This window comes from Natronoarchaeum philippinense, assembly GCF_900215575.1.
Lineage (GTDB): Archaea > Halobacteriota > Halobacteria > Halobacteriales > Natronoarchaeaceae > Natronoarchaeum > Natronoarchaeum philippinense.
Genome location: NZ_OBEJ01000006.1, coordinates 1 through 54,827 on the forward strand (window position 1 = coordinate 1; position 54,827 = coordinate 54,827).

Annotated in this window: 56 protein-coding genes (1 of these 56 running past the window's edge); 25 read left to right on the forward strand and 31 right to left on the reverse strand. The window is 67.2% G+C overall.

Features of this window, described 5'->3' with window-relative positions:
• Positions 1 to 650: 650 nt before the first annotated feature.
• Positions 651 to 959 (reverse strand): non-histone chromosomal MC1 family protein, encoded by a 309-nt coding sequence (locus CRO01_RS14740; RefSeq protein WP_097009934.1) that lies wholly within the window; start codon positions 957 to 959, stop codon positions 651 to 653.
• Between the two features lie 258 nt (positions 960 to 1,217).
• Here CRO01_RS14740 and CRO01_RS14745 point away from each other — a divergent pair, with 258 nt between their 5' ends.
• Positions 1,218 to 1,415 (forward strand): hypothetical protein, encoded by a 198-nt coding sequence (locus tag CRO01_RS14745; protein ID WP_097009935.1) that lies wholly within the window; start codon positions 1,218 to 1,220, stop codon positions 1,413 to 1,415.
• Positions 1,416 to 1,478: 63 nt separating this feature from the next.
• On the forward strand, positions 1,479 to 2,534 hold the full coding sequence (locus CRO01_RS14750; RefSeq protein ID WP_097009936.1) for a quinone-dependent dihydroorotate dehydrogenase: 1,056 nt from the start codon (positions 1,479 to 1,481) through the stop codon (positions 2,532 to 2,534).
• 154 nt (positions 2,535 to 2,688) lie between these two features.
• Here the strand turns inward: CRO01_RS14750 and pheT are convergent, their stop codons facing one another.
• The 7 genes from pheT to CRO01_RS14785 form a co-directional block, all read right to left on the reverse strand.
• A complete protein-coding gene (pheT, locus tag CRO01_RS14755; protein WP_097009937.1) occupies positions 2,689 to 4,449 on the reverse strand; it encodes a phenylalanine--tRNA ligase subunit beta in 1,761 nt (586 codons plus the stop codon).
• On the reverse strand, positions 4,449 to 5,963 hold the full coding sequence (gene pheS, locus CRO01_RS14760) for a phenylalanine--tRNA ligase subunit alpha (protein WP_097009938.1): 1,515 nt from the start codon (positions 5,961 to 5,963) through the stop codon (positions 4,449 to 4,451). The genes pheT and pheS overlap by 1 nt, the downstream gene beginning before the upstream one ends.
• 377 nt (positions 5,964 to 6,340) lie before the next feature.
• Complete coding sequence (locus CRO01_RS14765; RefSeq protein ID WP_097009939.1) at positions 6,341 to 8,008, reverse strand: tryptophan--tRNA ligase; 1,668 nt, start codon at positions 8,006 to 8,008, stop codon at positions 6,341 to 6,343.
• A 108-nt stretch (positions 8,009 to 8,116) separates the two neighbouring features.
• Complete coding sequence (gene endA, locus CRO01_RS14770) at positions 8,117 to 9,154, reverse strand: tRNA-intron lyase (protein WP_097009940.1); 1,038 nt, start codon at positions 9,152 to 9,154, stop codon at positions 8,117 to 8,119.
• Positions 9,155 to 9,233: 79 nt separating this feature from the next.
• Positions 9,234 to 9,995 carry an endonuclease NucS domain-containing protein gene (locus CRO01_RS14775; RefSeq protein ID WP_097009941.1) on the reverse strand — a complete coding sequence of 254 codons (762 nt, stop codon included), beginning with the start codon at positions 9,993 to 9,995 and terminating at the stop codon, positions 9,234 to 9,236.
• A 57-nt stretch (positions 9,996 to 10,052) separates the two neighbouring features.
• The gene (locus CRO01_RS14780; protein WP_097009942.1) at positions 10,053 to 10,298 is read right to left on the reverse strand and encodes a glutathione S-transferase N-terminal domain-containing protein; all 246 of its coding nucleotides are present in this window, start codon (positions 10,296 to 10,298) and stop codon (positions 10,053 to 10,055) included.
• Between the two features lie 76 nt (positions 10,299 to 10,374).
• On the reverse strand, positions 10,375 to 11,772 hold the full coding sequence (locus CRO01_RS14785; RefSeq protein ID WP_097009943.1) for an NCS2 family permease: 1,398 nt from the start codon (positions 11,770 to 11,772) through the stop codon (positions 10,375 to 10,377).
• A gap of 194 nt (positions 11,773 to 11,966) precedes the next feature.
• Here CRO01_RS14785 and CRO01_RS14790 point away from each other — a divergent pair, with 194 nt between their 5' ends.
• Entirely contained in the window at positions 11,967 to 13,949 is a 1,983-nt protein-coding gene (locus CRO01_RS14790) for a DEAD/DEAH box helicase (RefSeq protein ID WP_097009944.1), read from the forward strand.
• A 103-nt stretch (positions 13,950 to 14,052) separates the two neighbouring features.
• Here the strand turns inward: CRO01_RS14790 and CRO01_RS14795 are convergent, their stop codons facing one another.
• From CRO01_RS14795 to CRO01_RS14805, 3 genes are all read right to left on the reverse strand, one after another.
• Positions 14,053 to 14,247 (reverse strand): cold-shock protein, encoded by a 195-nt coding sequence (locus CRO01_RS14795; RefSeq protein WP_097009945.1) that lies wholly within the window; start codon positions 14,245 to 14,247, stop codon positions 14,053 to 14,055.
• A gap of 102 nt (positions 14,248 to 14,349) precedes the next feature.
• On the reverse strand, positions 14,350 to 14,847 hold the full coding sequence (locus tag CRO01_RS14800; RefSeq protein ID WP_097009946.1) for a DUF367 family protein: 498 nt from the start codon (positions 14,845 to 14,847) through the stop codon (positions 14,350 to 14,352).
• Between the two features lie 48 nt (positions 14,848 to 14,895).
• Complete coding sequence (locus CRO01_RS14805; protein ID WP_097009947.1) at positions 14,896 to 15,591, reverse strand: DsbA family protein; 696 nt, start codon at positions 15,589 to 15,591, stop codon at positions 14,896 to 14,898.
• A gap of 112 nt (positions 15,592 to 15,703) precedes the next feature.
• On the opposite strand from CRO01_RS14805, the gene glmM reads away from it, so the two are divergent.
• Positions 15,704 to 17,059, forward strand: a complete 1,356-nt coding sequence (glmM, locus tag CRO01_RS14810) for a phosphoglucosamine mutase (RefSeq protein WP_097009948.1) — start codon at positions 15,704 to 15,706, stop codon at positions 17,057 to 17,059.
• A gap of 59 nt (positions 17,060 to 17,118) precedes the next feature.
• On the opposite strand, the gene CRO01_RS14815 is transcribed toward glmM, so the two are convergent.
• The 5 genes from CRO01_RS14815 to fer2 form a co-directional block, all read right to left on the reverse strand.
• Positions 17,119 to 18,252 (reverse strand): DUF7118 family protein, encoded by a 1,134-nt coding sequence (locus CRO01_RS14815; protein ID WP_097009949.1) that lies wholly within the window; start codon positions 18,250 to 18,252, stop codon positions 17,119 to 17,121.
• A gap of 4 nt (positions 18,253 to 18,256) precedes the next feature.
• Complete coding sequence (gene hisI / locus CRO01_RS14820; protein WP_097009950.1) at positions 18,257 to 18,634, reverse strand: phosphoribosyl-AMP cyclohydrolase; 378 nt, start codon at positions 18,632 to 18,634, stop codon at positions 18,257 to 18,259.
• 95 nt (positions 18,635 to 18,729) lie between these two features.
• Positions 18,730 to 19,785 (reverse strand): A24 family peptidase, encoded by a 1,056-nt coding sequence (locus tag CRO01_RS14825; RefSeq protein ID WP_245838560.1) that lies wholly within the window; start codon positions 19,783 to 19,785, stop codon positions 18,730 to 18,732.
• Between the two features lie 50 nt (positions 19,786 to 19,835).
• Positions 19,836 to 20,096 carry a hypothetical protein gene (locus tag CRO01_RS14830; RefSeq protein WP_097009951.1) on the reverse strand — a complete coding sequence of 87 codons (261 nt, stop codon included), beginning with the start codon at positions 20,094 to 20,096 and terminating at the stop codon, positions 19,836 to 19,838.
• A 159-nt stretch (positions 20,097 to 20,255) separates the two neighbouring features.
• Positions 20,256 to 20,645, reverse strand: coding sequence for a ferredoxin Fer2 (gene fer2 / locus CRO01_RS14835; protein WP_097009952.1), 390 nt, complete (start codon positions 20,643 to 20,645; stop codon positions 20,256 to 20,258).
• Positions 20,646 to 20,815: 170 nt separating this feature from the next.
• Here fer2 and hisA point away from each other — a divergent pair, with 170 nt between their 5' ends.
• The 5 genes from hisA (at position 20,816) to CRO01_RS14860 (ending at position 24,104) form a co-directional block, all read left to right on the forward strand.
• The gene (gene hisA, locus CRO01_RS14840; RefSeq protein ID WP_097009953.1) at positions 20,816 to 21,541 is read left to right on the forward strand and encodes a 1-(5-phosphoribosyl)-5-[(5-phosphoribosylamino)methylideneamino]imidazole-4-carboxamide isomerase; all 726 of its coding nucleotides are present in this window, start codon (positions 20,816 to 20,818) and stop codon (positions 21,539 to 21,541) included.
• Positions 21,542 to 21,631: 90 nt separating this feature from the next.
• A complete protein-coding gene (gene hisB, locus CRO01_RS14845; RefSeq protein ID WP_097010006.1) occupies positions 21,632 to 22,222 on the forward strand; it encodes an imidazoleglycerol-phosphate dehydratase HisB in 591 nt (196 codons plus the stop codon).
• Between the two features lie 62 nt (positions 22,223 to 22,284).
• Complete coding sequence (locus CRO01_RS14850) at positions 22,285 to 22,788, forward strand: amino acid-binding protein (protein WP_097009954.1); 504 nt, start codon at positions 22,285 to 22,287, stop codon at positions 22,786 to 22,788.
• 180 nt (positions 22,789 to 22,968) lie between these two features.
• A complete protein-coding gene (locus CRO01_RS14855; RefSeq protein WP_097009955.1) occupies positions 22,969 to 23,478 on the forward strand; it encodes a hypothetical protein in 510 nt (169 codons plus the stop codon).
• Positions 23,479 to 23,483: 5 nt separating this feature from the next.
• A complete protein-coding gene (locus tag CRO01_RS14860) occupies positions 23,484 to 24,104 on the forward strand; it encodes an IMPACT family protein (RefSeq protein ID WP_097009956.1) in 621 nt (206 codons plus the stop codon).
• A gap of 45 nt (positions 24,105 to 24,149) precedes the next feature.
• On the opposite strand, the gene CRO01_RS14865 is transcribed toward CRO01_RS14860, so the two are convergent.
• Both CRO01_RS14865 and upp read right to left on the reverse strand, forming a co-directional pair.
• A complete protein-coding gene (locus tag CRO01_RS14865) occupies positions 24,150 to 24,347 on the reverse strand; it encodes a DUF7569 family protein (protein WP_097009957.1) in 198 nt (65 codons plus the stop codon).
• Positions 24,348 to 24,399: 52 nt separating this feature from the next.
• Complete coding sequence (gene upp, locus CRO01_RS14870) at positions 24,400 to 25,074, reverse strand: uracil phosphoribosyltransferase (RefSeq protein WP_097009958.1); 675 nt, start codon at positions 25,072 to 25,074, stop codon at positions 24,400 to 24,402.
• A gap of 87 nt (positions 25,075 to 25,161) precedes the next feature.
• Between upp and CRO01_RS14875 the strand changes: the two genes are divergently transcribed.
• Together CRO01_RS14875 and CRO01_RS14880 are read left to right on the forward strand one after the other, a co-directional pair.
• A complete protein-coding gene (locus tag CRO01_RS14875; protein WP_097009959.1) occupies positions 25,162 to 25,572 on the forward strand; it encodes an SRPBCC family protein in 411 nt (136 codons plus the stop codon).
• Positions 25,573 to 25,644: 72 nt separating this feature from the next.
• On the forward strand, positions 25,645 to 26,739 hold the full coding sequence (locus CRO01_RS14880) for an NADH:flavin oxidoreductase/NADH oxidase (protein ID WP_097009960.1): 1,095 nt from the start codon (positions 25,645 to 25,647) through the stop codon (positions 26,737 to 26,739).
• Positions 26,740 to 26,762: 23 nt separating this feature from the next.
• Here the strand turns inward: CRO01_RS14880 and CRO01_RS14885 are convergent, their stop codons facing one another.
• Positions 26,763 to 27,119 carry a hypothetical protein gene (locus tag CRO01_RS14885; protein ID WP_097009961.1) on the reverse strand — a complete coding sequence of 119 codons (357 nt, stop codon included), beginning with the start codon at positions 27,117 to 27,119 and terminating at the stop codon, positions 26,763 to 26,765.
• Positions 27,120 to 27,260: 141 nt separating this feature from the next.
• On the opposite strand from CRO01_RS14885, the gene CRO01_RS14890 reads away from it, so the two are divergent.
• The 6 genes from CRO01_RS14890 to CRO01_RS14915 all read left to right on the forward strand — a co-directional run bounded on the left by CRO01_RS14890 (position 27,261) and on the right by CRO01_RS14915 (position 32,173).
• A complete protein-coding gene (locus tag CRO01_RS14890) occupies positions 27,261 to 27,443 on the forward strand; it encodes a DUF5786 family protein (protein ID WP_097009962.1) in 183 nt (60 codons plus the stop codon).
• Between the two features lie 187 nt (positions 27,444 to 27,630).
• On the forward strand, positions 27,631 to 27,948 hold the full coding sequence (locus CRO01_RS14895) for a hypothetical protein (RefSeq protein WP_097009963.1): 318 nt from the start codon (positions 27,631 to 27,633) through the stop codon (positions 27,946 to 27,948).
• Positions 27,949 to 28,068: 120 nt separating this feature from the next.
• Positions 28,069 to 28,365, forward strand: coding sequence for a hypothetical protein (locus tag CRO01_RS14900; protein WP_097010008.1), 297 nt, complete (start codon positions 28,069 to 28,071; stop codon positions 28,363 to 28,365).
• On the forward strand, positions 28,365 to 29,375 hold the full coding sequence (locus CRO01_RS14905; protein WP_245838561.1) for an ArsA family ATPase: 1,011 nt from the start codon (positions 28,365 to 28,367) through the stop codon (positions 29,373 to 29,375). Before CRO01_RS14900 ends, CRO01_RS14905 begins: the two co-directional genes overlap by 1 nt.
• 125 nt (positions 29,376 to 29,500) lie before the next feature.
• Positions 29,501 to 31,360, forward strand: a complete 1,860-nt coding sequence (locus CRO01_RS14910; protein ID WP_097009964.1) for a carbon starvation CstA family protein — start codon at positions 29,501 to 29,503, stop codon at positions 31,358 to 31,360.
• 156 nt (positions 31,361 to 31,516) lie between these two features.
• Complete coding sequence (locus CRO01_RS14915) at positions 31,517 to 32,173, forward strand: trimeric intracellular cation channel family protein (protein ID WP_097009965.1); 657 nt, start codon at positions 31,517 to 31,519, stop codon at positions 32,171 to 32,173.
• Positions 32,174 to 32,192: 19 nt separating this feature from the next.
• Here the strand turns inward: CRO01_RS14915 and CRO01_RS14920 are convergent, their stop codons facing one another.
• Positions 32,193 to 32,795, reverse strand: coding sequence for a hypothetical protein (locus CRO01_RS14920; RefSeq protein WP_097009966.1), 603 nt, complete (start codon positions 32,793 to 32,795; stop codon positions 32,193 to 32,195).
• 110 nt (positions 32,796 to 32,905) lie between these two features.
• On the opposite strand from CRO01_RS14920, the gene CRO01_RS14925 reads away from it, so the two are divergent.
• The 4 genes from CRO01_RS14925 to CRO01_RS14940 all read left to right on the forward strand — a co-directional run bounded on the left by CRO01_RS14925 (position 32,906) and on the right by CRO01_RS14940 (position 36,627).
• Positions 32,906 to 33,124, forward strand: a complete 219-nt coding sequence (locus CRO01_RS14925; protein WP_097009967.1) for a hypothetical protein — start codon at positions 32,906 to 32,908, stop codon at positions 33,122 to 33,124.
• A 135-nt stretch (positions 33,125 to 33,259) separates the two neighbouring features.
• Entirely contained in the window at positions 33,260 to 33,973 is a 714-nt protein-coding gene (locus tag CRO01_RS14930; RefSeq protein ID WP_097009968.1) for a DUF5828 family protein, read from the forward strand.
• A gap of 80 nt (positions 33,974 to 34,053) precedes the next feature.
• Positions 34,054 to 35,379, forward strand: a complete 1,326-nt coding sequence (locus CRO01_RS14935) for an extracellular solute-binding protein (protein WP_097009969.1) — start codon at positions 34,054 to 34,056, stop codon at positions 35,377 to 35,379.
• A gap of 63 nt (positions 35,380 to 35,442) precedes the next feature.
• Positions 35,443 to 36,627: an inorganic phosphate transporter gene (locus CRO01_RS14940; protein ID WP_097009970.1), complete on the forward strand. Its 1,185-nt coding sequence runs from the start codon at positions 35,443 to 35,445 to the stop codon at positions 36,625 to 36,627.
• A gap of 319 nt (positions 36,628 to 36,946) precedes the next feature.
• Here the strand turns inward: CRO01_RS14940 and CRO01_RS14950 are convergent, their stop codons facing one another.
• The gene (locus CRO01_RS14950; RefSeq protein WP_097009972.1) at positions 36,947 to 38,359 is read right to left on the reverse strand and encodes a hemolysin family protein; all 1,413 of its coding nucleotides are present in this window, start codon (positions 38,357 to 38,359) and stop codon (positions 36,947 to 36,949) included.
• A gap of 201 nt (positions 38,360 to 38,560) precedes the next feature.
• Here CRO01_RS14950 and CRO01_RS14955 point away from each other — a divergent pair, with 201 nt between their 5' ends.
• The 3 genes from CRO01_RS14955 (at position 38,561) to CRO01_RS14965 (ending at position 40,777) form a co-directional block, all read left to right on the forward strand.
• The gene (locus CRO01_RS14955) at positions 38,561 to 39,814 is read left to right on the forward strand and encodes a hypothetical protein (RefSeq protein ID WP_097009973.1); all 1,254 of its coding nucleotides are present in this window, start codon (positions 38,561 to 38,563) and stop codon (positions 39,812 to 39,814) included.
• 123 nt (positions 39,815 to 39,937) lie between these two features.
• The gene (locus tag CRO01_RS14960; protein WP_097009974.1) at positions 39,938 to 40,267 is read left to right on the forward strand and encodes a glutathione S-transferase N-terminal domain-containing protein; all 330 of its coding nucleotides are present in this window, start codon (positions 39,938 to 39,940) and stop codon (positions 40,265 to 40,267) included.
• Positions 40,268 to 40,777 carry a peroxiredoxin family protein gene (locus CRO01_RS14965; protein ID WP_097009975.1) on the forward strand — a complete coding sequence of 170 codons (510 nt, stop codon included), beginning with the start codon at positions 40,268 to 40,270 and terminating at the stop codon, positions 40,775 to 40,777.
• A 51-nt stretch (positions 40,778 to 40,828) separates the two neighbouring features.
• Here CRO01_RS14965 and CRO01_RS14970 read toward each other — a convergent pair whose 3' ends face one another.
• Both CRO01_RS14970 and CRO01_RS14975 read right to left on the reverse strand, forming a co-directional pair.
• On the reverse strand, positions 40,829 to 42,082 hold the full coding sequence (locus CRO01_RS14970; protein ID WP_097009976.1) for an SPFH domain-containing protein: 1,254 nt from the start codon (positions 42,080 to 42,082) through the stop codon (positions 40,829 to 40,831).
• A 102-nt stretch (positions 42,083 to 42,184) separates the two neighbouring features.
• The gene (locus CRO01_RS14975) at positions 42,185 to 43,927 is read right to left on the reverse strand and encodes an excinuclease ABC subunit C (protein WP_097009977.1); all 1,743 of its coding nucleotides are present in this window, start codon (positions 43,925 to 43,927) and stop codon (positions 42,185 to 42,187) included.
• 267 nt (positions 43,928 to 44,194) lie between these two features.
• On the opposite strand from CRO01_RS14975, the gene CRO01_RS14980 reads away from it, so the two are divergent.
• On the forward strand, positions 44,195 to 44,974 hold the full coding sequence (locus CRO01_RS14980) for a PHP domain-containing protein (protein ID WP_097009978.1): 780 nt from the start codon (positions 44,195 to 44,197) through the stop codon (positions 44,972 to 44,974).
• A gap of 33 nt (positions 44,975 to 45,007) precedes the next feature.
• Here the strand turns inward: CRO01_RS14980 and CRO01_RS14985 are convergent, their stop codons facing one another.
• The 8 genes from CRO01_RS14985 to CRO01_RS15020 all read right to left on the reverse strand — a co-directional run.
• Positions 45,008 to 46,747, reverse strand: a complete 1,740-nt coding sequence (locus tag CRO01_RS14985) for a histidine kinase N-terminal 7TM domain-containing protein (RefSeq protein WP_097009979.1) — start codon at positions 46,745 to 46,747, stop codon at positions 45,008 to 45,010.
• Positions 46,748 to 46,823: 76 nt separating this feature from the next.
• Positions 46,824 to 48,260: a single-stranded-DNA-specific exonuclease RecJ gene (locus CRO01_RS14990; protein WP_097009980.1), complete on the reverse strand. Its 1,437-nt coding sequence runs from the start codon at positions 48,258 to 48,260 to the stop codon at positions 46,824 to 46,826.
• A gap of 84 nt (positions 48,261 to 48,344) precedes the next feature.
• Positions 48,345 to 49,109, reverse strand: a complete 765-nt coding sequence (locus CRO01_RS14995; protein WP_097009981.1) for a uroporphyrinogen-III synthase — start codon at positions 49,107 to 49,109, stop codon at positions 48,345 to 48,347.
• Between the two features lie 15 nt (positions 49,110 to 49,124).
• Positions 49,125 to 50,000, reverse strand: a complete 876-nt coding sequence (gene cobA / locus CRO01_RS15000) for a uroporphyrinogen-III C-methyltransferase (protein ID WP_097009982.1) — start codon at positions 49,998 to 50,000, stop codon at positions 49,125 to 49,127.
• The gene (gene hemC, locus CRO01_RS15005) at positions 49,997 to 51,118 is read right to left on the reverse strand and encodes a hydroxymethylbilane synthase (protein ID WP_097009983.1); all 1,122 of its coding nucleotides are present in this window, start codon (positions 51,116 to 51,118) and stop codon (positions 49,997 to 49,999) included. The genes cobA and hemC overlap by 4 nt, the downstream gene beginning before the upstream one ends.
• A gap of 79 nt (positions 51,119 to 51,197) precedes the next feature.
• A complete protein-coding gene (locus CRO01_RS15010) occupies positions 51,198 to 51,614 on the reverse strand; it encodes a hypothetical protein (RefSeq protein ID WP_097009984.1) in 417 nt (138 codons plus the stop codon).
• Positions 51,615 to 51,724: 110 nt separating this feature from the next.
• The gene (hemL, locus tag CRO01_RS15015; RefSeq protein WP_097010009.1) at positions 51,725 to 53,062 is read right to left on the reverse strand and encodes a glutamate-1-semialdehyde 2,1-aminomutase; all 1,338 of its coding nucleotides are present in this window, start codon (positions 53,060 to 53,062) and stop codon (positions 51,725 to 51,727) included.
• 289 nt (positions 53,063 to 53,351) lie between these two features.
• A protein-coding gene (locus CRO01_RS15020; RefSeq protein ID WP_097009985.1) for an ammonium transporter crosses the window boundary here: on the reverse strand, positions 53,352 to 54,827 show its 3' portion. It continues 186 nt past the right edge of the window; the window shows 1,476 of its 1,662 coding nt (coding positions 187-1,662); its start codon lies beyond the right edge, outside the window — the gene reads right to left on this strand; the stop codon is at positions 53,352 to 53,354.

Consider the following 54,827-nt stretch of genomic DNA (forward strand, 5'->3'; position numbering starts at 1 on the left):
CATCGCTCGATCGTCCGGATGTCGCCGAACTACCAAGGCTAACATCAGATCCCATCTGTACGGCGGACCGCAGGGGTGGAATCCTCATTTCCTTCCGGACTTTTTGATACGCCCCGAGAGGGTGTTAAACCCTTCGGACCGCGTCCGGCACGACAACGGATCGAGTTGAACGATCCGTCGGTCGCATCGTGTCGTTCGCATTCAACCCGAGTGCCCTATTACACTTAAGGGCTTCGGATCGTCCCCGGCGCCGTCAGGCGACGAGGGAACGTTCACATTTGAACACCACGAGACATTCCCACTTAAGGGCATCGGATCGATGCCATCCGTGAGATCGTCCCAGTTCGACGCCGAGGATCACTGCCCGGCACCGGGGTGCGTTGCGACGTTCGCATTCAACCGAATGCCGGTGGAACACTTAAGGCCGTCGAACCAAACACGCATAGGAAACGGCTACCGTGGCGTACAGTGACGTAGGTATGCGGAGACAAAGTAAACACCGAGGCTAAGAACTGGAGACGAAAGCGGTCTCGTGGCACCGAGTAGTTAGAAAAGCGCAGAGAGGAGACTATCCGGGCAACGGAGTCATAACGCGATCGAGCTGCTGGCGCGAAAATCTCGGGGTGTAGCAGTCGTCACCTGCCACTGCGTCACTCTTCGAGGTGCTCGATGCCCTGCTTCGAGACGTTTGCCTCCGTGATTTCGTCGGGCATCCAGTCGGGCTTGTCATCTGGAGCCGTCTCGTGCCAAGCCCAGCCGTCGTAGATGTGTACCTTGTCGGTGCCTTTCTCACGGAGTCGGAGCTCGGTCTGGTCAGCATCGTCCTCCGATGGGGCGGGCTCCAGCCGACGCGCTGCTTTCAGCGCGGCCTGTCGAGGAGTGTTCCCCGAAAAGACACTGGGTTCTTCACCGTCGTTACTACGCAACGCGAAGTTTCGCTTACCGTCCTCACGTACCATGATTTTCGACCTCCATGCCAACCGAGCACATGACCCATTATAAAGATATCCCCGACGGGACGCCGATGCGAAAATTGCTACATAAATTTTTCCCATAGAATCGGGGAGAAGAGCGTGAAAGCCACCAACGGGAAGGGGCTAGTACCGAACTATCAGGCCGTTTGGAACTCACGCGCGCCGCAAGAAGCGGCCGCGGGCGCGCTACCGTAGAAAACACTTAAGTAGGTCGTACGGCGAACTTCGGACTAGAATACCCCGATGGTACGGAAAAAGAAGCTCAGTCCCAGTGGTGCGAAAGACGAAGACGGCGAGTACCACAACGTACACATCAACATCCACGAGGACGAGCTAGCGGTCGCCGGAATGGAGATCGGCGACGAAGTGTTCGTTCGCGTGCGCGAGGACAAGATTATCATTCAGAAGGCGGATCAAGACGAAGTGGAACACGAATTCTAAACGGCCCGTATCGTCGGGAGTGCTCCGGGGAGTTTATGCACCAGCGCGAGCGGTTCTCGTACGATGAACGCCTACGACGTCGCCAAGCCGTTTCTCTTTCGGCTCCCACCGGAGACGGCGCACAACCTGATCCACACAGCGATGCGCGTAGCACAGTCGACCCCGATTGAGTCGTCAGTCGCCCGACGCTACGCCGTCGAGGATGATCGACTGACGGTCGACGCGCTCGGGCTTGAGTTCCCGACACCGGTCGGCGTCGCTGCCGGGTTCGACAAGAACGCCGAAGTCCCCTCGATGCTTGCGGCACTCGGCTTCGGGCACGTCGAAGTCGGCGGCGTCACCGCCGAGAAACAGCCGGGCAACCCGCGTCCGCGAATGTTCCGTCTGCCGGAGGACCGAGCGCTCGTCAACCGTATGGGGTTTAACAACCACGGCGCCGACGAGATCGGGGCACGCTTAGGCCAAACTGATCTACCAGAGGTACCCATCGGAATCAACATCGGGAAGTCCAAATCGACGCCGCTGGCCGAAGCCGCAGACGACTACGCCTACACGTACGAACGTGTCGCCGACTACGGGGACTATTTCGTCGTCAACGTTTCCAGCCCTAACACGCCGGGACTGCGCGAGCTGCAGAACCGCGAGCATCTGGAGACGATTCTCGGCCGCCTCGCGGGTCTGGGCGCCAGCCCGCTGCTGGTCAAGCTCTCTCCCGATCTCCCCGAAGCGGCCATCGAAGACGCGCTGGCAGTCGTCGACGACCTCGGTCTCGACGGCGTCATCGCCGTCAACACGACGACAGAGCGAAGCGACGACTTACAAAATCCGAACCGGGCGGAGCAAGGAGGTCTCTCTGGCGCCCCTATCGAGGATCGAGCAACCGATGCAGTGCGGTTCGTCGCCGAACGAACCGACGTACCCGTTATCGGCGTGGGCGGCGTCTCCAGCGCCGAGGGTGCCTACGAGAAGATTCGCGCTGGCGCGAGCGTCGTCCAGCTCTACACCGGGCTGATCTACGAGGGGCCACAGCTCGCCCGCGAAATCAACGAAGGGCTGCTCGACTTACTGGACCGGGACGGCTTCGACTCGGTCGAAGACGCCATCGGGGCCGACCTCTAACACTCGGCGTCCACACTCTTTTGTCGGAAGCCGCGGCGAGACTCGGCGTGACCTGAGTGGCAGTCCGGGGCGAAACACGGTTGTGCACCACGACGTTCCGGGGCGGACAGTGGTGCCTGCTCGCTACTAAGTTCGAAGACGAAAACAGAAGCCGCTACTGCAGGGCGTCCAGCCGAAGCTCGAACGCCGTCACGGGAAGCTCCAGATCGTGCTCGACGAGCACCTCGGGATGAATCTCCCCGATCACGCCGACTGACTCGCCGTCGATTACGACTTCGGCGGTGCGACCATCGATGAACGAGGGATGACTCGTCGGCGGCGTCTCCAGATCGGCGTCGAAGTTCCGCGCCAGCGCCTGTAGGCGTGCTTTGGCGTCCTCGTAGGAGGCGTCGTGGCGCGCGAGCACGGCAGCCACCGTCCGGTGCTCGGCCACGCTGGTGCTTTCGGACTCGTCGACGTGGGCCGACAGTCCGATCTCGGCGAGGTCCTGCGGGTAGCTCCGATGAGTATTGCGCTCTAACACCATCAGCAAGGATGGAAGCGCCCACGTGCGCAACATCGTGTAGTCCTCGCTGTAGGGGTTCTTGATCGTCGTGGGCTGCCCGGCACCGAAGACGCCGTCGTCCGGATCGAGCCCCATTCGATCGAAGTTCTCGGCCTCGTTGATCATGTGGAAGTTCAGCATGTCCTCGAAGCCGAGACCCACGAGCTGGGTACGCACAGCGTCTTCCAGCCGGGAGCGCTCGTGGCGTCCGCCGACCGTGCTGACATCGGGATACTTGGGTTCTAGCTCGTTGAAGCCGAAGGCACGCCCGGCGTCGTCGACCAGATCGAGCGGGTGGAGCACGTCGACGCGGTAGGGCGGGATCGCTACCTCGTAGACGAGGTCGCCATCCTCGTTTTCGTCGGTGCCAGCATCCAGTCCCGAGCGCTCGAACAGGTCGACGACCTCCTCGGGATCGAGATCGACGCCGAGCAGCGTCTCGATGCGGTCATGGGCGACGTGTTTGTGCGTGACCTCGAAGTCGGGGCGATGAAGCTCCCGATCGGGATACTCGACGACGACGTCCTCGATGGTCGCGCCGCGGGCGTCGAGCGCGTAGCAGACGATCGCGCACATCCGGTCGATCGTCCACTGGTCGGTGCCGGTCAGCTCGACGAACAGGTCCCGCGAGTCGGTCGAGACCTCGGTCCGTCGGCCGTTGATTACCGGCGGGAACGAGAACAGGCCGATGTCGTCGTAGATCGCCGGGTAGCGCTCGTATCCCGAGACCAGATCGGCGTACGTCTCGCCGGTGGGGTGTTCTTCGAGGACCTCACCGGGCGTCAGCTCGGCGTCCGAGTCGAGCGGGACGAACCGATCGCCGTCGGGTTCGACGCCGGTGTAGCGGATGCTCTTGTTGGGCGCCGTTGCGCCCGCGTCGGGGTCGACGAGGTCGTCGTCGGCATCGTCGACCTCGACGGCGCCGCCTTTCAGCATCGTCAGGTCGTGGATGCCGATGGCGCCCTTGGCGCGCTTGCGCCCCATCGTCGCGTGGAGCTTCTCCTGGAGCTGGATCAGCGAGTCGAGCGCGTCCTCGTCCAGATCGACGCCGCGGATCACCGCGCCGGTGACGTACGGTCGTTCCTCGGGGACCGACTCGTCGACCTCGATCGTCCAGTCGGCGTCGTTGGTGGTCGGGACGTACACGCCCCGGTCGTCGCCGTAGTGATACCGCAGCGATCGGGCGATCCCCTCGACGGAGAGCCGGTCGAGGCGGTCAGGCGCGAACTCCAACTCGAAGTCGCCGTCGTCGGTCTCGCCCTCGAACTCCAGTCCGAGGCCGAACAGGTCTTCTTTGAGCTGTTCGTCGTCTTTGTCGTCGTGACCGGTCAGATCGCGCAGTTCCTCGGGATCGACGTCTACGGTAGGCATCAGTACATCACCTCAGTCTCTCGCAGTAGTTCGAGATCGCACAGCGTTCCGTGAACGTCACGGATGTCCTCGAAGCCGTAGATCAACATCAGCAAGCGCTCTAAGGACAATCCCCACGCCATCACGTCGGCGTCCTCGACGCCAAGCGGCGCGAGCATCTCCTCGCGGAAGATTCCCGAATTTCCGACCTCGATCAGTTCGCCCGTCTCGGGATGGGTGCCAAAGAGCTCGAAGCTCGGCTCCGTGTAGGGGTTGTAGTGGGGCTTGTACTCCAGATCGGTGATGCCGAACTGGGCGTAGAACTCCTCGAAAGTCCCCATCAGATCGCGCACCGAGAGGTCCTCGGCCATCACCCACCCCTCGATCTGGAAGAACTCCAGCAAGTGCGTCGGGTCAAGCGTGTCGTTGCGGTACACCTTCTCGACGCTGAAGTACCGCTGGGGCGGTTCCAGTTCGCCGATCTGCTCGCCCGAGAGGTACCGCGTCGACAGCGATGTCGTGTGCCCGCGCAGCGCGAGCGCCCGCGCGAAGTCCTCGTCCCACGGCGAGTGGTAGCCGTCGCCGTCCGGACCGACGCCGTTGCGGTGGGCGCCCTCGACGCGCTCGACGAGGTCGGCGGGAAGCTCGTCGATCTCGCGGGGCTGGTCCATGGCGAACCGGTCCCAGTGAGTCCGTGCAGGGTGGTCCTGTGGCATGAACAGGCAGTCGTTGATCCAGAAGTCGGCGTCGACGTGGGGGCCCTGCATCTCCTCGAAGCCCATCCCGACCAGCACGTCCTTCACGCGATTGGCGGTCTGGCGGAGGATGTGCTCTTTCCCGCCGGTGAACTCGGCGGCGTCGGCTTCGACGTTGTACTCGCTGAACTCCACGTCGCGCCACTCGCCGCTGGTGAGCATCTCGGGCGTGAGCTGGCCGACCGACTCGGCGGCCTCGACGCCCTCCATCAGCGCCGTGACGCCGTCGTCGGTCAGGCGCACCGACCGAACTGTGCGCTCGGTGAGTTCGACCAGCCCGCGACTGTCGAGTCGGTCGAGCGTGTCGTCGTCGTCGACATCGGCATCGCCGGCCGCGAGCGCGTCGAGCGCCGACGCCTCGGAGTCGCTGTCGGGATCGGCGTCCGCGTCGGCGGTGATCTCGCCGCTGTCGATCGAGCCATAGCCCTTCCGAGCGTAGTTCGACAGCGCGATGTCGACTTCCTGTCCTTCGAGGCCGGATTGGCCGATCGCTTGGCCCATCTGAACGGGCGACTCGTCGGCTCCGGCGTCGAGCGCCGCCTCGTAGAGGCGCACCTCGGGAAGCCCCTCGTCGAGGTACTGGCTCCCCTCGTCGGTGAGTTCGGCCGTTTCGTCGGTGGCTGACTCGACGACGACCAACCCCTGCTCTTCGAGGTCAAAGGCCGCGCCGGTGATCGTCTCGGGCTTGTGATCGGTGGCGTCGGCGAGGTCGTCGATCGTCTGTGCGTCCTGCGCGCTCGCGGTCTCTAACACCGCGACCTGTGCGTCCGGGAGTTTCATGGGTTCATTGTTGGATCAACCGCTCGGTCGTCAGTTACCGGTTCCGATCCGGTCTCGGTGCGGCGCTGTCGGATCGGTTTCGTCCGGGACGGGCGTCGAGACGCCGTCGTCGCCGCGGAGTCCACCGATCGTTTAGGCCGCGGCAAAAAAGCCGAACCCCGATCTGGCCGCGCGTGCCTTGCTGTCGACGCGAACGCCGGCGTGGGGTTCGGACGCCATGTGCGAACGGTTGTGAGGGGCTCTAAAAAGCGTTACGCGTTCGTCGGCATCGCGGTCGGCACGTCGAAGCGGCGATCGCGGTCGTCAGACTGCGTCTGACGGGCAGTTAGATCGCTCGCGATCTGGCTACGGCGTCGAGACGCCGCGGCGACGGTGACTCAGCGCTTGCGGTCGCTGTCGAGGTCGATGTCCAGTTCGTCGAGCTTGTCGGCCCATTCCTCGCGTTTCTCCTGGTGCTCTTCGAGGAACTCCGTCATGAGTTCGGCAGCCTGCTCCTTGCAGCCGCCACAGAGCCGTTCGCCGCCGACACACTCGTCGTACACTTCCTTGGCGAACTCGTCGTCCTCGTCGGCGAGCAGATAGGCGTACAGCTCGTAGACGGGACACTCGTCGGCCTTCCCGCCTTTCTCGCGCTGTTCCTCAGCGGACTGGCGCCCGCCGGTAGTAGCGGACTTGACCTTGTCGTAGCCGTCCTCGGGGTCGTCGAGCAGGGAGATGTGAGAGGCGGGGATCGACGAGGACATCTTACCGCCGGTCAGGCCGGTCATAAAGCGGTGGTAGATCGACGACGGCGGCCGGAAGCCGTAGCCGCCGTGGTCGAGTTCGACCTCGCGGGCGAGCTCGTCGGCGTCCTCCCGGGACAGCTCGAACGTGTCGATGTGTTCGTCGTAGACGCGCTTTTCGCCTTCGACGGCCTCGATCAGCGCCTCGAAGGCGTCCTCGGTGGCGTTGCGATCGAGGATGCGAACGCGCGGACGGACCGGCTCCATTCCCGCGGCGTCTAACTTCTCGATCGCGGTCTGGCGGGCGTCGTCGGGCGCCGGCTCGTGCTTGCGAAGCCAATCGGCGGCGTCCTCACAGCGGACGGTCTCGCCCTCTGTACCGCCCAGTGCCTCGTAGGCCTCGCCGATCAGCCGGCGCTCGGTCGGCGTCGCCTCGAAGCTCGCCCACGCCTCGGTGACGCCGAAGTACCGCGTTCGGGCGGCCAGATCCCGGGCCAGCCGCATGTGGGGGTCCTGATCGGGACCGACCGGGATCACCGTCGGCTTGGGCTCGTCGGCGACCTGCGGGTAGAGGATGTCGGCCATTTGGGTGACGACCGACTGCATGTGGGACACGTCGGTCTCACCGTCGAAGCCGTAGATCGACTCCAGCTCCGAGAAGTTCGCCTCGGCGCCGAGTTCGAAGGCGAGATCCTGCACTTCGCGGTTGTCGGACTGGCGATACAGCGTTCCCTCCTCGGGATCGAAGCCGAGCGCGAGCAGCGAGAGGATGTAATCACGCGCGTGCTCGTCGATCTCGTCCCACGTCAGCCCGCGGGCGCTGTGGGCTTCGAGATCGGCGATCAGGCCGTAGGCGTCGCCGCCCCGTTCCTGATGCCAGATGATCTCGTCGAACACCAGCTTGTGGCCGATGTGGGGGTCGCCGGTGGGCATAAAGCCCGAGAGCGCGGCGAACGGTTCGCCCTCGCGCATCGCCTCGGCGACGGGTTCGTAGTCGCGGTGGCCGAAGATCACGCCCCGGCGCATCAGGTAATGCGGCGACGGGACGCCGTCGAGCAGGTCATCGAACTCCCCGATGCCAAAGTCCTCGAACAGCTTGCGGTAGTCGGCGACCGAGGACGACCCCCACGGGTCGAGCGCGACCTCGTCGGCGCCGGCGGCGGCCCCGCCGTCAGAGCGAAGCTCTGACGAGGCTCGGCTCGCTCCGCTCGCCTCCCCGCCATCTGCGCGGAGGTCGGTCGAGGAGCGCCAGCGCTCCCCGTCCGAGGAGGACTGGTCGGACGGCGATGCGCCGGTCTCGTGGGAGTCAGCGTCTCGACTCATACGATACGCCAGAGTCGACGCGGGGAGCGCATAAAGCCGTTGTTTCGGGCGACAAAGCGGAGGACAGGACGGAGAACGGGACGGCGATCGAGATGGCGGAGCCTGCGGTCAGGGCGTGATGCGCTCGACGCCGAGCCACGCCACGTCCTCGCCGTCGGGGAGCGCGAACACCATCTCCTTGCGGACGCCGTGGGCCAAGCGCACGTCCAGCGAGAGGTCCCGCGGCGAGAACGCGTAGCCCGGCGGCAACACCCTGACGAGGCGCTCGGAGTGGCTCAGCTCCTCGACGGACTCCACGTCGGCGTACGTCCGGAAGTCGGCGCCGAACTTGAAGCCGGTCTTGGGGACGACGCCCCGGTCGCGCAGGACGGCGTAGGTCCGGAGTCGGCGGTCGAAGCGTTCGCCCTCGACGGCCCGGCCTCGCTCGACGACGGCGTCGTAGCCGCCGGGAACGTCGATCGCGCCCGCGGCGGCGAGCTGGGCCGCCTCGACCAGCGAGAGCTGCAAGCCCTGCTCGTCGGCGGGTTCACGTCCCGCAAGCGGCTGGCCGTAGAAGCCGCTCTGATGGAGTTCTTCGGGCGGCTCCCAGCAGATCGCCCGATCGTCGAACAGCGCCGTCGGGACGCCGTCGGGCAGGTCGACCGTCGTCGATCCCGAGATGTCGGGATCGGTCGTCTGGAAGTAGGTGATCTCGCTCTCCTCGTCGACGATGGCGAGGGTGCACTCGCCGAGCGAACTCGCTGCGACGCGGTCGCGCTCGCCGACGACGCGGATCCGGTAGGCGACCTCGCCGTCGTGGCGATCTTTTCCGCGGGGGTAGACGACGAAGTCAATATCGTCGGTGTCGACGGCGTCTGGAACCCACTCCTCGCTGGCCGGCGAGAGGTAGAATCCGCGGGCACGCAGGTCGGCGTACACCAGAAACCGAAGCCCGAAGCCCGCATCGTCGGCTCCCGCGAAGAACTCGCGGAACCCGTCGCCGTCGACCGCGTCGAGGTCGCCCCGGAAGAGCAAGTGGGCCGCCTCGACGGGCGCGAGCGCGATCTCGTTGCCCGACAGCGGGTAGCCGTACCCCCGGGCGTCGTAAAAGCGCTGGCGAGCGTCCTCTGCGACGCGGACGACGCCGTCGCGGCGATGACCGTGCATACTCTCCCTCTCCGGCCGGTCGGCAAAGGCGTGACGGTCGCGGGACGACGGCGGGGGAGGGCGTCCGAGCGCGGGATCATCAGCCGGCCCGCTCGCACGTCGAGTCGAGACAGCGCTGGCGCGTGCCGGCGTCGAACAGCGGCAGCCCGCACGGACAGGTGCCGACGACCGTGCCCGCCGGGATGGCAAAGCTCGCCTCGCAGTCGGGATGGGAGTCACAGCCCGCCAGCAGGCCGCCGCGACGGATGATCCGCAGATCGTCGCCACAGTCGGGGCAGTCCCACGCGCGATCGAACTCCTCGCGGACGGCGTCGTCGAGCGATTCGCACTCGCGGTCCAGACACAGGTCGAAGGGAACGCCGCGCTCGACGCGCATCCGCGGAAGACCGCAGTCACAGGTTTCTGTTCGGACGGTCGCGCCGGCCGGGAGGCCGTAGCGCTCGCCGCAGCCGAGACAGGACACGGCGCCGCCGGCCCGGACGAGCGTGCGCTCGCAGTCGGGACACGTTCCGACCGGACGGCCGGCCTCGGTCGCGGGATAGCTCCCGTAGCCGTCCTCGGTGTGGCTGACGACGCGCAGGTGCTCGTCGCCGGACTGGGCGGTCAGCGAGAAGCCACCGTCGCGGGCACAGGAGACGGCGTCAGCGCGGGTGAGCCACGCGACGGGCTGGTAGCCGTCGGCGTCGTGGACCAGCACGGTGTTGTCTGGCTTGACGACGACGGCGACGTGGCCGCGGTGCTCCTCGCGGTCGTCGCCGTCGTAGATCGTCGTACACTCGCCGGCCAGCACGCGGATCGATCGGGTCGGGTCGCGGGGGTCGACGTCGGTCGTTCGGGACATGGCCCGGGCTGGCGCCGGGTTCGGTGATAAAGGTGTGGAGCGACCGCCGAAAAGCGTCTACGCGTAGGTCTCTTCGAGGTAGGCGACGATGTCGTCGCTCTCGGCCATCCCCTCGACGCCGTTGTCCTCGTCGACGAGCACCGGAACGCCGGTCTGGCCGCTTACTTCCTCGACTTCGGTGCGCTCGGAGTGGCTCCGGGGCACTTTGTGAGACTCGTACTCCAGATCGAGTTCGTCGAGTTTGGACGTGACTTTCGCGCAGTACGGACAACCATCCAGTTCGTACAGTTCGAGGTTCGGCATCGACCGAACGTATGGCTGGGTACCCTAAGAAAACCCGGATCCAATGTGCGAGCGACGCACGAGCGCGTCGGAACAGTCAGACGATCATGCCGCTCGTCTGGATGTAGTAGTAGACGACAAACACTGCGGCGAGCAGCCACTGTCCCGGTTTGACGTCGCCGGCTTCGCCGACGGCCGCCTTGATCACCGGGTAGCTGACGATACCGGCCGCGATCCCGTCAGCGATCGAGGTCGTCAGCGGCATCACGACGATGGTGAGGCCACCGGCGATCGACCACGTCGGATCCTGCCAGTCGATGTCGGTGACGCCCTGCAGCATGATGATGCCGACGACGACCAGCGCCATGTAGGAAGCGAACTGCGGGATGGCGGCGACCAGCGGAACGACCGCCAGCGACGCCAGAAAGGCCAGTCCGACGACCAGCGCGGTCATCCCGGTCCGGCCGCCCTCCTCGACGCCGGTCGAGCTCTCGACGAACGTCGTCACCGTCGAGGTGCCCAGCGCTGCGCCGACGGTCGTCCCGACCGCGTCGGCCATCAGGGGCTTGTCGATGTCGGGAAGATCACCGTCCTCGTCGAGGAAGCCGGCGATCTGAGAGACGCCGATCAGCGTCCCCGCGGTGTCGAAGAAGTCGACGAAAAAGAACGTGAACACGACGAACGTGAACGTCACGGGGTCGATATCTCGGAGTCCCTCGACGAACGCGCCGGCCAGCGGCGAGATGTCGTACTGGGCGCCGGTCAGCGTCTCGGGCGTGAGCACGCCGCGGTCGTAGAAGCCGGCGAACGTCAGCCCCCACGCGACCCCCGCGGTCGAGAGGATGCCGAGGAGGATCGCGCCCGTCACGTCACGGGCGTACAGCACGAAGGTGAAGAACAGCCCGACGACCGCCAGCGAGGCGACCGGGCTGTTAGCGATTTCGCCGAGCGTGACGAACGTTCCCTCCGGATCCGGGACGACGACCTGCATCTGCTGGAGACCGAGGAACAGCAGGAAGATGCCGATCCCGGCGCCGACGGCGAACTTGACCGGTTCGGGAAACAGTTCGATGATGTACCGGCGCGCGCCGACCGCGGTCAGCAGGATGAAGATGATCCCTTCGACGAAAACGGCAGCCAGCGCGGTCTGCCACGGGATCCCGAGACCGAGGACGACGGTGAACGCGAAGAAGACGTTCAGTCCCATCCCGGGCGCCAGTCCGAACGGTCTGTTGGCGTACAGCGCCATCACGAGGATTCCGGCGAAGGACGCGAGGATCGTGACGACCGCGAGCATCTGCTGGACCTGTGCCATCGAGTATGCGTTGGCGATCGTCGGATCGGCCATCAGCGCCGGCGCGAGAATCGTCGGGTTGACGACGATGATGTACGACATCGTCAAGAACGTCGTCACCCCGGCGACGACCTCGGTTCTCAGGTCGGTGTCGTGCGCCTCGAACTCGAAGAAGTCGGCGAGCGTATCGGCGAGCGCCATTGGATGATTGTGCAAAGGGGAGAGAGCCGACTTAAGTATTTTCTTGTGTTCGAGAGCCTGTCGAACACAAACGTGCATACACTAGCGTGGGGCAGACGCCGTGGCAACCGACTACCGTCCGATCGGCCGACAGCGAGGGGACGCGCCATCCGGGTGCCGAGGTTTAAGTAGCATCTGGACGGACAGTGGTGTAGATGGACGTTCGGGAGCTACCCCTCGAAGACCGCTTCGTCGAGCACTTCGAGGAGCAGGGGATCGAACAACTCTACCCGCCCCAAGTCGCCGCGGTCGAGGCCGGCGTCGCGGACGACGAGCGCGTCGTCGCGGCGCTGCCGACGGCAAGCGGGAAGACACTCGTCGCACAGTTGGCGATGCTGACCGCCGACGGCCCGGCGCTGTACGTCGTCCCGCTGCGCGCGCTGGCGACCGAGAAGTACGAGACGTTCGCGGCGCTGCCGGGCGTGAGCGTCGGCGTCGCAACGGGCGATTTCGACGCCGACGACGAATCGCTGGCCGACGACGACATCGTCGTGGCGACCTGCGAAAAGGTCGATTCGGCGATCCGAAACGGCGCGGGCTGGGTGGAGTCGATCGCCTGCGTCGTCGTCGACGAGGTTCACCTGCTCGACGACGCCTCGCGCGGGCCGACGCTGGAGGTGACGCTGGCGAAGCTCCAGCGGCTTCGCCCCGACCAGCAGATCGTCGCGCTGTCGGCGACGGTCGGCAACGCCGACGAGGTCGCAGACTGGCTCGACGCCGAACTCGTCGCGTCGACGTGGCGGCCGGTCGATCTACGGACGGGCGTCCACGACGACGGCGCGATCGAGTTCGACGACGGCGAGGTCCGGCAGATCGACGACGACCGCGCCCCGACGACCGCCCTCGTCGCAGACGCGCTCGCTGAGGGGGGCCAGTCGCTCGTGTTCGTCAACTCCCGTCGGGAAGCCCAGCAACTGGCGGCCGAGTTGGCCAGCGAGGAGTTCCGGACGGCAGCCGATCTCGCCCGCGAGATCGACGCCGACGCGACGACGAGCACGGGCGCTGCGCTGGCCACCGCCGCCGAAGGTGGCGTCGGCTTCCACCACGCCGGGTTACGGGCCGAGCACCGCTCGCTCGTCGAGAACGCCTTCCGCGAGCGCGAGCTGGCTGTCCTCTGTGCGACGCCGACGCTGGCGGCCGGCGTCAACGTCCCCGCCCGCCGGGTGATCGTCCGGGACACCGAGCGGTTCACCGGCGAGGGATACGATCCCCTGCCGGTGCTCGAAGTGCATCAGATGTTCGGCCGGGCCGGCCGACCGGCGCTCGATCCCTACGGCGAAGCGGTGCTGGTCGCCACCGGCGAGAACGCAGACCGGCTGCGCGAGCGCTACGTCGGCGCCGATCCCGAGCCCGTCGAGTCGAAGCTGGCCGCCCGCGAACCGCTGCGCACGCACGTCCTTGCGACGGTCGCCGGCGGCTTCGCGGACTCCCGAGAGGGGCTACAGGACGTGCTCGCATCGACGTTTTTCGCCCACCAGCGCGACGAGGCCGAACTCCGGGATCTGACCGACGAGGTCATCTCCTATCTCGACGCCACCGGAATGTTACGCCGGGATGGCGGCCTCGCGGCGACCGATCTCGGCCGACTGGTCTCGCGCGTCTACGTCGACCCGTTGACCGGCGCCGAAGTCGTCGAAGCCGTCGAGACCGCCGCGGCGATGGAGCGAGTGACGCCGCTGACGATTCTCGAACTCGTCTGTGACACGGAGGACATGACCACCCAGCACGTCCGCAACGACGAGGCGGGCCGACTCAGCGAGTTCGCCATGCGCCGCGAGGGCCAGTTTACCAAGTCGATCAGCGACTTTGCGGGCAACTACCAGTCCTGGCTCGGCACCCTGAAAACCGCCCGCCTGCTCGCCGACTGGGCCGACGGCGCCGACGCCGCCGCCATCGACGATCGCTACGGCGTCGCGCCGGGCGACGTGCACCGGCTGGCCGAGCGCGCCGAGTGGCTGCTGTCGGCGACGGCAGTGATCGCCCAGCACCTCGCGGACGGCGCCGTCGAGCGGGACGCCGATGCGGGAACGAGCGCGGCGACTGACGGCGGGGCGGGAGTCGAGGGAGAACGCGACTACGAGCGCGTCATCGACCGGATCGAAGAGATCCGCGAGGCGCTGGTCGAGCGCGAGGACTGATCGGAGCAGTGATCGCAGCGGGCGGAGCGTCCGCTCGCCGTGCGAGCGTCCGAAGAATGGAATCGTCGTTCAGCGCCGCCGTCAGGCGACAGTGAAGGAGATATTAGTTGCGGACGACGTTCGTCGCGCGCGGGCCCTTGGGGGCCTGTTCGATGTCGAACTCGATCTCGGTGCCTTCTTCGAGGTCCGGGCCGCCGACGTCTTCCATGTGGAAGAATACGTCATCGTCCGCGTCGTCCGTCGAAATGAAACCGTAGCCGCCTGTGTCGTTGAAGAAATCAACGTTACCTTTCGCCATTACAAACAATTGTAGAGCAACTGCAGGGATAACCCTTGCGAGGGTCACGGTACCACGAGGGGCGGAGCTGAAACGGCAACCGTCGCGGCGGACGCCGCGGCGTCACTCCCGGTCCAGATACTCCTGTTGGATCTCGACGACCTCGCTCGAATCCTCGCAGTCGGCGTACCGGCGCAGCGGCTCGGCGTTCATCTCCAAAAACGTCTCGCCCCACGTGAACTTCGCCAGAATTTGCTCGGCCCGATCGCGTTCGCCCAGAATCGTCAGCCCCGCGGCCAGCGCCTCGACGGTCGTCAGCTGAAACGGCTTGCCGTAGTTGATCGGGTTGGCGGCCACGAGAAACGGGAGCGCCCGATGCTCGCCGTCGATCGAGAACATCGCCTCACCCGCGGTCTCCCACGAGCAATCGAGCGCGACGAGTCGGTCGGACACCTCGCGGTCGGCGGGCGAGAGCGCCTGCTCGGCGTGGGGGTTGAGCACGACGCCGTACGGCGTCGCACGATCCGAGCGGTGGAGTTCCGCGAGGTCGAACCGGGCGAGCTTTCGGGCGGTGCACTTGTCGGGGTCGTCGTCGCCCTCGTACCGGACGTGCAGGTTCACTGCGCGAGCGTTGGCGGCCGGCGAGCAAAAGCGATGCGGGACGCTGCCCTACTCGGACTCGGCGGCTTCGATCGCCGACCGGATGGCGGCGAACTGGCTGTCGCCCGAGTCGAGATCCACCTGTTCGTCGTCGACGAACACCGTCGGCGTCCCTCGGACGCCGCGCTCCAGCGCGGCGTTCCGGTCGGCTTCGAGCACCGGCGAGTAGGTGTTGTTTTCGACGGCAGCCCGCACCGCGTCGGCGGGCGCGTCGACCTGTCCCGCGAGGTCGGCGAGTACGTCCACCGAGTACGATCCCTGTTCTTCGAACGCGAGCGCTGCGTACTCGAAGAAGGCGTCGTCGCCGACCTCGTCCTGCACCGCGCGGGCGGCGCCGGCGACGCCCCACGACCATCGCTCGTCGACGGGGATCGGGAAGTCGTGATGTTCGTATCTGATCCGGTCGGACTCGACGAACTCCGAGACGATATCGGGGTAGGTGTTCAGGTGGAGCGTCCGGCAGTGGGGACACGAGAAGTCCTCGTACACCGCGACTGTGACCGACGACTCGGGATCGCCCTGCACCGGCGTCGGAAGCGATTCGACCGCATCACCGGAGGGGTCAGGGGCATTATCGCCAGAGGAATCGGGGGCATTATCGCCGGATTGGGGCGTATCCCCGAGGCTGAGACAACCGGCGAGCGCTCCGACGGCACCGGCGCCGGCAAGCGAGAGCACGCGGCGGCGCGAGAGGTGACTGGACATGAGCGGGCTGTACGGTCCCGACGAGTATCAACCGCCCGCTCTCGACAGCACGGAGGACGGGAGACCGCGCGGATGCGGAACCACTTTGAGGACGGCCATCACACCTCCGCACATGGAGGTTTTCGGGTCGAGCGGGACGCGGGGGACAGTCAACGAGACGTTCACCCCCGAGTTCGTCGTGCAGGTGGCCCAAGCGGCCGGCTCAGTCTGGGACGCCGAGCGCGCGGCGGTCGCTCGGGACACGCGCGCGACCGGCGGGATGCTCGCCGACGCCGCCGCCAGCGGCCTCACCAGCGTCGGCGTCGACGTGGATCGGATCGGACGGACGCCGACGCCGGCCGCCCAAGCCTACGCCGAGCGCGAGCAGGTCCCCGTCGTCATCGTGACGGCGTCGCACAACCCCCCGGAGTTCAACGGCATCAAGCTGATCGGCCCCGACGGCGTCGGTCTGTCGGTCGACGCGCTGGAGCTGATCGAAGACGAATTTCTCGACCGCGAGGTCGACACCGTTCCATGGGACCAAGTCGGACGCCGCCGGCGCGTCTCGACGGCCAACGACGACTACGTCGCCGAATTACTGTCGGCGGTCGACCGCGAGCGCATCGCCGACGCCGATCTGACCGTCGCGCTCGATCCCGGCCACGGCGCCGGGGCGCTGACCAGCCCGGAGTTTTTCCGCGCGCTTGGCTGTGATGTCGTGACGGTCAACGCCCAGCCCGACGGCCATTTCCCCGGCCGCGATCCCGAACCGATCGAAGGGAATCTGGGGGATTTGGGTCGACTGGTCCGGACGGCCGAGGCCGATCTCGGGGTCGCCCACGACGGCGACGGCGACCGGGCCATCTTCTTCGACGAGCACGGCGAGTTCATAGAGGGCGACGCCGCGCTGGCAGCGCTTTCGGCGGCCGAACTCGATCCGGGCGACACGACGGTCTCGGCGGTCAACGTCTCCCAGCGGCTGGTCGACGCCGCCGACGACGCCGACGCGACGCTCGAACTGACGCCGATCGGCTCGACTCACATCGTCAGCCGAATCCTCGAACTCCAGCGCGAGGGCGCCGCCGTCCCGATCGCCGGCGAGGGCAACGGCGGCATCTTCTTCCCCGAGTACCGGCTGGCCCGCGACGGCGCCTACACCGCCGCGCGCTTTCTCGAACTGGTCGCCGAGCGCCGGGCCAGCGAGGTCGTCGCGCCCTTCGCCGGCTATCACAACGTGCGGCGGAACCTGCACTACGCGGACGCCGACGAGCGCGATCGGATGCTCGACGCCGCCGCGGAGTGGGCCGACGCCGAGGACGCCGAGGAGACGACGATCGACGGCTATCGCCTCGACTACGGCGACGCGTGGGTGCTGACCCGCCCCAGCGGCACCGAGCCGCTGATTCGCGTCTACGCCGAGGCGCGAGACAAAGCGCGGGCAGAAGAACTGGCGTCGGCGGTCACCGACGCGCTCGAAGACGGGCGATAGCATCGTCGGCGACGCGCGGCGACCGCGCCGCCACGGCGCCACCACAACACGACGCCGCGCTACGGTTCAGGCAGGTCGTCGAGTGCGGTCTCGATCGCGACACGTTCTGCGCGCAGGTCGTCGCGTTCGTCAGCGACGGCGCCCGACGCCAGTCGCTCCCGGTCGTCGGCGTCGAGACGATGGGTCGCCACGGCGGCGTCGCGCAGGCGCTCGTACTCCTGCTCGGCGGTCGCGGCCCGAACCGCCCGGAGCAGTTCGATCACGTCCTCGTCGGCGAACCGGTCGACGACCTTCCGGAGTTCGACGGCGCGCCAGCGCAGGACGCCCCGCTCCGGCGGCGGCCAGCCGACGGTTAGGGAGTCGGCGTCGAGGCGGTCGAGATACGTCCGCTCGGTGGCGACGGCGCGCTTGAGCGCGTCGGCGTCGTCGGCGTAGTGTTCGAGCTTCGAGCGCGAGTAGCCGGCGTACTCCAACAGGGTCGGAATCGGTTCGGTGCCGTCGGGCGACTCGCGGACGAAATCGAGCAGTTCCTCGGGCGGACGGGGGAGATCGACCAGCGGGAAGGCGCGGGTTCGGTCGACGAACGAGAGCACCTCGCGGGCCGACGCCGACTGGCGGTACTCGCGGAAGGCCTCGCGGACGGCCTCGTCGTAGGCCTCGATCGGCTCGCGCAGTCGCTCGACCGGGGCGTCCAGATCGGCCTCGCCGAGTTCGAGCAGGCGGTCGAGTTCGTCGATGCGCTCGTCGATCGTATCGAGCCGATCTGTGGCGTCGATCCTGGCCTGCCGATAGGACTCGCGGGCGTCGTCGCGGTTTTCCAGCAGGTCGACGAGGTCGTCGGCCCGCGCGAGCGCCGCGCGAGCGTCCGCGAAGTCGGACTCGGACAGTCGGCGCTTGTCGACCGCGTCGAGGGCGTCCTCGAACGCCTCGCGGCGGGGTAGATCCTCGGGCAGATCCTCGACGAGCGTGGCGAACTCGCCGCGGAACTCGACGTAGGACTCGAAATCGCCGGTACCGGTGGCGTCGTCGACGTACCGTTCGAGCAGTCGGTGGGCCGAGCGATGGGCCTCGGCGACCGCTTCGAGGTCGCTCTCACCCGCCTCGGCGACTTCCGATCGAAGGCGTTCGAGGCGTTCGTGGGCCGAGCGAAGCCGATCGACGGCGTCGAACCGGCGGGGCGCTGACTCGCTCATCGGCCTACTCGTAGACCGCGTCGGGGTCGAACACCTGCTCGCCGACGGTTTCGCCGTCGAGCGTGCGGTAGAAACAGGATTCGTAGCCCGTGTGGCAGGCGCCGCCCTCTTGGTCGACGCGGTAGATCAGGGCGTCGCCGTCGCAGTCGGCGCGGATCTCCTCGACGTGTTGGACGTGCCCGCTGGTCGCGCCTTTCTCCCAAAGTTCCTCGCGGCTCCGGGAGTAGTAGTGGGCGCGGCCGGTCTCGCGGGTGCGCTCGACGGCCTCGGGCGTGACGTACGCCAGCATCAGGATTTCGCCGGACTCGGCGTCTTGGGCGACCGCGGGAATCCGCCCGGAGTCGCCGAAGTCGAGGTCGACGGCGGCGTCTACGTCGCTCATGAGAAAGTCGAGGCCCGACGCCGAGGTATGCTTTTTGGTCGGAACGCCGAGGTGCTGGGACGGTCCGCGAGGACACCGCCGCGCCGGCGGGCGGATCAGACCAGCCCGATGAAGCGCAGAATCGTAAACAGCACGTCGCCGTAGACGAGCGCGACGACCAGCCCCGCGAACAGCGGGACGATAAACGGAATGCCCGGCGAGATCCAGACAGTATCCTCTGTGGCGAGCACGTCCAGCCCGTCACGGAGCCCCTCGGGCGTCGTCCCGTAGGCCGAACCGTCGATAGCCGCCAGAAACGCCGCGGCGCCCCACGGGTCCTCGTAGTCGGCGTCCGGTCGGTGGGCGCCGCCGTCGGTTTCGCCAGGTTCGGCGTCTGCTGGGGTGGCATCGGCGTCGACACCGACCGCCGTCGCAGGATCGTCCGACAACACGGCGCCGTCGGTCGGCGGGTTCGGCTCCTCGGGCAGCGTGTCGGGATCGCGGTAGTAGTCGGGACGCTCGCGCAGTTCCGAGAGCGAGAGCCCGCGCCAGCGCAGATACATCCGGAGCGCGTCGAGGTCGAGCCCGCGGCGGGTCAGCCCGTCGGGGCGTTCGAGCAACTGGCCGTGAGCGCTGGCAACCGCGGTCCACGGGCGCTCCAGCCCCACCGCCATCGCCGAGGTAAATCGGCGTCTGGCGGCGTTGTACAGGACGAGCGCGACGGGGTAGGCCGCCGCGACGATCACGGCGTTCGTGAGGACGGTAAAGGAGAACACCCCGACGGTCGTCTGGACGATCGGGAACTCCTGGCTCCCACCGAGCAGGAAGTACGACGGAAACGCCGGGAACAGCACGGCGAGCACCATCAGCGCCTTCGCGTCGGCGCCGCCGAAGCCGCCGATGCGCCAGAAGATGTAGGCCAGTGGGACGACCAGCCCGACGCTGATCGCCACTTGGCTGAGGAATCGCCGCCAGACGTAGCCGCCCGTCGCCGACAGATCAAGCGCCTGCAGCCCAAGCGCGAGGACGGCCAGCGCGAGCAGCGGCAGCCACGTCGCGTTGGGCACGCGACGAATCTTCACGTCACGCCACGCGGCCCACCCGAACACGGGTACGGCGAGCAAGCGCAGAAGATCCGACGCCGGCGCCAACACGAGTCCGAGGTCGATCACGTTCCCAAGCGGGCGGGCGACCGCCAAATAAATTCCGACCGTCGAAGGGCTCAGTGCCGACTGCGCTGGAGCGCGATCCGCCGGCAGTCTTCGGGCCGAAGCGTCGACCGAGGCAGGCGCTCGGCACAGATCCGACAGTGTCCGAACCCCTCGTGGTTGAAGGCGTGACAGAGTTCACACAGCGCGAGCGGGGACTCACCGTCCCAGTCGTCGGGGAGCAACCCGATCGACAGCGCCTCTTCACGGCGGGCGCGGGCGCGCTCGATACCGTCGCTCTGGCCGGACCGGCCGAGTAGTTCCAAGAGCCCCATCACGCGCGGGTAGGAGCCGAACGAAAAAGATCCATTCGGTTCGAGATCGAGCGGAGAAAACCCGGACGAACGTTCCTGAAAGACTTCGGCGGGAGAAGCCCGCGCTGAACGGTCGACGGCCAAAAAATGAAGCGTCGGTAGGTGAGACGGCAGCGCCGCTCAGATGACGCGGTTCTGCAGGTAGTCGAGGTGCTTGGCGTTGTAGACGATCTTGACCTCGTCGGCAGCGGGGCTGCCGATGCAGGTCAGGCGAACGCCCTTCTCCTCGACCTCCTCGTCGCTGAGGATCTGCTGCATGTCCATGTCGATCTCGCCCTCCTTGACGATGGAGGCGCAGTTCGCACAGGCGCCGGCGCGGCACGAGAAGGGCCAGTCGTAGCCCTGTGCCTCGGCGGCTTCGAGGATGTACTCGCCCTCGTTGACTTCGAGGGTGCCGTAATCCTCCTCGTCGAGGCCGGCGTCGGCGGCCTGCTCGAAGAGATCGTCGTCATCCATGTCCCAGCCCTGGTCGTCCAGTACTTCGTAGTTGAGGTATTCTACCGTGGGCATCACCTTCGAGTTCTCAGTCCTAACGGTTAGAAGTTGCTGTTTTGCATTCGACCAGTGACCTATCCACGGGCAGGGGCGACGATCACTGGACGGACGTGGGGCAAACGCCACAGCGAGGGCCCGGGACGCGGTTCGGAGCCTTTAGGCCGCCACCCCGCCACCGCTCGCACATGAGCGCGTTTCCGGAGTTCGAGGTGATCCCGGCAGTCGACTTGCAGGACGGCGAGGTCGTCCAGCTCGTGCAGGGCGAGCGCGGCACCGAAAAGCGCTACGGCGACCCGGTCGAGGCGGCCGAGCGCTGGGTCGAGCAGGGCGCCGAGACGCTGCATCTGGTCGATCTCGACGGCGCGTTCGAGGGCGAGCGCGCCAACGCAGACGCCGTCGAGCGCGTCGTGGAGGCCGTCGACGTTGACGTGCAACTCGGCGGCGGCATCCGGACGGTCGACGACGCCGTCGACCTCCTAGAGCGGGGCGTCGACCGCGTCATTCTCGGAACCGCAGCCGTCGAGAATCCCGAAATCGTCGGCGAGATCGGCGCCGAGCATCCGGGAACGGTCGTGGTCAGTCTAGACGCCAAAGACGGCGAGGTCGTCGTCGAGGGCTGGACCGAAGGCACGGGCCTCGCGCCGGCCGACGCCGCCGGACGCTACGAGGAACTGGACGCCGGCGCGATCCTCTTTACCGACGTGGACGTGGAGGGGCGACTGGAGGGCGTCCAGACCGAGCCCGTCCGGAACGTCGTCGAGGCGGTCGACATCCCGGTGGTCGCAAGCGGCGGCGTGGCGTCGATCGACGACGTGCTCGCGCTGCGCGATGCCGGAGCGGGCGCGGTCGTCGTCGGGTCGGCGCTGTACGAAGGCGAGTTCACGCTCGAAGCCGCGATCGACGCGCTCTGATCGGCCTTCGGCAGCAGGGCAGCGGCTCAGGCGGCGGGGACGCCACCGCTCAGCGCCAGAGGTATAATGGTCGGGTTCGTCGTCTCGCGCATGACCGACCGCGCTGCGGCCGTCGTCCGCGAGACGGCCGAGACGGAGATCGACGTGACGCTGGACATCGACGGCGACGGCGAGGCGACCGTCGACACCGGGATCGGCTTTTTCGATCACATGCTGGAGTCGTTCGCCAAACACGGCCTCTTTGATCTCACCGTCGACTGCGACGGCGACCTGGAGATCGACGACCACCACACCGTCGAGGACGTGGCGATCGTGCTCGGCGAGGCGTTCGACGAGGCGCTGGGCGAGAAGCGCGGGATCGTCCGGTACGCCGACCGAAAGGTGCCGCTTGACGAAGCCGTCGCCGGGGTCGTCGTCGACGTGAGCGGGCGCCCCCTCTTTCGGTTCGACGGCGAGTTCTCGCAGTCGTCGGTCGGCGACATGACCAGCCACATGGCCAAGCACTTCCTGCGCTCGCTGGCGATGAACGCGGACCTGACGCTGCACGCCGAGGTCACGGGCGAAAACGCCCACCACGAGATCGAGGCGCTATTCAAGGCGACCGCCCGGACGCTCGACGACGCGACGCGGATCGACGAGCGCCGCGGCGGCGACACGCCGAGCACGAAGGGCGAACTCTGAGCTGACCGCCCGCGGCGGGCGAACCCGCAGGTAAAAGTGCTGGGCACGTCTCGGCACACCTAATGTTCGACGAGATCATGGAGAAGTTCGAGGGGAGCCCCTCTCAGCAGCGGGTGATCCGGCTGCTCCTCGAACGCGGGTTCTCGGTCAACGACGAGGGGCGGGTCGTCTCGGGCGGGATCGAGATCCCCAACACGGGGATCGCCCGCGAGATCGATGTCGACCGCCGGGTCGTCGACTCGACGACCGACGCGATCCTCGACGACGACGAACTGCGACGCATCTTCCAGAACATCTCGCAGGTGCCCAGTCTGATGGATCTGGCGCCGGTGCTCGATCTCACGGTCGTCTCGATCGCGGTGATCGACGCCGAAGAGGAGGGCATCGTCTCCGAAATCACGGGACGACTGGCCGACCAGAACATCTCGATCCGCCAGACGATCAGCGAGGACCCCGAGTTCACCGACGAACCGCGACTGTATCTGGTGACCGACGAGCGGCTTCCGGGCGAGTTGATCAACGAACTGAACGATCTGGACTTCGTTCGTAGCATCGAGCTGCAGTGATTTCCGGAAGTTGTTGATCGGACGGCTCGACCGTGCTTTCCTGACTCTTCACAACGACCGCGCTTCGCTCTTTCACGGTAGTATCGTCCGAACCGATCGGATCGCTCAGCAAAGGCACACCGAAGCCACACCACGCTAGAACCGACGGGCTATTGGCGCCGGCAGCCCGATTTTCCGACCATGGACGAGAGTACGCGCGGCACGCTGGAGTTCGTCGCGGTCCAGCTCACCGCCGTGTTCGCCGGGTTGCACTTCTACTGGGCGTTTCCTCGCCTCGTACAGACAGTTCAGTTCGGCCAACCCCTCTATCGAGACCCACGACCACTGCTCTTTATCGGGCTGACGGTGGTCGTGCTCGCCGGGTTGGCGCTGGTCCAGCAAGGTGTGGTTCCCCGGACCGCCGCGTACGTCGCCGGAATGGCGCTGATGGCCGTGTCCGTCGTCGCGTGGATGATCTGGCACCTCGGCGGTCACGTCGCCTTGCTACCGTGGGCGCCCGAGGGCGTCGGGCAGACCCACGTCGGCAACCCCGTCGCAGTGCTGTTCGAGCACGCGATCGGCGACCCCATCGAAGGCGTCTCCAAGGCCGTCGAAGTCGCACTGTTCGGCGTGCTCGGCGTCCTGCTGTACGACGAGGTGACTGGTGAGCCGGCCGCCGAAACCGAGCCGAGCGCCGACGCCGACCAGTAGACGCCATGACCGAAGAGTCGTATCGAACCGTCGAGCGCAGGGGCCGGGCCGAGTTCGAGGTGACGGGCTCGGAGTTCATCGGGCACGTCGCGCCCGCGCCGGACGCCGACACCGCCGAGTCGTTCGTCGCCGAGGTGCGCGAGGAGTACGCCGACGCCACCCACAACGTCCCGGCCTATCGCGTCCGGGCCGACCCGTTCCGCGAGTGGGCCAGCGACGACGGCGAACCGGCCGGCTCGGCGGGCAAACCCGCGCTGAACGTGCTCCAGCAGGAAGCGATCGAGAACGTCGTCGCCGTCGTGACGCGGTACTACGGCGGGACGAACCTCGGCGTCGGCGGCCTCGCGCGGGCCTACTCCCGGGCGGTCAAGGAAGGTCTCGACGAGGCCGGCGTCGTCGAAGAACGGCCCCACGAGCGCTTTACCGTCGCCGTCGAGTACGACGACTCCGGGACGGTCCGTGGCATCGTCGAGAGCGCCGGCGTCGAGTTCGACGCCGAGTACGCAGAGCGCGTGACGCTCACCGTGCGCGCGCCGGTCGCAGACGCCGACGCGCTGCGAGACCGCATCCGGAGCGCGACGAGCGGGCGCGCAGTGATCGACGCCGACAACGAAGCGCGCGACTAACTGCCCAGCGGCGTCGACGACCGACTCCAGCGAACGCCGTCCCTCTCAGTCGACGATGATCTCGTCGTCGATCGTCTCGCGTTCTTCGGGTTGCATCTCCTCGCGGTAGCGCTCGATCCAGTCGGCGAAACAGCCCGGACAGAGCCGCTGAGTATCGACCTGTGAGCGATCGACGGTGAGTCGCACCGTCCGCGCGAGCGGGTCCGAGACGGCGTCGCCGCAGGCGTCGCAGTCGGCTGACATACTGCCGAGGTGCGTGCCTCACGCACAAAGCTCTAGGGTCGGAGGAGGGCGCCTACTGCGTCCGGAACGCCCGGTCGCCGGCGTCGCCCAGACCGGGGACGATGTAGCCGTCGTCGTCGAGGTAGTCGTCGATAGAGACCGTCAGCAGGTCGACATCGGGGAACTCCTCGCCGACCCGCAGCAGGCCGTCGGGCGCGCTGACCGCCGAGAGGACGATGAAGTTCTCCGGTTCGGGCGAGTTCTCGGTGACGTGATCGAGCACCGTACACATCGTCGAGCCCGTCGCCAGCATCGGGTCGGCGACGATCACGGTGTCGTCCTCGGTGATCTCGGGGAGCTTGACGTAGTCGACGGTGATCGGGAACGAGCCGTCTTCCTTCCGGCCGGTCTCGTCGCGGCTGGCGCTGATGACGCCCTGTCGGGCGCGGGGGAACGCCTTCAGAAGCCCCTCGACGAAGGGCGTCGCGGCGCGCAAGACGTTGACGATCACGACATCGTCGACGCCCTTGACCTGCTCGCCCATCGTCTCTTCGAGCGGCGTCTGGGTCGAGACGTACTCGGTCTCCATCCGGCCGTCGATGATCTCGTAGCCACAGATCCGCCCGAGCTTGACGAGGCCTTTCCGGAACGCGACCTGCTCGGTCTCGACATCTCGAAGTTTCGAGAGGGTATGCTTTGCGAGCGCGTGGGTGACGACGTAGGCGTCGTCGCGGTCTTCGATTGGCATTATCGGAGCGTCGTGATCCGGCGAGTATAACCTACCGATCTGTGTCGGGGGCGACGTACAAGTACCCCCTCGCTCACGATCCAGACGATGCGCACGGTCGAAGCCGCGAAATTCGTCGGCGCGCCGCCCGACGCCGTCGAGCGCGTGCTGACGCCGCGACGGATCGTCGAGTACGAGGGCTCGTTTACCGTCCGGGGCGTCGAGGAACGCTACGACGCGACCGTCGTCACGGTCGGCGGTCCCGGACTGGAGCTTCGGCTTCGCTTCGAGCCGCGCGATCGAGGCTACGACTACGAGCAACTGGACGACGGCGGGCCGCTGGACGCCATGACGACGACGCTGACCTACACTCCCGAAAACGAGGGGACCCGCGTGTCGGCGTCCTCGTCGGTCAGCCTCGGCGCGCCGCCAGCGGCGCTCACTGACCGAATCGCGGGCTGGAAGCGCCGCGGCGAGTTGGACCGGCTGCTGGACGCGCTGGCCGAAACTGTCGAGTAACCACTGAAGAATTCCGGAACTCCCCCGGGGCTACCGCCAGCCCTTTCGACGCCACGAGCCAACCCGTGGGCGATGACCGACGACCTGTTCTCGCCGCTGTCGCTGCGCGAAACCGAGCTACCGAACCGCGTGATGGTGTCGCCGATGTGCCAGTATTCCTGTGAGGATCGGGACGGGCTGGCGACCGAGTGGCACCGAACCCACCTGGGCAGCCGGGCGGTCGGCGGCGCCGGCGTCGTGATGGCAGAGGCGACCGCCGTCGAGTCGCGGGGACGCATCTCGCCGCACGATCTGGGCATCTGGAGCGACGAGCACGCCGACGCGCTGGCGCCGGTCGCCGAGTTCGTCCGCGAGCAGGGGAGCGTCCCGGCGATCCAACTCGCCCACGCCGGCCGGAAAGCCTCGACGAGCCGGCCGTGGGAGGGCCACGAACCGCTGGCGCCCGAGGACGGCGGCTGGGAGGCGATCGCGCCGAGCGCGACGCCGTACCCCGGCAACGAGGCCGTGGCGCTCCACGAGATGACTCCTGAGGACATCGAGGACGTGATCGCGGCGTTTCAGAGTGGCGCCGAGCGCGCGCTCGACGCCGGCTTCGAGATCGCCGAGGTCCACGCCGCCCACGGCTACCTGCTCCACGAGTTTCTCTCGCCCGTCTCGAACGATCGAACGGACGAGTACGGCGGGAGCTTCGAGAACCGCGCGCGGCTCACGGTCGACGTCGTCGAGGCCGTCCGCGAGGTGTGGCCCGACGACCGGCCGGTGTTCGTGCGCATCTCGGGCACCGACTGGTTGCCCGACCGCGAGTCGTGGACCAGAGAGCAGTCAGCCCGTCTCGCCGACCTGCTGGCCGAGGCCGGCGCGGATCTGATCGACGTGTCCAGCGGCGGGCTGCATCCCGACCAGCAACTTCCGGCGGGCGGACCGAACTATCAGGTCCCACTCGCTGAACACGTCGGCGCCGAAAGCGAGCGCGATGTGGGGATCGGCGCGGTCGGCGGCATCACGACGGCCCAGCAGGCCGACGCCGTCGTCCGGAACGGCCGGGCCGATCTGGCCATCGTCGGGCGCGAGCATCTCCGGGACCCCTACTTTGCGCTCCGGGCAGCAAAAGAACTCGACGCGCTCGATCGGATCGAGGTGCCAAAGCAGTATCGTCGGGCGTTCTGAACGGACCCGTTCCGGGACGCCGATCAGCGGGTCGTGCTGTGGCGCTCGATCTGACGATCCATCGTACACTGGAGACAGCGATCGTCGGCCGTACAACCGGCTGAATCGTGCGGACAGACGTGGACCTCTTCGCTCGTCGAGAGGCGCTCGCGTTCGAGACGCCACTCGGCCGCCCAGTCCTCGATCGACCCGTTCCGAGTCGAGTCGTAGACGACCGTATCGTCGCGCGTGACGATCTTCATGCACACCGGATCGTCCGAGCACTCGGCGACGACCTCGATGGCGTCCTCGATCGACCGAACGCGCTCGCGCTCGCGGCGCGTCTCGTACAGCGTGACCACCTCGACGCCGCCGGGTTCGGTGAGCGCGGGATCGGACATACTCGATGTGAAGGATCGCAGTCGCAAAAACGTGGGGCATGCCGTCACCGAATGGCGACGAGATCCGCCTCGTTAGGGGTTCACACCCGAAACGCCCGCGAGACCGAACAGCCTTTGTGGGCCACTGGCCTGTGTTCGAACATGGGTTTTGGTAGCTACGACGAATCCGAGCAGAAAGACCAGAACGTCGACGAAGACGACGACTCCGAGGCCGTCAACGTCCACGAGGAGGATCACGACGGCGAAATCTCCTTCGAGGCGGAGGGGTCGACCGAGGATCTGGTCGGTCGCCTCCAAGAGATGAAGGACGACGACGACGAATAAGACGCTACCCCCGAATTTTCTGCCGCGCTCGATGATCGAGAGCCGTGGCTACGCCGGCGTCGCGGCGTCGTGACGCCGGAGACGGCGGTGCTGGTGGAACCCCGGCACGAGACTTTTGTACCGGAGCGCCATACTGACGGCTGACCCGCCTCGGCGCGGCGCCGACCCGCGCGAGGCGTCCGAACCCATGGAACTACCGAACAGCCGACGCCAGCGCGTCGACGCAGTGCCGTTCGTCGTCGTCGCGCTGCTCGCCGGCACGGCGACGTTCTCGCTCGGCCCGGGCTACCTGCTGACGCTCGGGGTAGCGCTCACGCCGGCGCTCGCCGCGTGTGTCGCGGCGACGGCGCTGACGACTGCAGTCGCGTACCACCGGTTCGTCTGGACGGCTCGTCCCGACCTCCGCGGGGAGCTGCCGGTCGAGCTACGGCTGCGACGCCTGCTGTACGGCGGCCTCGCGCTCGTCGGCCTCGTCCCGCTGTTCGCGCTGCCGCTGGTGCTGTAGGCGGGCGGGAAGCGGCGGCGTTCCGGAGCCAGCCGATGAGCGGCGTCGCCCGCAAGCGCCGATATGGTCCACGGCAACGCACACCACCCGTTTAACTGCAGATCGGACGACAGCTACAGTATGGGCCTCGCAGCGCGGATCGAAGCCTACCGCGAGTACCTGCGGGAGGTGCTCCACGGGCTCTATCACGGCATGATCGAACACCCGGCCTACGAGCTGATCGAGAAGGAAGCCGAAGATAGGGAAGACGAGTTCCTGCTGGCGTGTTTCGCCGACGCCTTCGGCATCCCGAGCCCGGCGTCGTACTACACCGCCGAGCTACTGCCCTACCTCGCCGAGGAGTTCGAGCAGTGGGAGCGGCGGATGTGGGACCGCTCGTCGGTGATCGAACGCAAGGGACAGCAGTACCACTTCTGATGACGGGGAGCGACGCGATGGGCGGACCGTCCGAACGGTTCGTCTTCTTCGGGGGGAAAGGCGGCGTCGGGAAGACGACGGTGTCGAGCGCGTTCGCGGTCGGGTGCGCCGAGGCCGGCCTCGATACCCTGCTGGTCTCGACGGACCCGGCCCACAGCACCGCCGACGTGTTCGACCAGCCCTTCGGCGACGACCCGCGACCGGTCGACGGGCGAGAGCGACTGTGGGCGATGGAGATCGATCCGGACGCCGAAATCGAGGCTCACGTCGCCCAGATCAGGCGCTCGCTGTCAGATCAGATGAGCCCGGCGATCGTCAACGAGATCGACCGCCAGATCGAGTTGGCCCACCGGACGCCCGGTGCCCACGAAGCCGCGCTGTTCGACCGGTTCATCGAGGTCATGCGATCGAGCGACGAGTACGACCGGGTGGTGTTCGACACCTCGCCGACCGGCGGAACCTTGCGCCTGCTCTCGCTGCCCGAGCTACTGGAGTCGTGGATCGACCGGCTGGTGCGCAAGCGAACCGAGAGCATCGACCGCTACGAGAAGGCCGCGATCGGCGAGCGACAGGCGCCGAGCGTCGACGACGACCCGATCATCACGCGGCTGCGCGAGCGCAAGGAGAACTTCGAGTTCGCCGGCCGGGTGCTCCGGGACGACGCCGCCTTTTTCTTCGTGTTGAACCCCGACGACCTCTCGATCCGAGAAACCGAGCGTGCGATCGAGAACCTCGACGAGTACGATCTGTCCGTCCGCGGGTTGGTCGTCAACCGGCTGACGCCCGCGCCCGACGACGACGAGGACGGCCGCGGTGCGCGCTTCCTGCGCGCCCGGCGCGAGACCGAGCGCGAGCGGCTGGCGACGATCGAATCGACGTTCGAGGCGCCGGTCGTCGCCGCCATCGAGACGCGCGTCGAGGAGATCAGGGGCGGGCATCTCGACGCCGTCGCCGAGGCGCTCGACATCGAACCGGCGCCAGCGGCGTCGCCCGAGAGCAACCGAGAGTGAGCTGATTCGGTTGCGCGAACCGGTCGCTACGTGCCACCTGTCGCGTAGTTTTAGCGGGTAGTGCGAACTAGTACCAAGGTTTATTATCGTTATTGATAATGAGAACATGGGAGAGGGGAGACCACATGGTACAGGTCATATGGCTCGTGCTCGCCGTGCTCGGCATGTTCACCGCGGGGTATCTGGGATACTCCCGCTACCTTGCGAACTTCGTCGGTCTGGACGAGAGTCGGACGACGCCGGCACACGAGTACGAAGACGGGCAGGAGTACGTGCCGTCGAAGAAGCCGGTTCTGTTGGGGCATCACTATTCGAGCATCGCGGGCGGCGCGCCGATCGTCGGTCCGATCACGGCGGCACTCGTCTGGGGGTGGGTGCCGGCCGTGCTGTGGGTCGCCATCGGCAACCCGCTGATGGGCGCCGTTCACGACTTCATGTCGCTGTCGGGGTCGATCCGCCACGAAGGTAAGTCGATCGGGTCGATCATCGGGTCGTATCTGGGTGAACGCGGGAAGAATCGGCTGTTGTGGTTCGCGTTCCTGACGATCATTCTCGTCGTGGCGGTGTTCGCGCTCGTCGTCGGCATCGTGCTGGACGCCTACCCGCAGGCCGCGACCGCGAGCATCATCTACATCGGGCTGGCGCTCGTCTTCGGCGTCTACCTGTACCAGCTCGATCTGCCCTTCATTCCGGGCACGATCGCCTTCGTCAGCGCGGTGTTCGGGGGCGTCTGGGTCGGCGTGCAGTACCCGCTGGCGCTGTTCCCGGCGGTCGGCGACGCGAGCTATCCCGCGGGCACCACGGTGCTGTTCGCCGGGAGCGGCGCGTGGATCCCGGGCGCGGAGCTGTTCAGTCCGAACATCGCCGCGTGGATCGTCGTCGTCCTGTTGTACGCATTCGTCGCCGCGGTGTTACCGGTGTGGACGCTGCTCCAACCGCGAGACTACCTGTCGTCGTTCCTGCTGTACGCCGGCGTCGGCGGCGCCTTGCTGGCGATCATCGTCGGGACGGTGTTCGGAACGGCCGCCGAACCGCTGACGATCAACACGCAGGCGTACTACGGGTTCTGGGGGAGCGACGTGGCCAGCTTCTCGCTGATGCCGCTGTTCCCGCTGTTGTTTATCACCATCGCCTGCGGGACGATCAGCGGGTTCCACTCGCTGGTCTCCTCGGGCACGACGGCGAAGCAACTCGACAGCGAGACCGACGCCCGCCTGATCGGCTACGGCGGGATGCTCGGCGAGGGGCTGCTGGCGACCGTCGCGCTCTGTACGGTCGTGCTTGTCGCGGACGTGGCCGCGACGGGCGGAATCGGCCTCGCGCTGCCGAACTTCGCGGCCGGCGGCGGCGTCATCTTCACGAGCTTCGGCATCCCGACCTCCTTCGGCGCGCCCTTCATGGCGCTGGTGCTGGTGAGCTTCCTGCTGACCAGCACCGACACCGCGGCGCGGCTGGGCCGGTACATGCTCGAAGAGATCGTCGACACGCCCGAGACGACGACCCAGTCGGTCGCGGCGAACCGCTACGTCGCCACCGGCGTGCAGGTCGTGCTCGCCTTCCTGCTGGTCGCCAGCGGGCGGTGGGAGGACCTCTGGCCGCTGTTCGGCGGCGCCAATCAGCTACTGGCCGCGCTCGCGCTGCTGACCGCGACGGTCTGGCTCGCCAACTGGGACGAGACCAAACAGCTCGTCAGCACCGGCGTCCCGATGGTCCTGATGGTGTCGATCACGATACTCGGCTTACTCTGGCTGGCGCTGTACCAGAACATCGCGGTGAAGTTGCTCGACACCGCGTGGATGGCCGACGCGACGGCGCTGGATCTGATCGGCACGTCCTTGCAGATCGTCATCGCGTTCGTGCTCGTGGGGCTGGCGCTGTCGCTGGTCAGGATGGGCTACAGCAACATCCAGCGCGTTCGGACGAGCGGAGAGGTGGCGGCTGCCGACGGCGGAGCACCGAGCGAGTCCGACGGAAGCGACGACTGAGCGGCGGCGTCCGGACGCCGCTTTCCGGCGGGCCGCCGTTGTCAGTAGTCGGTACTGCGATCGCTTTTGCTGGACGTGCTCTGCACAGCGCATCCGGCCGAAGGGGAGTGCCAGAGACAGTAGCACTCAAGAGCTACATCCGCGTAGGGCAGGACGATGGGGCAGGATTTCAGCGCAATACTATTCGGCGATCCGTTCGCCGTCATGAACACGATCGGATTGGTCGCGTTCGCGTTCGTCGGGTCTTCGAAAGCGATCCGGGAGGAGTTCGACCTGTTCGGGATTACCATCGTTGGACTGGCAATGGCGTTTGCAGGTGGAGCAACACGCGATCTCCTCGTGGCCCGGGTTCCGTTAGCACTCCAGTCACCGATCGAAATCAGTTTGGGGCTGCTCGGCGTCGGCTTGGCAATCACCTTGAGCGTCGTTCTGTCGTCGCCCGAAACACATCCAGTCACGCTCGTCTCGGATGCGATCGGGCTTGCTGCCTTTACCACAACCGGAGCGATCGTGGCATCTGACGTGGGTGTTTCAGCATTCGGCATCGTCGCGATCGCGACGATCAACGCCGTGGGCGGTGGTGCATTTGCAGATATTTTGCTCGATCGAGCCCCGTTTATCCTCTTCGAGGATTTCTATGCAAGTTGTGCAGTGCTCGGCGGGAGTGCATACTGGTTGTTGGACGTGTTCGGAGCGACTGGAAGTCTCGCCGCGGGGATGTGCGCAGCAGTGACCGTCGTCACTCGGTTAACCGCAGTTGCGTACAACTGGAATCTCCCGACGGCACAAAGCCTGATGCTAGTGAGTAAATGACAAAACAGCCGAACTGCCCTTAGAGCTGTAGCCGTCGCGCGATCAGGTCGAGCAGTCCCGGCTCCTCGCGCTCGATAGGGTCCCACGTCTCGAAGGCGGTCCGCACGTCGGCGTTCTCGCTGGCGACCAGTTCCTCGTCGGACGGCGCGGCGACGACGAGATTGATCTCGTAGTGGCCGTGATAACCGTACTTGATGAGCGTCCGATCCCGGAATCCCTTGACGAACGAGCGCACGTCGTCGGTCAGCGTCGGTGCGACGATCACGACGGTGAACTCCGTGCCGTAGTGTTCCTCGTCGGGCTCGATCCAGTCATCGGCCAGATCGTGACAGAGACCGACGAGGTGCTCCAGTTCGACAACGTACAGCGAGTCGACCCGGCGGGCGAAGAGATGCTCGTGGACCTCGTGGTGCGCGAACGCGATCGAGGGGTGCAGGAAGTGCTTGCGGCTCTCCATGTCCATCCGGGCATACAGTGCGAAGGGCTCGTCGTCGACCGTGACATCGCGGGCGAGGTCGTAGTTGCGCGCGAGGCGGGCGGCGACGCCGTCGAGGTACTCGTCGTCCCAGTCGGGAATGGCGTCGGCCGTCGCGGGCGGGCGAGAGACGGTGGAGGTTGCCATGTGTAGTGTGTGAGCGAATCGGGATAAATAGCTGACAACCGGTCGCAGACGCGACAGGAGGGGGTGCTGAAAGGTTTACCGGGGTGTGGGACGTACACCCACGTGGGAGGATGGGAGAGAAACGGACCGAAGCCTGTGGGCGATGTGGCATCAGTTCCGTCGTGGACGCGACCGACAGCGGCAAAGGAGACGAACGAGACCCACTCGGCGAGGACCGGATCGAACTCGACGAGCGCGAGGCCCGGTCGGCGATGCGGGCGCAGGTTGCCGTCGGCCGGCTCAAGCGACGGCTCGACGAGGTGGCGACGCGGCTGACCTACGGGCGGTGACGCCCGTCGCTCGACGCCCAAGCGACCGTCGCGTCGGCCGCTACCGACACACGTCGGTACGCCGGGAGGAGGATACCTACGCACCCGGGGGCAAAGCGTTTAACCGACGGTGACATAAGCCGCTACTCAACGGACATGGAAGAGAGCATCTCCGGGTTCAAGATCCGCGGGACGTGGGGAGACGTCGTCGAGCACGGCGAACGGATCACCCGGGCGCTGCGCGACGTCGACGCCAACGAGTCCGGTGCGGCGGCGAGCTACCCGGACGCGTTCACCGAGTGGGACGAGTGGCGACCCAAGTCCCACGAACGCATCGAGGAAGACGTTAGTGAGAAGACCGCCGACCAAGCCAGCGTCAAGGAGGGGAAAGGGGAACAAGCCGGGAAAGAGCCCGACGAGGACATCCGCACTGCAGGCGAGAAGCTCAGCGAGTCCTACGAGAAGCTCGACGAGGACGACACCGGCGGCGCGGTCGACAAGTGGGGCGAGTCGATCGAGTACGTCGCGCGCGCGGCCGACTCCGCCGGCCGGAAGGCGCTTCGGTCGGTCGAGAACACGGTCTACCAGCGGGTGATGACCCAACTCGCACCCTATTATTTCGACAACGAACTGGTCAGTGCGAACCTCCAGCGCTCGACCCGCAACGGCGAGGAGACGTTCGTCTTCGAGGTGAACGTCAACGACGACGATCTCAAAGAAGAGGTCTCCTCCCGGCTCGCCGAGTACGAAGACGAGGTCGACCGCTGGCACGTCGACACCGAGAAAGACACCGAAGTCGTCGCCGCCGCCGAAGGCGTCGAGCCGCCCGAGGAGGAGACCGACGGCCGGTCGAAGCCGTCGAAGAACTGACGCTCGGGAACGCGGGGTGCTGTTGCTAATACCCATCGCTCTTCGACAAGTTTTTACACTGAGTGTTGCGCAAACAATGTATGGATACGAACCGACGGGCGCTGCTTCGGCGTCTGGGCGCGACGAGCGGACTCTCACTACTTGCTGGCTGTTCGGGTAGCCTTCCGGGCGGCGGATCGGGCGACGACGGCGACGACGGCGAGCCCGAACCAGAGAGCGACAACCAATCGGCCGGGGATGACAATACCTCGGACGGAGACGCCGACCAGCCGTCCGGCGGCAGGGCGATGCTCTGGCACTCGATGCGCCAGTCCGAGATCGAAACGTTCCAAGAGAGCCGCGACCAGTTCAACGACGCGCACGGTTCGACGATCGTCGCCAAGGAAACCGGGGACCTCCGGAACCGCGTCGAGAGGGCGGTGGACTCGGGCGACGGCCCCGAGATGTACCGCTGGGCACAGGACTGGGTCGGAGGACACTGGCAGCGTGACTTCCTGTACGACGCCAGCGACGACCTCAGCATCACCCCCTCGGACAAGTTCAGCGAGGCCGCCGTCCAAGCGATCACCGTCGACGGCGGCGACGCGACGATCGGCCTGCCAGTTGGGGGAGAGACGGTGACGCTGCTGTACAACAAGGACATGATCGACTCCCCGCCCGAGACGTTCGCGGAGATGGAGTCGATCATGCAGGAGTATTACAACCCGAACAACGGCAAGTACGGTCTTTCACACCCGATCGACGCCTACTTCGCCAGCGCTTGGATGCACGCCTTCGGCGGCTACTACTTCCAAGTTAACGACCGCGGCGAGGGCGTCACCGGTCTCGACCTCGACGAGACCAAACTGGGAATGCAGTTCCTTCGGGACCGCATCTGGCCGTACATCCCGCAGGACATCAACCCCGGCCCGCAACAGCAGGTCTTCCAGAGCGGCAACGCACCGTTTGCGGTCAACGGTCCTTGGATGATCGACACCTTCGAGCAGAACGGCGTCAACGTCGGCGTCACCTCCTTCCCCACCGTCGACGGCAACGCGCCGAGCCCCTACACGGGCACCACGATGTGGTACTTTTCGACCCGCATGGGCGACGACGCCAAGCGCCGCAAGGCCGCGCTCGACTACGCCGAGTGGATCGCCACGAACGAAGATCACCAGCTGGCGCGCGCGGAAGCCCACGATGCCGCCCCCGTGCTCGATTCGATCGACGCCGACGCTCTCGGCGAACGAGCCGCCGGGTTCAAGCGCAGTTACGACGCCGGGATCGCCATGCCGGCCCATCCCAAGATGAGCAGCGTCTGGATGCCCACCGAGGACGCGATGACTGCGGTGCTGCTCGACGGCGCCAGCATCGACGCTCGGTTCGATCAGGCCGCCGCGGAAATCCGATCCTCGTGGGACCAATAGGCGTCCGGAAACCGTGACTCGGTCGGTAGGCACTTGTAGGCGCCCCGGGTAATAAGGCGATAGATGGTCGATGCCGCGACGCTGGCGACGCTCGTGATCGCGGGACTGGCGAGCCTGTTTATGGCGTGGGCGATCGGCGCCGGCTCCAGCGGCTCGACGCCGTTTGCCCCCGCAGTGGGTGCAAACGCAATTTCGGTGATGCGGGCGGGCTTTTTCGTCGGCCTGCTCGGATTTCTCGGCGCCGTGTTGCAGGGCGCGAACGTTTCCGAAGCCGTCGGTCGTGAGCTGATCGGCGGCGTCTCCCTGTCCCCGACGGCGGCGACGTTAGCGCTGCTCATCGCGGCGACGCTGGTCGCGCTCGGCGTGTTCGCCGGCTATCCGATCGCCACAGCCTTCACCGTCACCGGCGCCGTCGTCGGCGTCGGGCTAGCGATGGGCGGCGACCCGGCGTGGGCGAAGTACCGCGAGATCGGGACGCTGTGGGTGCTGACGCCCTTTATCGGCGGCGGCATCGCCTACGCGACCGCCCGGACGCTACGCAACGAGTCGTGGGACGAGCAAGCGACCGTGCCGGTGCTCGCCGGCGTGGTCGGCGTGATCCTCGCAAACGTCGAGTTCGTCGTGCTCGGCCCGCCGGGCGAGGCCGCCGCCATTTCCGAGACGCTCGCAGCCGCGCTGCCGGTGGCGCCGCTGGTCGGGCGGGCGCTGGTGACGGTCCTGCTCGGCGTGCTGACGGCGCTGGCGCTGTACCGCGACCTGCGCGGCGACGCCGACCGGGGACAGCGCCGGTTCTTACTCGTGATGGGCGGACTGGTCGCGTTCTCCGCGGGCGGGAGTCAGGTCGGGCTCGCCGTGGGGCCGATGCTGCCGCTGCTCGAACCGCGGGGCGTCCCGCTAGTCGCCGCGCTGCTGGGCGGCGGCGCCGGCCTGCTCGTCGGCTCGTGGACCGGCGCGCCGCGGATGATCAAAGCCATCGCGCAGGACTACTCCTCGCTGGGGCCGCGCCGGTCGATCGCCGCGCTGATCCCTTCGTTTGCGATCGCCCAGACCGCCGTTTTCTTCGGCATTCCCGTCTCGTTCAACGAGATTATCGTTAGTTCGATTATCGGCAGCGGCTACGCCGCAGGCGGCGGAGGCGGCGTCAGCGCGAGGAAGATGGGCTACACGGTGCTGGCGTGGATCGGGTCGCTCGTCGGGGCGATCGTCGTCGGGTACGCGGGATACACCGCAGTGTCGCTCGTGTTCTAAAAAACGAAAGAGGACCGTCGGCGTCGTTACGAGAGCCGCCGCGTGGCGACGCCGTCGCGTAGCTGGCCGCCGCAGTCGGGACAGGTCGCGCGGTACGAGACCGGATGCACCGTCGTCTCGCACTCGCTGCATCTGTACCGTCGTTTTTGTATACTCATCTGAATTTCACCTGTGTAAGACAAGCAGTGCAGCACCATTAACTCTTTTTGCGCCTGATAGTTTACCATGATCAGGTCTGAATGATCATTTGGTCGGGAACAGTCGAGGTCGGCGGTAGTCTTCGAGGTAACTGCCGGCAGAGCGGCAGCCACGCGACGAGTTAGTTGTCGACCGACGCCTCGCTTTCCGGTTCGGCGGCGTCCACGTCGTCCTCGTCAGCCGTGTCATCCGGTTCGGGCAGTTGTTCGAGACGGGCCTGCTTGATCCGGGTGTTTTCGACCTCCTCGACGGTGATACGGATGCCGTCGTAGGTGATCTCCTCGCCGGCCTCGACGAGGCGTCCGGCCCGGTTGAAGATGAAGCCGGCGACGGTCTCGAACTCCTCGCCTTCGGGGAGGTCGATCTCCAAGGCCTCGTTGACCTCGTGGATGTTGACCTCGCCTTGAACGACCGCACCGCCCTCGACGTACTCGATCGGCTCGTCCTCGCCGCCCTCTAAGATCTCGCCGACGATCTCCTCGACCATGTCTTCCATGGTGATCAGCCCCTCGGTGGTACCGAACTCGTCGATGACGATCACCATGTGCATGCGCTCTTCGCGCATCTCGGTGAGCAGTTCGTCGACGTTCTTGGACTCGGGGACGTGCAGCGTGGGATTGATGAGATCCTCCAGTTCGAGCGCGCGCGAATCGGCCTCGCCGTAGTTGGTGTCCCGCACGAGGTCGCGGATGTGGACGATGCCGATGACGTTGTCGAGACTTCCCTCGTAGACCGGGACGCGGGCGTGCCCGCTCTGGACGCAGGTCTGGAGCGCCTCCTCGATGGACGCGTCGGCCGGCACCGCGGTCATATCGAGTCGCGGCGTCATCACCTCCTTGGCGATGGACTTGTTGAACCGGAAGATGCGCTGGAGCATCTCGCGTTCGTCCTCTTCGATGACGCCCTCGCGCTCGCCGGTCTCGATCATGTCTTGGATCTCCGAGCGCGTGACGTAGCCGGACTCGATCGCGCTGCCGCCGCCGGTCAGCCGATTGACCTGCCGGGTGAGGAAGTCGAACGTGATCACCAGCGGCTTGAGCAGGTACTCCGAGAACTTCAGGGGACGCGCGATCGTCAGCGCCCACGACTCGGTGTGCTCGACCGCGTAGGACTTCGGCGCGCTCTCGCCGAACAGCAAGACGAGCGCGGTGATGCCGAACGTCGAGAGCAACACGGCGACGCCAGCGTTCGTGACGTACATCCCGACGAGCACGGTCGCGATCGACGACATCGCGATGTTGACGAGGTTGTTCCCGACGAGGATCGTCACCAGCAGGCGGTGGGGATCCTCCTTCAGATTCTGGAGCGTCAGCGCACCGGGTTCGCCATTCTCCGCGAGCGCCTCGGTCCGGTAATCGGGCAGCGAGAACATGGCGATCTCCGAGGAGGAGAAAAACGCCGAAAGCCCGATCAACAGGACGATACTCGCAATGCCGAGCACAGCGACTGCTGAGTCCGCCAGTTCGATGCCGAGCAACGGCACTTGGGCGGCCAGTGGCGAGAACGGGACGGCCCACGAGACAGGTATACCCATCGACACGGGTACTTACCGGTCGGGTGAATTAACTCTTGTGCGGTCGTCCCGCGACGACGCAGGCCGACCTCGTAGTTTCCGGGCCGTCGATCGGCGGGGAGGAGTCGGCCGTGGCGACGTCGCCAGCCCGCGGAGACTACAGTCGGCGTTTGAGCCTCCGCGGGCTTGATACCGTCACGGTGGGTAACTCCGGACGAGACGATGCCCCGACGAACGCGACGTGACGCCCTCCGCTTGTGCGGTCTCGGCGCCGGAGCCGCTCTCGCCGGCTGTCTCGGCGACGCCGAGAACGACGACGAACCCGACGATCCGATGAGCATCGAGGAGGATCCGCCCGAAGAGCCGAACGAGGCCGAGGAGAGCCCCGAACTGGTCGACGCGACGACCGTCCACTTGGAACCGACGCTGTCGGCGCCGGACTGGTACGTCGAGAGCGAGTCGACGACCGCCGCCGTGACCGTGCTGGACTCCGAGAAGCGCGTCCGCGAGGCGATCGACCTCGCAGCCAGAACGGGCGACCGCCACGACGGCGCGACGTCGCTGGTCGCGAGCACCGACTTCGAGACATCGGTGCTCCTGCTCGTCGAGACCGTCGGCCCGAACACCTGTTATCGGTCGGTCGACGTATCCGAAGTGCAGGTTCGCGGGCCGCTGGTCCTGACGCTCGACGACGAGACGAGCGGGAACGAGAGCGCGTCGACGAGCGATGACGAAGCGCTGATCCGCGCCGACACCGCAGCGGTCGATACCTGCGAGGACGACGCCGGAGACGGCGGAGTCGGCGCGGGACAGGCGCTGACGTTCCCCGCCGCGCTGGTGCGCGTGACCGTCGACGGGCCCGTTCCCGACACCGCGAAGGTGACCGTCACGGATGGCTGGGGGCAAACGAGCACCGTCTCGGCGTCGGCGTCCGGTACGCCGTTGAACGGCGCGACGACCGTCCCCGGTCACGTCCGCCCAGACGGCGAACCGGCGACGATTCCCGCCCCGCTGACCTGCGAGGACGAGTCGTTCGAGCGCCACGGCCAGTACGTCCCCGAGAAGCGCGTCGAGTGGGGAACCGCGACCGGCGAAGACGGCGCCCCGAGATTCGAGATGCGCGTCGACCGGACGAGCGTCCGCCGCGGCGAGTCGGTGACCGTCACGATGACGAACGCCACCGACCGAGAGCAGTACACGGGCATCTGGCGCAAGTACAATCTCCAGGTCCGGACGGAGGCCGGATGGCAGGACGTGCGCGGCGCGCCCGACGGCGGCTCGATCGCGTACACGGACGAGGCGGTCGTGCACGAACCCGGCGAGGGGTTCGAGTGGACGATCGAGATAACGCCCCAAGGCATTCTCGACGGACCCTACGGGAAGGACTTCGCCGTCTGTCCGGGACTGCCCGCCGGACGCTACCGGTTTCTGTTCTGGGAACCGGCCGTTGCGGTGGCGTTCGATCTGCGCAGGTAGACCCGGCGCGTCGGCGGAACGGCCCGCGAGTTCGGGGCACCCAGTGGCCTCGCGCGCCGCCGCTCAGCCGGCAACCCCGACCGCTGACCCAACGTTTTCTGCTCTGCCCGCCGAAGCGGTAGTATGAGCGACACCGCCACGCCGATCACGTTCTACCGACTACAGGCCTGCCCGTTCTGCGAGCGGGTCGCCCGCACGCTCGACGAACTGAACCTCGAGTACCGCTCGCGGTTCGTCGAGCCGATGCACTCGAAGCGAAACGTCGTCAAGCGCGTCAGCGGGAAGCGGTCGGTGCCCGCCATCGTCGACGACGCCACGGGCGTGACCATGTCCGAGAGCGCCAACATCGTCGAATACCTCGAACAGACCTACGGCGGCGACCGCGGCGAGCGGCCCGATGCCGCCGGCGCGACAGGTGCGACCGGCGACCCGAGCGCAGGGGGTGACGCGTAGATGGAGTTCGATGTCGTCGAGTTCGAGGAGACGGCCCACCTCGAAGTAGGTGAGGTCGCACCGGATTTCACCCGGCCGCTGGTCAACGACGAGTACTGGGAGGACCGGTCGCTCTCGGAACTCACGGACGACGGCCCCGTCCTGCTCGTGTTCACGACGATGGACGGCGCGTTCCCAGCGACGTACGTCTGGAACGAGCTACGCGAGCGCGCTTGGGAAGACGAGTACGACGTGCGGATCGTCGGCGTCTCGATCTCGGACCCCTACTCGCACAAGCGCCTGATCGAAGATCGAGAGATCGACTACGAACTGTTCTCCGATCCGAAAAACACCGTCGCCGTCGAATACGGCATCGCCCACGATCTCGATGGCATGACCGGGATCAACGAGCCCCGGCCCTCGGTGTTCCTGCTCGACGAGGACCGAACCATCGAGTACGCATGGGTCAGCGAGGAGTGGCCCGAGTTCCCCGACTACGACGAGATCGAAGCCGCGCTGGCGGACTTTTGAGCGAGCGCTAGCCCGAACGTCGGCGTCCGGCGTGACGACGCGGCGACCCGGTCAACGCTCCCGGTCCTCGGCCAGTTCCGTCGCCTCGTCGTCCTGACGATCCTGCGAGTCAGCGCTCGAAAGAGCTTCTCTTTCGGCGTCGCCGCCGTCCGACGCTTCCGCACGTGTAGGGCCAGCGCCGGCGATATCCGTCTCCGCTTCGCTGGCGGTACCAACATCCTCGACCTCGCCGAGGATTTCCTGCACGTCGTCGAGCCCCAGCAGGTCTCGAGTTTCGGCGTCGAGCGAGAAACTGTCGAGCGTCGCCCGTTCGTCTGCCACGTCGCTTCCCGAGAGCTGCGCACCGTAGCGGCCGACCAGCGAGGTCAACTCCTGTGGCAACAGGAACGTCGCCGACTCGCTGGCGCCGATCACCGCCAACGCCTCCAGCCCGCGATCGAGGACGGCGCGCTCGCCCATCGATTCGGCCGAGCGCGCCCGAAGCACCGTCGAGATGGCGTCACCCTGTGCTTCGAGAATCTGACTTTGCTTTTCGCCCTGCGCGCGGATGATGTTGGACTGCTTGTCACCCTCTGCCTGTTCGACCGCGGAGCGACGCTCGCCTTGGGCTTCGAGGATCATGGCGCGGCGCCGACGCTCGGCGCTGGTCTGTTGTTCCATCGCGCTCTGGACGCCGCGACTGGGCGTGACCGCACGCACCTCGACGGCCTCGACGCGGATCCCCCACTCGTCGGTCGCCTCGTCGATCGATCGGTTGATCCGACGGTTGATCGTCGAGCGCTCCTTGAGCGTCTCGTCGAGTTCCATATCGCCCAGCACGGCCCGGAGCGTCGTCTGGGCGAGGTTCGAGGTCGCCCGTTTGTAGTTGTCGACCTGCAGGTACGCCTTGCGAGCGTCCATGACGCGGATGTAGACGACGGCGTCGGCCTTCACGGGCGAGTTGTCCCGCGTGATCGCCTCCTGCATCGGCACGTCGATCGTCTGCGTTCGCATGTCGTAGGTGAAGGTCTTCGAGACGAACGGTGGGACGAAGTTGATCCCGGGTTCGAGCAGTTCGCGGTACTCGCCGAACACCGTCAGCGCGCGTTTCTCGTAGGCACCGACGATCTCGACGGCGCTGGTGACGGTGACGACGGCGAGCACGAGCAACAACGTCCCGACGACCGTCGCTGGCGAGACGGTCAAGAACGTCGTCACTACCCACACCGCGGCAGCCAGCGCGAGAAACCCCACGAGCACGGTTCGCGGTCTGAGTCCCCACTTCCTGTTGACGCGCTCCACAGCGCGACCCCCCGATCGTGCCATACGTGAGGTAAGGATCGAGTGTTGTTAACGGTTCGCACTACCGATCAGTGCGGCGAGCACTGCAGCAGGGTCACAGAGCGGGGCCGATCCCGGGAGCAATCGTCACAGCCGTTCGTCGATCGTCGCCGCCGTCTGCTCGCCAACGCCGTCGACGCTCCGTAGCTCGTCGACCGACGCCGACCGGACGCCGTCGACGCTGCCAAAGCGCCGGAGCAGTCGCGTTCTGGTCTCGGGGCCGATCCCCGGCACGTCGTCGAGCGCCGTCGAAACGTCGTCCCGGAGCGTCTGGTGATACTGCACCGCGAACCGATGGGCTTCATCGCGGACGCGCTGGAGCAGGTGCAACTGCGGCGCGTCGTCCGGCCAGTCGTAGGTCCGGTCGGACGTGATCACCAGCTCCTCGTCCTTGGCGAGCGCGACGGCGGGTACGTCCCAGCCCGCCTCGTCGAGCGCGTCGTGGGCCGCCGAAAGTTGGCCCTCGCCGCCGTCGATCAGCAGGAGGTCGGGATCGGGACGGTCGTCCCGGCCCTCGACGGCGCGGCGGGCGCGCCACTCGACGAGCGCCTGCATGTTGGCGTAGTCGTCGTTTCGCTCGTCGAGCTTCTTCCGTCGGTAGTCGTCGCTCTCGCGGGAGCCGTCGACGAACGTCACGTCGCTGCCGACGACCGCTTTCCCTTGGGCGTGGCTCACGTCGAACCCCTCGATCCGGTCGGCGGCGTCGATGCCGAGGGCACTCTTCAGTGCGCCGGTCTCGTCGCGGCGGCCGCCGGAGCGTCGGGCGTTTTTCAGCGCGAGGTCGACCAGTTTCGACTCGCGGCCGGCACCCGGCACCCGGACCGCGACGCCCTCGGCGTCGAGCCACGCCGCCAGTTCGGGGTCGTCGGGATGTTCGGGCAGCAGCAAGGCGTCGGGCAGCGTTCGCTCGGCGTAGTACTGCGGGACGAAGGCGGCGAGCACCCGCGGGATCTGGTCCGGGCCGCTCTCGGGCGCCGCGACGGTGTGGCGCTCCCGATCGACGAGTTGGCCGCGCTCGCTGTGGAGCCGGGCGACGGTGGCGTCCTCCCCCTCGACCGCGACGCCGAGCACGTCGACCGCTCGCTCGCCGCGGTCGTCCTCAGCACTGACCGCGGCGCCCCCCTCGCCGTGGAACTGCTCGACGGTCTCTAACCTGTCTCGCAGGTTCGCGGCGCGCTCGAACTCTTTGTCCTGCGACGCCTGCTCCATCGCCTGTCGAAGCGGCGTCGCCAGCACGCCAGTCTCGCCCTCGAAGAATCGCCGAACGGATTCGACATCGTCGGCGTACGCTTCCTCGGAAATTTCACCCGTACACGGCGCCGTACAGAGCCCGACCTCGTAGTCCAGACAGGGTCGGTCGCGCCCCGAATACTTGTGATCCGAACAGCCCCGCAGGCCGTAGGTCTCCCGCAAGGCCTTGACGACGGTCTCGACTTCACCGCGATTCGTATAGGGCCCGTACACCGTTGCGGCCTCGTCGGGGTCGCGCGTGATCTCGATTCGCGGGACGGCGTGGTCGGTGAGCTGAACGAGGGGGTAGGACTTGTCGTCCTTCAGGCGGACGTTGTACCGCGGCTGGTGGCGCTTGATCATATTCGCCTCCAGCAACAGCGCCTGGGTCTCGGTGTCGGTCACCGCAACGTCGATCTCCGCGGCGCGGTCGACCATCCGGGCGATCCGGCGGCTCCGCGGGTCGGCGTAGGACCGTACCCGGGAGCGCAAGTCGACGGCTTTCCCGACGTACAACACCTGTTCGCCGTCGAGAAACTGGTAGACGCCCGGCTCTGTCGGCAGGTCGGCAGCGCGCTCGCGCACGGCGTCGGCGTCCATCGCGCCGGGCTAGGGAGTCAGTGGGTTTGAGAGCTACGCCTACGGGCGACGCCGCTGGAGCAATAGCTCTGGAACCGGCTCGGTAGCGAACAGGCGGCAGCGTCGGTTTGCGATGTGGGTGCCACACAGCCTCCTCGACCAGCATCGCAGCGGGTGGTTAGATCACGGCGGTGCTGGTCGTCCCATCGCTCATAAACCCGCGGCCGAACGAGGGCGCGATCACAGAATGGTGCCTAGCGTTTAGTTCCGTCCCGCGAAACTCCGCCTGTGCGCGACTTCCACCTCCACACGAGCTACTCCGACGGCGCCTTTCTCCCGGCGATGGTCGACGCCGCCGCGGCGGCAGGCCTCGAAGGGATCGGGCTGGCCGACCACTGCGTCGTCACGGAGCGCGAGGCGGCCCGCGACGAGCGCGCTCGGTACGGGTTCACGCTCGATCGAACCTACGAGCGCCGGCGGCGGGCCATCGAACAGGCCCGCGATCGGGCAGACATCGAGATGTACGATGCCGTCGAGATGAACTACGAACCACGTGACGAGGACCGGATCGGCGAGTTTCTGGCCGACGCCGAGTTCGAGTACTCGCTCGGCAGCGTCCACGCGGTCGACGGCCGGTCGATCCAGTCGGCGTCGGCGTTCGCCGATCTGGACGGGGTCGAACGAGACCGCGTCGTCGACCGGTACTTCGAGAATCTCGTCGCGCTCGTCGAGTCTGAGCTGTTCGACGTGGCGGCCCACCTCGATCTCACCGAACGGACGCCACCGCTTCGCGGGCGCGCGACCGAGGACCATTATCGCCGCGTCGCAGCGGCGCTCGCGGACTCTCGAACCGTTCCCGAGATCAACGCCGGGCGAGCGCTACGCGACGACGGGATCATCCATCCGAGCGAACCATTTCTGGACATCCTGCGCGAGTTTGGGGTCGCCGTCACCGTCGGAACCGACGCTCACAGGCCCGACGAGATCGGCGATCGGGCCGCGTTTCTCGAACGGTTCCTCGACGACCGCGGCATCCGTCCGGTGGCACCGCCGGGACTGAAACGGTGAGGAACGGCCGCTGCGCAGCGTCGGGCTGGCACGTCAGTCGGCTGTGCTCTCTTCGGTCGCGGCGTCTCCAGTCGCGGGGGTCTCAGCGACCGGTAGCTGGAGTCGGACAGCGGTCTCGGCGTCGCGCGTCTCGAACTCGATGTCGCCGCCGAGCGTCGAGACGCCCCACTTGACGAACCACAGCCCCAGCCCGCTCCCGTGGTCGAGTGCCGTCTCCTCGCCGTCCTCCACCACGTCGATCTCGTAGTCGGGAACCGATGCCCCGATCATCCGGACTTCGAGGCGGGAGAACTCCGACGAGAGCCGGCCGCGCGATTGGATCTCGAACTCGGGAGGATCGTCGGCATACTCCAGACAGCTCTCGAAAAGATTGACCAGCACGACGCGGAGCAACCGCTCGTCGGCGTCCAGCACCAGCGAGGAGGGCACGTCAATCTCGATCCCGGCGGGACGCTCGTCGAGGCGCGCATCGGTCGTGACATCGTCGAGGACATCGTCGAGCGAAACGGGATCCTGGGACCCATCGCGCTCGTCGGAGACGGCCTGCTCGAACTGGCGCGCACGGGTGCCAAGTTCCATGAGCTCGATCGTCATCTCCTCGGCGACGTGCAGCGTTGACGCGACGCCGTCGTCGTCGATGCGCTCGGACGCCATCTCGAGGTAGCCGTGGACGACGTTCAGATCGTTTCGCAGGTTGTGCCGGAGCGTCCTGTTGAGCACCTGTAGTCGCTGTTCGCGCTGGCGCTCGACGGTGATGTCCTGAAAGACGAGCGTGTATCCGACCTGATTGCCCGACGAGTCCCGGAGAATCGACGTTGAGATGGCGTACTCACAGTGGCGACCTTCCGAGCGGATCGTGACGTGCTGGTCGCTCCCGTCGACGGTCAGCGACGGATCGACGACCTCGGAGACAGACGTGCCAAGCGCCGCGGTGTCAGTCGTGTCGAGCAGTTGCTCGGCGGCGTCGTTGAGTCGGACAACCAACCCGTTTTCGTCGAGAACGACGATCGGGTTCTCGATGTCGTCCAGAACCGTCTGCTCGGCCGCCCGACGGGTCGCCGGATGCGAGTGGAACATGTTGTTCCCGACGAAGGCGTACGCATCCAGCGCGACGTGGGGCAGAAACATGACCGCCATCGCGTTGAACTGCGGAGCCGGTCCGAGTTCGAAGAGCCAGACGACGCCGCCGAGACCGGGCGGGACGGCACTGAGCGCGACCGCGGCGGCCTCGCGCCGGTACAGCGGGCCGTAGCTGAGAACCGTGTCGAACAGCAACAGCGTGGCGACGCCGGCCGCCAGCACGCCGCCGACGAACACCGCGATGGCCCACGGTTGAAGCGCGTACTGGGCGCCGGCCTGTCCGAGGATCGGAACGACGCGGAAGTCGGTCCAGAGCAGCCCGGTCGCCGGCGTCGCCAACGCAGCCAGCGTCAGCGCCACGGGGGCGGCGAAGAGCGCGCGAAACGGCAGCGTCCGGACGATCGCGCTGCGACCGGTGTACGCGAGCGCGAACGCCAGAAACGGGACGCCGGTCCACGCGAGACCGATCCAAGCGAGCACCTCCAGCGCCTCCCGGACGCCGGGATCGAAGACGAGCAACCCGGCGCCGTAGGACAGACAAAACAGCGCCATCGACCCGATGGTGAGCAGGAACCAGTCGACGCCCGGCCGGTCCCGGTAGCCGAGCAGGTACCGGAGCAAAAACAGCGCTCCAGCGCCTGACGCGAAGGCGGCGAGTGCCAGCCACGGTATCGACGACGCGATCGGAGACATTCGATTCGACCGAAACCTAGTGTTTATTCACAATAAGTGTCTCTACTGACCGGTCTCAAAACGTGAACGTCCGGGGTCAGGATAGTTGATCGCCGACGATCTCGTCTGCGTGCTCGACGAACTCGGCTTCGGTGCCCGCAGGAACGGTCGCACCCGCGGCAACGTCGTGGCCGCCGCCGTCGCCGCCGACCGCCCGCGAGGCTCGGCCCATCACGTCCGAAAGATCGAGCCCCTGCCGAACAAGCGAGTGGGTTCCCCGAGCCGAGACTTTCACTTCCTCCTCGGATTTGTTGGCGAAGGCGACGATCGGCCGGCCGCGATCGATGCCGTCGGCGCCGACGGCCATCCCCGCGACGATGCCGACGATCGTCTCGCGGATCCGGTCTTCGGCGTGGAACCACTGGAGGTTGTCCTCGCGTGTGACGCCCTCCTCGGTGACCCACTCGATCCCCTCCGAGAGGTTGCGCCGGTGGTCACGAAGGAGTTGGCGGGCGCGGTCCAGCGCCGGGCCGCGGTCGCCCAGACAGACCGCCAGCCCCACGTCGGCCCGCTCGTAGCGCGCGGTGGCGTTCAACAGGGTGGAAAACTCGCTGGCGTCGCGCAGTTCGGTGCCGACCGACTCGTCGGCCAGCGCGTACGTCGTGGCGACTAGTCCGTCGATCTTGTCGGCGGGGACGCCGCGAGAGACTGCACGCTGGACGAGCGCGCTGGCGACGGTCTGGCGCTCGTCGTCGTCGAGATCGACCCAGCGGCGCCACTCGCCCCCCGATTTCAGGTCGAGATCGAGCCCGTCGAGAAACGAGAGCGCGCCGCTCTGGTCGTTCGAGATGCCGGGGATATTCACGTCGCTGGAGTACTCCAGTAGTTTCGGGAGCGGGCGGGTCTGCTTGCCGTACAGCGCGAGGTCGGTCGCCGTCTCAAGTACGTCCGCGTCGACGCCTTCCTCGACGATGCGCTCGTTGGCGCCCTGTAGTTCGCCGCCGCTTGCCTGCATATCGCCGACGGCGCCGACGACCGCCAGCGCGGCCAGATCGCGGTTGTCGACGCCCTCGGGTTCGAGCGCCCGCGCGAGGACGTAGCTCGCGCCGGCACCGGAGAGTTCGGAGGCGCCATTGATGCCAAAGAGCAGCGGGTTGAGGTGGAACTCGGTGTCGGGCGCCGCGGCGTCGTCGGATGCAGCGCCGGCGGGCTGGTGGTGGTCCGCGATCACCGGCGTGAAATCGCCCGCGGCCTCGTGCTCGGCGATGATGTCGAGCTGTCCGCTCCCGAAGTCCGTAAACAGCACCGTATCCGGTTCCAGTTCGGCGATGCCGGCGATCTCCTCGGCGTCGAGTTGCTTGCTGAACACCGTCCGGAAGGGGATCTCGGCGCGCTCTAACGCCGTGGCCGCGATCGCCGCGCTCGTCAGGCCGTCGGCGTCGATGTGGGAGGCCAGCACGACGCGGTCGGCGGATCGCAAGTGCTCGGCGCAGGCGTCGGCACGCTCGGCGAGGTCCGGGATCGGCGCGTCCATCAGTCGCTACGACGTTCGTCGGAATCCCGGATAAACCTGCGGAATCGGTGCGTCAGAATGGTCCAGCGCGCGGTTGGTCCGCCGTCACTCGGTGTACGTCGGCGCGCCGTCCTCGATCGTCGCGCAGGCCAGTTCCTCGAAATCGGCGCGCTCGGGAACGACATCCACGTCGATCCCCAGCGACTCGGCCGTCTCCCGGGTCGGCTCGCCGATGACGCCGACGGTAGCGGCTGCGAGCCCCGCGACGGCGTCCTCGCGCACGCCCCGGTCGGCGGCGGCGTCGAGGAAGTGCTCGACGGTCAGCGAGGAGGTAAACAGCGCGGCGTCGAGGTCGCCCTCAGCGGCCAGTTCGGCCGATTCGCCCGCGCCGTCGGGGCGAACGAGTCGGTAGAGGATGGTCTCGTGGACGTATGCACCGGCGTCCTCCAGCCCGTCGGTCAGCACTTCGCTGCCGTGGTCGCTCCGGGCGACCTCGACGCGAGCGCCGTCGACATCCTCTGCGAGCGCGTCGACCAGCCCCGACGAGGAGAACTCCTCGGGGACGAGATCGACCTCGTAGCCGGTCTCGCGCAGGATGTCCGCGGTCGGCTCGCCGATGGCACAGACCGTCGCGTCGCCGGGGTCCCAGCGCTCGGCGGGTGCTGCGCCCTCGCCGCCCCGTTCGCCGGACGCCAGTTCGACGCCGGTCTTACTCGTCAGGACGACGAAATCGGCGTCCGAACGGGGAGTGTCGCCGGTCGGCTCGACGGCGAGCATCGGGTCGGGCACCGGCGTCGCGCCGAGCGATTCGATCAGTTCGACGGCGTCGGCGAGGCGTTCGTCGTCGGGGCGAAAAGCCGCCACCGTCATATCTCGGGCCACGGGTCAGTCCTCCCCGAAGACGTCCCGGTCGGGCCGATCCGCGGCGTCGGCGTCCGGTTCGTTGTCCAGAAAGTCCAGCACGCGATCGCGCGTGGCGGCGACCTCGCCGATCACGGTGATCGCGGGCGGTTCGATCCCTTCCTCGTCGCGCACGTCGACGATCGTCTCTAACTGTCCCGTAGCGACGCGCTGGTCGGGCCACGTGGCGCGCTCGACGAGCGCGACGGGCGTGTCGGCGTCCATCCCGGCATCGCGCAGCGCGGCGGTGTAGTCGGGCAGTTTCCCGACGCCCATCAGCACGACGAGGGTGCCGCCGGTCGCCGCCAGCGCGTCCCAGTCGACGGCGGACTCCTCCTTGGTGGGGTCCTCGTGGCCAGTCACGAGCGTGACGCTGGAGGCGTGATCGCGGTGGGTCGCGGGGATGCCGGCGACTGCCGCGCCGGCGATCGGCGAGGTGACGCCGGGGACGACCTCGACGGGGACCGACCGCTCGGCGAGGTGGACCAGCTCCTCGCCGCCGCGGCCGAACACGAACGGATCGCCGCCCTTCAGCCGGACGACCGTCTTGCCCTCGCGGGCGAGTTCGACTAGCCGGTCGTTGGTGTACTGCTGGGAGGTGCGCTCGCCGCCGGCGCGCTTGCCCACGTCCTCGCGTTTCTCCTCTGGAATCAGGCCGATGATGTCCGGGCCCGGCAGCTTGTCGTGGAGCACCACGTCGGCCTCGTCGAGCAGTCGCCGGGCCTTGACAGTCAGCAGGTCGGGGTCGCCGGGGCCGCTCCCGACGAGATAGACCTTGCCGTCGGCCGGTTCGGGAGCGGCGTCGCCCGCCGCGTCGTCGGACCCCGATCCCGCCGCGGCGTCGGGATCGCGGGCGTTCATGCAGACTCCTCGCGCTTGGCCTCCGGCTCTTCGTCATCGCGGCGAGCCTGCGCGATCAGGTCGTCGGCGCCCTGCTCGGCCAGTTCGCGTGCGAGCGACCGGGCCGCCGCGACGTGACGGTCGGCCGGCAGATCGCGGCTCGCGGTGACGGACTCGGTGCCGTCGCGGCTGTACACCTGCACGTCGGCGTGGACGTACTCGCCGCGCAGGACGGCGTGGACGCCGATCGGCGCGACGCAGCCGCCGCCGAGTTCGGCGAGGACGGCGCGCTCGACGGTCGTCTCGACGCGCGTTCGGGGGTGGTCCAAGAGCGTGGTCAGCGCCTCGCCGATCTCGTCGTCGCGGCTCGTCACGGCCAGCGCGCCCTGTCCAGGCGCGGGGACGAAGCCGCTGGTCGGGAGCTGTCGGTACTCGACGCGGTGGGCCAGGCCGCTGCGGTCGAGGCCGGCTTCGGCGAGCACGATGGCGTCGTACTCGGTGTCGGGCTCGCGTTCGAGGGCGCGGCGCTCGATCTCGTCGAGCTCGGAGAACCACGTCTCCACGTCCTGCTCGTAGGGGTGTTCGTAGTCGTCGTCGGTCGAGCCCTTCTTTTCTTTCTCGGCCTCGGTGCGGGCCTCGTGTTCGGCCTGCAGGCCGGGAGCGAGCAGTTTCTCGATCCGAGTGTCGACGTTGCCCCGAAGCGGTTCGACCGTCAGGTCGGGGCGGGCGTCGAGCAGTTGGGCCTGCCGGCGCAGGCTGGAGGTGCCGACGGTCGCGCCCTCGGGAAGCTCGTCGAGCGTCGAGCCGTCGGGCGTGACCAGCGCGTCGCCCGGCGTGGCGCGCTCGGGGATGCCGGCGACGAGCAGGTCGTCGGGCTGGTCGGTCGGCATGTCCTTCATCGAGTGGACGGCGGCATCGACGTCGCCCTCGATGACTTTCTCGTCGAGACTCCGGACGAACGCCCCGGTCTTGCCGAGCCGGTGGATCAGTTCGTCCTGAATCTGGTCGCCGGTCGTCTCGACCTCCACCAGTTCAACGTCGTAGCGGCGGTCCTCTAAGACCTCCTTCACCGTCGTCGCCTGGCGGAGAGCCAAATCCGACCCCCGTGTCGCCAGACGAATCGTTCCGCGAGTACTCATACACGGACCTGAGAGAGCCACGGTGAAAAGGACACTCTTTGGCCGGCAGCGCGGCGCTGGACGGCGGGCCCGGCGGCGGTCAGCCGACGCTCCGGAACCGGCGGTACAGGTAGTAGCTGGCGACGACGGGCGCGTACCCCGGAACGAACAGCCCGACGGCGCCGAGCAGCGCCCACGCCTCGCGGTCGGGCGACCAGTCGGCGGCGTCGAGCGGGAGACTCCTGAGATCCTGATGGAGCGCCAGCGGGAGCGACAGCGTCACGAGAAACGCCGGCGTTCCGAGCACCAGAATCGTGACTTTGGGCGAGAGAAACACGCCAGCGGTAGGGATCGGCTGGCCGACGACGACCGAGAGGGTGAACATCGGCGCCAGCGCGAGCGTGAGCGTGTAGACGACGGGGACGGCGGCGATGAGATACCACCACCGGCTTCCGCCGGCTGCCGGCGTCTCCTCTGACGCGACGGCTGACGCCTGTGACGCGGTGGCGTCGGACACGATTGAGCCGTCGTCACAGCGCCCAAAAAGTATGTACCGGTTACCAAAAGCGCACGGCGTCGAGCGACGGTACGCCGCGGTTACCGGACCGACCGGTGAGGCGGAAGTGCCTACAGCGCCTGCTCGTAGGCGTCCAGCGCCGTCTCGATGTCCTCTTCGGTGTGGGCGTAGCTGACGAACTGGGACTCGAACTGGTTCGGCGTGAGGAAGACGCCCTGCTCTTTCATTGCGGGCCAGAACAGCCGCTCCCAGCGCTCGGTGTCACAGTCGGCGACCTCGGCGCCGTTTTTCGGGCAGTAGTCGTAGCGCGGGCAGTCGGGTCGTTGCTTGCAGCCGGCCTCGCACTGGCCGTCGGTCGAGCCGGGACCCTCGCGCGTGAACAAGACCTTGAACATGCTGTCGGTGCCGGCGACGGTGTACTGGGGCGCCTTGTCGGCGACGATCTCGGTGAGCCCGCGGCGTAGCTTCTCGCCCAACTCGTTGACGTGCTCGTACACGTCGTTCTCGGCGGCGTATTTCAGTGACTCGTAGCCCGCCGCCATCGTGACGGGGTGACCTGAGAACGTACCGGCTTGGAACACGTCGCCCGCGGGCGTGAAGTGTTCGATGATCTCGGCGGGGCCGCCGATCGCACCGACCGGGAAGCCGCCGCCGATCACCTTGCCGAACGTCGTCACGTCGGGCGTGACGCCGAACTTGCCCTGAGCGCACTGCAGGCCGCCGACGCGAAAGCCCGTGATGACCTCGTCGAAGATCAGCAGGGAGCCGTGGTCCTCGGTGACATCGCGCAGCGTCTCCAGATAGCCGTCCTCGGGCATCACGATGCCCATATTTCCGAGCATCGGCTCGGTGAGCACGGCGGCGATCTCGTCGCCGTGGGCCTCGAACGTCTCGTGAACGGCGTCGAAATCGTTGAACGGCACCGGGAGCGTGTGCTCGGCGAACTCCTCGGGGATGCCGTTGGTGCTCGGGCCGTGGTCCTCGACATCGCCCTCGACGAGCGTCGACTCTTGGGCGCCGTGGTAGCCCCCCTGCATGACGACGATCTTGTCGCGGCCGGTGTACCCCCGAGCGAGGCGGACCGCCGAGACGGTCGCCTCGGTGCCGGAGTTGACGAAGCGCGTCATCTCGACGCTGGGGACGTGCCGGGCGACGAACTCCGCGAGGTCGACCTCGATCTCGGTGGGCGCGCCGTACATCGGCCCCTCGCTGGCGGCCGACTGGATCGCGGCCTGCACGGGATCGGGCAGATCGTGGCCGTACAGCAGCGGGCCGTAGCCGTTGACGAAGTCGACGTAGCGGTTGCCGTCGGCGTCGACGACGTGGCCGCCGTCGCCTCGCTGGACGAAGAAGGGATAGGGCCTGATCGCACGGACGGAAGAGTTGACGCCGCCGGGGATCGACGACAGCGCCCGGTCGTACAGGTCGCGCGAGCGGTCGTGGTTCATGCTCCCGTGGTGGGCCTCGCGCGTGAAATCAGTACCGAAGGCGGGTGTGGCGACAGCGTACCGGAGCACGAGACGCCGTCGAATCCGCCACTGGACGATCAGCGGCGTCCCGGCCGGCACGAGCACCGAAGTCGTCGCTGTCGACGCTGCGGTGCTGTCGCTATCGACGTTGAAAACGAAAGAATCCGGCACGGTCGCGGGGGCCACCCACCGACGCGCCGGCTGCAACGAGACTCGTGGCAGAGACAGCCGAAGCCGTTTCGCCGATATCGTCCGGCGACGACCGCCCCTACACTGCGTCGGGACCTCTCTTTCCGGTGCGGACCTGCAGGGCGTCGTCGACCGGCATGACGAAGATCTTGCCGTCGCCGGGTTCGCCGGTGTTGGCGCCCTCGCGGATCGCCTCGACGACATCTTCGACGGGTACGTCGGCGACGACGCATTCGAGTTTGACCTTCTGGTGGAGGTCGACCGTGTACTCCTCGCCGCGCCACTGGCCCTTCTTCGCGGGCTGGCTGCCGCGGCCGGAGACGTTCGTGACGGTCAGCGACGGCGCGCCGGCTTCGGCGAGTTGCTGTTTGACCTCGCCGAGGCGGTCGGGACGGATCATCGCCATGACCATCTTGATCTCGCTCTCGGCGACGCCGCCGTCCGTGCGAACAACGTCGTTGCCGCCGTCGGTTGCCACGTCGGGCTGACCGAATTCGGGGTAGGTGTCGACGCCGTGTTCGGACACGTCGAGCCCGTCACGCTCGTGCTCGGGGGTGACGCGGGCCTGCCCGGCGAGCTTGAGCGCGCCGAACACCGCGGCGGTCGCAACGACGGTCCACAGGCCGATCACGCCGACGCCGAGGACCTGCACGGCGAAGGCTTCGAGGACGGTCGTGCCCTCCAGCGCGGCCGAGGTGGCGACGAACGGGAACAGCAGCGTGCCGAGGATGCCGGCCGAGCCGTGGACCGGGAACACCGCACAGACGTCGTCGATCTTCAGGCGCTTCTCGACGAACTCGAAGACGATCGGGAGCTGGGCGCCGGCGAGGCCGCCCACGACGAACGCGCCCCACCACGTGGTGGTGTCGGGAATCGCGGTGATGCCGACGAGGCCGGCCAGTAGGCCGTTTGCGACGTACAGCGTGTCGACCTTGCCGGTCTTGAGCAGGGACACCGTCCCCGCGCCGATCGCACCGCAGGCCATTGCGATCGTCGTCGTCATCGCCACGCGACCGACGGTCTCGAACGCACCGAGCACGAGCGCGCCGTCCTCGACGGCGAACACCGTCGCGGCGGTGCCGACGTTGAAGCCGTACCAGCCGAAGGCCAAGATCAGCGTCCCGAGCACGGCGAAGGTCAGCGAGTGGCCGGGGATGACGTTGACCGTGCCGTCCTCGTTGTACCGGTCCATGCGCGGACCGAGCACCCACGCCGCGGTGAGGCCGGCGACGCCGCCCATGCCGTGGACGATCATGCCGCCGGCGAAGTCTTGGAACACCACGCCGTTGATGGCGATGAGTTCGCCGGCCCACGTCAGGCCGGTGACGACGGGGTAGATGACCGCCGCCAGCAGGAACGTGTAACCGACGTACGCGCGGAGTTTCGCGCGACCGGCGACCGCGCCGGAGACGATCGTCGCCGCCGTCATCGCGAAGACGGCGCCGAACAGCCAACTGACCCAGTCGTTTGCGCTCTCGGCGGCAAAGGCGGGCGAGAACCCGCTTCCGCCGACGAGCGAGGAGACGCCGGCACCGATCAGGAAGAACACCGTCAC

What these genes read in the sequence shown, in the direction of transcription:
- glmM (WP_097009948.1), top strand. Translation starts at nt 15,704, where the DNA reads ATGGAGGTTTTCGGGTCGAGCGGGACGCGGGGGACAGTCAACGAGACG.
- CRO01_RS14785 (WP_097009943.1), bottom strand. Translation starts at nt 11,772, where the DNA reads ATGGCGCTCGCCGATACGCTCGCCGACTTCTTCGAGTTCGAGGCGCAC.
- CRO01_RS14925 (WP_097009967.1), top strand. Translation starts at nt 32,906, where the DNA reads ATGGGAGAGAAACGGACCGAAGCCTGTGGGCGATGTGGCATCAGTTCC.
- CRO01_RS14875 (WP_097009959.1), top strand. Translation starts at nt 25,162, where the DNA reads ATGCGCACGGTCGAAGCCGCGAAATTCGTCGGCGCGCCGCCCGACGCC.
- CRO01_RS14815 (WP_097009949.1), bottom strand. Translation starts at nt 18,252, where the DNA reads ATGAGCGAGTCAGCGCCCCGCCGGTTCGACGCCGTCGATCGGCTTCGC.
- CRO01_RS14740 (WP_097009934.1), bottom strand. Translation starts at nt 959, where the DNA reads ATGGTACGTGAGGACGGTAAGCGAAACTTCGCGTTGCGTAGTAACGAC.
- hemC (WP_097009983.1), bottom strand. Translation starts at nt 51,118, where the DNA reads ATGAGTACTCGCGGAACGATTCGTCTGGCGACACGGGGGTCGGATTTG.
- CRO01_RS14855 (WP_097009955.1), top strand. Translation starts at nt 22,969, where the DNA reads ATGGACGAGAGTACGCGCGGCACGCTGGAGTTCGTCGCGGTCCAGCTC.
- endA (WP_097009940.1), bottom strand. Translation starts at nt 9,154, where the DNA reads ATGCACGGTCATCGCCGCGACGGCGTCGTCCGCGTCGCAGAGGACGCT.
- CRO01_RS14990 (WP_097009980.1), bottom strand. Translation starts at nt 48,260, where the DNA reads ATGGACGCGCCGATCCCGGACCTCGCCGAGCGTGCCGACGCCTGCGCC.
- hisA (WP_097009953.1), top strand. Translation starts at nt 20,816, where the DNA reads ATGAGCGCGTTTCCGGAGTTCGAGGTGATCCCGGCAGTCGACTTGCAG.
- CRO01_RS14975 (WP_097009977.1), bottom strand. Translation starts at nt 43,927, where the DNA reads ATGGACGCCGACGCCGTGCGCGAGCGCGCTGCCGACCTGCCGACAGAG.
- hisI (WP_097009950.1), bottom strand. Translation starts at nt 18,634, where the DNA reads ATGAGCGACGTAGACGCCGCCGTCGACCTCGACTTCGGCGACTCCGGG.
- upp (WP_097009958.1), bottom strand. Translation starts at nt 25,074, where the DNA reads ATGCCAATCGAAGACCGCGACGACGCCTACGTCGTCACCCACGCGCTC.
- CRO01_RS14885 (WP_097009961.1), bottom strand. Translation starts at nt 27,119, where the DNA reads ATGTCCGATCCCGCGCTCACCGAACCCGGCGGCGTCGAGGTGGTCACG.
- CRO01_RS14850 (WP_097009954.1), top strand. Translation starts at nt 22,285, where the DNA reads ATGTTCGACGAGATCATGGAGAAGTTCGAGGGGAGCCCCTCTCAGCAG.
- CRO01_RS14860 (WP_097009956.1), top strand. Translation starts at nt 23,484, where the DNA reads ATGACCGAAGAGTCGTATCGAACCGTCGAGCGCAGGGGCCGGGCCGAG.
- CRO01_RS14950 (WP_097009972.1), bottom strand. Translation starts at nt 38,359, where the DNA reads ATGGGTATACCTGTCTCGTGGGCCGTCCCGTTCTCGCCACTGGCCGCC.
- CRO01_RS14905 (WP_245838561.1), top strand. Translation starts at nt 28,365, where the DNA reads ATGACGGGGAGCGACGCGATGGGCGGACCGTCCGAACGGTTCGTCTTC.
- CRO01_RS14750 (WP_097009936.1), top strand. Translation starts at nt 1,479, where the DNA reads ATGAACGCCTACGACGTCGCCAAGCCGTTTCTCTTTCGGCTCCCACCG.
- CRO01_RS14775 (WP_097009941.1), bottom strand. Translation starts at nt 9,995, where the DNA reads ATGTCCCGAACGACCGACGTCGACCCCCGCGACCCGACCCGATCGATC.
- pheT (WP_097009937.1), bottom strand. Translation starts at nt 4,449, where the DNA reads ATGCCTACCGTAGACGTCGATCCCGAGGAACTGCGCGATCTGACCGGT.
- CRO01_RS14780 (WP_097009942.1), bottom strand. Translation starts at nt 10,298, where the DNA reads ATGCCGAACCTCGAACTGTACGAACTGGATGGTTGTCCGTACTGCGCG.
- CRO01_RS14970 (WP_097009976.1), bottom strand. Translation starts at nt 42,082, where the DNA reads ATGGCACGATCGGGGGGTCGCGCTGTGGAGCGCGTCAACAGGAAGTGG.
- CRO01_RS14890 (WP_097009962.1), top strand. Translation starts at nt 27,261, where the DNA reads ATGGGTTTTGGTAGCTACGACGAATCCGAGCAGAAAGACCAGAACGTC.
- CRO01_RS14955 (WP_097009973.1), top strand. Translation starts at nt 38,561, where the DNA reads ATGCCCCGACGAACGCGACGTGACGCCCTCCGCTTGTGCGGTCTCGGC.
- CRO01_RS14985 (WP_097009979.1), bottom strand. Translation starts at nt 46,747, where the DNA reads ATGTCTCCGATCGCGTCGTCGATACCGTGGCTGGCACTCGCCGCCTTC.
- CRO01_RS14745 (WP_097009935.1), top strand. Translation starts at nt 1,218, where the DNA reads ATGGTACGGAAAAAGAAGCTCAGTCCCAGTGGTGCGAAAGACGAAGAC.
- CRO01_RS14960 (WP_097009974.1), top strand. Translation starts at nt 39,938, where the DNA reads ATGAGCGACACCGCCACGCCGATCACGTTCTACCGACTACAGGCCTGC.
- CRO01_RS14965 (WP_097009975.1), top strand. Translation starts at nt 40,268, where the DNA reads ATGGAGTTCGATGTCGTCGAGTTCGAGGAGACGGCCCACCTCGAAGTA.
- CRO01_RS14920 (WP_097009966.1), bottom strand. Translation starts at nt 32,795, where the DNA reads ATGGCAACCTCCACCGTCTCTCGCCCGCCCGCGACGGCCGACGCCATT.
- CRO01_RS14935 (WP_097009969.1), top strand. Translation starts at nt 34,054, where the DNA reads ATGGATACGAACCGACGGGCGCTGCTTCGGCGTCTGGGCGCGACGAGC.
- CRO01_RS14865 (WP_097009957.1), bottom strand. Translation starts at nt 24,347, where the DNA reads ATGTCAGCCGACTGCGACGCCTGCGGCGACGCCGTCTCGGACCCGCTC.
- CRO01_RS14910 (WP_097009964.1), top strand. Translation starts at nt 29,501, where the DNA reads ATGGTACAGGTCATATGGCTCGTGCTCGCCGTGCTCGGCATGTTCACC.
- CRO01_RS14795 (WP_097009945.1), bottom strand. Translation starts at nt 14,247, where the DNA reads ATGGCGAAAGGTAACGTTGATTTCTTCAACGACACAGGCGGCTACGGT.
- CRO01_RS14930 (WP_097009968.1), top strand. Translation starts at nt 33,260, where the DNA reads ATGGAAGAGAGCATCTCCGGGTTCAAGATCCGCGGGACGTGGGGAGAC.
- CRO01_RS14805 (WP_097009947.1), bottom strand. Translation starts at nt 15,591, where the DNA reads ATGTCCAGTCACCTCTCGCGCCGCCGCGTGCTCTCGCTTGCCGGCGCC.
- CRO01_RS14880 (WP_097009960.1), top strand. Translation starts at nt 25,645, where the DNA reads ATGACCGACGACCTGTTCTCGCCGCTGTCGCTGCGCGAAACCGAGCTA.
- CRO01_RS14940 (WP_097009970.1), top strand. Translation starts at nt 35,443, where the DNA reads ATGGTCGATGCCGCGACGCTGGCGACGCTCGTGATCGCGGGACTGGCG.
- fer2 (WP_097009952.1), bottom strand. Translation starts at nt 20,645, where the DNA reads ATGCCCACGGTAGAATACCTCAACTACGAAGTACTGGACGACCAGGGC.
- CRO01_RS14915 (WP_097009965.1), top strand. Translation starts at nt 31,517, where the DNA reads ATGGGGCAGGATTTCAGCGCAATACTATTCGGCGATCCGTTCGCCGTC.
- CRO01_RS14830 (WP_097009951.1), bottom strand. Translation starts at nt 20,096, where the DNA reads ATGGGGCTCTTGGAACTACTCGGCCGGTCCGGCCAGAGCGACGGTATC.
- cobA (WP_097009982.1), bottom strand. Translation starts at nt 50,000, where the DNA reads ATGAACGCCCGCGATCCCGACGCCGCGGCGGGATCGGGGTCCGACGAC.
- CRO01_RS14900 (WP_097010008.1), top strand. Translation starts at nt 28,069, where the DNA reads ATGGGCCTCGCAGCGCGGATCGAAGCCTACCGCGAGTACCTGCGGGAG.
- CRO01_RS14765 (WP_097009939.1), bottom strand. Translation starts at nt 8,008, where the DNA reads ATGAGTCGAGACGCTGACTCCCACGAGACCGGCGCATCGCCGTCCGAC.
- CRO01_RS14790 (WP_097009944.1), top strand. Translation starts at nt 11,967, where the DNA reads ATGGACGTTCGGGAGCTACCCCTCGAAGACCGCTTCGTCGAGCACTTC.
- hisB (WP_097010006.1), top strand. Translation starts at nt 21,632, where the DNA reads ATGACCGACCGCGCTGCGGCCGTCGTCCGCGAGACGGCCGAGACGGAG.
- CRO01_RS14995 (WP_097009981.1), bottom strand. Translation starts at nt 49,109, where the DNA reads ATGACGGTGGCGGCTTTTCGCCCCGACGACGAACGCCTCGCCGACGCC.
- hemL (WP_097010009.1), bottom strand. Translation starts at nt 53,062, where the DNA reads ATGAACCACGACCGCTCGCGCGACCTGTACGACCGGGCGCTGTCGTCG.
- pheS (WP_097009938.1), bottom strand. Translation starts at nt 5,963, where the DNA reads ATGAAACTCCCGGACGCACAGGTCGCGGTGTTAGAGACCGCGAGCGCG.
- CRO01_RS14895 (WP_097009963.1), top strand. Translation starts at nt 27,631, where the DNA reads ATGGAACTACCGAACAGCCGACGCCAGCGCGTCGACGCAGTGCCGTTC.